At 30.3% G+C, this 57,671-nt stretch carries 59 protein-coding genes and 2 pseudogenes (2 of these 61 cut by a window edge); 51 read left to right on the forward strand and 10 right to left on the reverse strand.

The genetic code is table 11. From position 1 onward, the window contains the following. Together ELQ12_RS00600 and luxS are read right to left on the reverse strand one after the other, a co-directional pair. Positions 1–190: the 5' portion of an isopenicillin N synthase family oxygenase gene (locus tag ELQ12_RS00600; protein WP_070242793.1), read on the reverse strand. It extends 803 nt beyond the left edge of the window; the window shows 190 of its 993 coding nt (coding positions 1–190); it begins with the start codon at positions 188–190; its stop codon lies beyond the left edge, outside the window. 312 nt (positions 191–502) lie between these two features. Further along, entirely contained in the window at positions 503–997 is a 495-nt protein-coding gene (gene luxS, locus ELQ12_RS00610) for an S-ribosylhomocysteine lyase (RefSeq protein ID WP_002870821.1), read from the reverse strand. 114 nt (positions 998–1,111) lie between these two features. Here luxS and gatB point away from each other — a divergent pair, with 114 nt between their 5' ends. Genes gatB through ELQ12_RS00625 form a run of 3 tightly spaced genes read left to right on the forward strand, consistent with a single transcriptional unit; the run spans position 1,112 to position 4,611 of the window. Then, positions 1,112–2,530 carry an Asp-tRNA(Asn)/Glu-tRNA(Gln) amidotransferase subunit GatB gene (gene gatB / locus ELQ12_RS00615; RefSeq protein ID WP_002870820.1) on the forward strand — a complete coding sequence of 473 codons (1,419 nt, stop codon included), beginning with the start codon at positions 1,112–1,114 and terminating at the stop codon, positions 2,528–2,530. Next, on the forward strand, positions 2,527–3,423 hold the full coding sequence (locus ELQ12_RS00620; protein ID WP_079676158.1) for an NAD(P)H-dependent glycerol-3-phosphate dehydrogenase: 897 nt from the start codon (positions 2,527–2,529) through the stop codon (positions 3,421–3,423). Before gatB ends, ELQ12_RS00620 begins: the two co-directional genes overlap by 4 nt. A 9-nt stretch (positions 3,424–3,432) precedes the next feature. Then, entirely contained in the window at positions 3,433–4,611 is a 1,179-nt protein-coding gene (locus tag ELQ12_RS00625) for a metal-dependent hydrolase (RefSeq protein WP_070242794.1), read from the forward strand. Between the two features lie 7 nt (positions 4,612–4,618). Here the strand turns inward: ELQ12_RS00625 and ELQ12_RS00630 are convergent, their stop codons facing one another. Continuing rightward, on the reverse strand, positions 4,619–6,145 hold the full coding sequence (locus ELQ12_RS00630) for an inorganic phosphate transporter (RefSeq protein WP_052857510.1): 1,527 nt from the start codon (positions 6,143–6,145) through the stop codon (positions 4,619–4,621). Positions 6,146–6,286: 141 nt separating this feature from the next. Here ELQ12_RS00630 and ELQ12_RS00635 point away from each other — a divergent pair, with 141 nt between their 5' ends. Continuing rightward, entirely contained in the window at positions 6,287–7,093 is an 807-nt protein-coding gene (locus ELQ12_RS00635; RefSeq protein ID WP_002861901.1) for an inverse autotransporter beta-barrel domain-containing protein, read from the forward strand. Here ELQ12_RS00635 and ELQ12_RS00640 read toward each other — a convergent pair. Next, positions 7,090–8,466, reverse strand: coding sequence for a cation:dicarboxylase symporter family transporter (locus ELQ12_RS00640; protein ID WP_070240413.1), 1,377 nt, complete (start codon positions 8,464–8,466; stop codon positions 7,090–7,092). The two genes, ELQ12_RS00635 and ELQ12_RS00640, sit on opposite strands and share 4 nt — an antisense overlap. Positions 8,467–8,727: 261 nt before the next feature. Here ELQ12_RS00640 and cetC point away from each other — a divergent pair, with 261 nt between their 5' ends. The 17 genes from cetC to argS all read left to right on the forward strand — a co-directional run bounded on the left by cetC (position 8,728) and on the right by argS (position 26,262). Beyond that, entirely contained in the window at positions 8,728–9,222 is a 495-nt protein-coding gene (cetC, locus tag ELQ12_RS00645; protein ID WP_070242795.1) for an energy taxis response protein CetC, read from the forward strand. Between the two features lie 119 nt (positions 9,223–9,341). Next, positions 9,342–10,721, forward strand: coding sequence for a bipartate energy taxis response protein CetA (cetA, locus tag ELQ12_RS00650; protein ID WP_052857516.1), 1,380 nt, complete (start codon positions 9,342–9,344; stop codon positions 10,719–10,721). Positions 10,722–10,738: 17 nt separating this feature from the next. Beyond that, entirely contained in the window at positions 10,739–11,236 is a 498-nt protein-coding gene (gene cetB / locus ELQ12_RS00655; protein ID WP_002861897.1) for a bipartate energy taxis response protein CetB, read from the forward strand. Positions 11,237–11,323: 87 nt separating this feature from the next. Further along, positions 11,324–13,183, forward strand: coding sequence for a tRNA uridine-5-carboxymethylaminomethyl(34) synthesis enzyme MnmG (gene mnmG, locus ELQ12_RS00660; protein WP_070242796.1), 1,860 nt, complete (start codon positions 11,324–11,326; stop codon positions 13,181–13,183). Continuing rightward, positions 13,184–14,470: an arsenic transporter gene (locus ELQ12_RS00665; protein WP_070240415.1), complete on the forward strand. Its 1,287-nt coding sequence runs from the start codon at positions 13,184–13,186 to the stop codon at positions 14,468–14,470. An 89-nt stretch (positions 14,471–14,559) separates the two neighbouring features. Next, on the forward strand, positions 14,560–15,063 hold the full coding sequence (petA, locus tag ELQ12_RS00670) for a ubiquinol-cytochrome c reductase iron-sulfur subunit (RefSeq protein ID WP_002852880.1): 504 nt from the start codon (positions 14,560–14,562) through the stop codon (positions 15,061–15,063). 1 nt (position 15,064) lies between these two features. Then, positions 15,065–16,315 (forward strand): cytochrome bc complex cytochrome b subunit, encoded by a 1,251-nt coding sequence (locus ELQ12_RS00675; protein WP_002852758.1) that lies wholly within the window; start codon positions 15,065–15,067, stop codon positions 16,313–16,315. Next, positions 16,312–17,436: a cytochrome c1 gene (locus ELQ12_RS00680; protein WP_052857518.1), complete on the forward strand. Its 1,125-nt coding sequence runs from the start codon at positions 16,312–16,314 to the stop codon at positions 17,434–17,436. The genes ELQ12_RS00675 and ELQ12_RS00680 overlap by 4 nt, the downstream gene beginning before the upstream one ends. Positions 17,437–17,563: 127 nt before the next feature. Next, complete coding sequence (locus ELQ12_RS00685; protein WP_002861892.1) at positions 17,564–18,727, forward strand: cyclopropane-fatty-acyl-phospholipid synthase family protein; 1,164 nt, start codon at positions 17,564–17,566, stop codon at positions 18,725–18,727. Between the two features lie 115 nt (positions 18,728–18,842). After that, positions 18,843–19,634 (forward strand): 30S ribosomal protein S2, encoded by a 792-nt coding sequence (rpsB, locus tag ELQ12_RS00690; RefSeq protein WP_134264495.1) that lies wholly within the window; start codon positions 18,843–18,845, stop codon positions 19,632–19,634. Further along, positions 19,634–20,707 (forward strand): translation elongation factor Ts, encoded by a 1,074-nt coding sequence (tsf, locus tag ELQ12_RS00695; protein ID WP_126264884.1) that lies wholly within the window; start codon positions 19,634–19,636, stop codon positions 20,705–20,707. The genes rpsB and tsf overlap by 1 nt, the downstream gene beginning before the upstream one ends. A 12-nt stretch (positions 20,708–20,719) precedes the next feature. Continuing rightward, positions 20,720–21,355, forward strand: a complete 636-nt coding sequence (locus ELQ12_RS00700) for an ABC transporter ATP-binding protein (protein WP_002881739.1) — start codon at positions 20,720–20,722, stop codon at positions 21,353–21,355. After that, a complete protein-coding gene (gene fliR, locus ELQ12_RS00705) occupies positions 21,342–22,109 on the forward strand; it encodes a flagellar biosynthetic protein FliR (protein WP_002855878.1) in 768 nt (255 codons plus the stop codon). Before ELQ12_RS00700 ends, fliR begins: the two co-directional genes overlap by 14 nt. A gap of 56 nt (positions 22,110–22,165) precedes the next feature. Then, positions 22,166–23,797, forward strand: coding sequence for a hypothetical protein (locus ELQ12_RS00710; protein WP_053872777.1), 1,632 nt, complete (start codon positions 22,166–22,168; stop codon positions 23,795–23,797). A 2-nt stretch (positions 23,798–23,799) separates the two neighbouring features. Further along, a complete protein-coding gene (gmk, locus tag ELQ12_RS00715) occupies positions 23,800–24,417 on the forward strand; it encodes a guanylate kinase (RefSeq protein ID WP_044780075.1) in 618 nt (205 codons plus the stop codon). Position 24,418: 1 nt separating this feature from the next. After that, entirely contained in the window at positions 24,419–24,658 is a 240-nt protein-coding gene (locus tag ELQ12_RS00720; RefSeq protein ID WP_002852866.1) for a twin-arginine translocase TatA/TatE family subunit, read from the forward strand. Positions 24,659–24,669: 11 nt separating this feature from the next. Beyond that, positions 24,670–26,262: an arginine--tRNA ligase gene (gene argS, locus ELQ12_RS00725; protein ID WP_044780074.1), complete on the forward strand. Its 1,593-nt coding sequence runs from the start codon at positions 24,670–24,672 to the stop codon at positions 26,260–26,262. 17 nt (positions 26,263–26,279) lie between these two features. Here the strand turns inward: argS and ELQ12_RS00730 are convergent, their stop codons facing one another. Both ELQ12_RS00730 and ELQ12_RS00735 read right to left on the reverse strand, forming a co-directional pair. After that, complete coding sequence (locus ELQ12_RS00730) at positions 26,280–26,588, reverse strand: multidrug efflux SMR transporter (protein WP_002870473.1); 309 nt, start codon at positions 26,586–26,588, stop codon at positions 26,280–26,282. Then, complete coding sequence (locus tag ELQ12_RS00735; protein WP_002861885.1) at positions 26,588–26,929, reverse strand: multidrug efflux SMR transporter; 342 nt, start codon at positions 26,927–26,929, stop codon at positions 26,588–26,590. Before ELQ12_RS00735 ends, ELQ12_RS00730 begins: the two co-directional genes overlap by 1 nt. A 105-nt stretch (positions 26,930–27,034) precedes the next feature. Here ELQ12_RS00735 and ELQ12_RS00740 point away from each other — a divergent pair, with 105 nt between their 5' ends. The 12 genes and pseudogenes from ELQ12_RS00740 (at position 27,035) to ELQ12_RS00795 (ending at position 36,254) form a co-directional block, all read left to right on the forward strand. Further along, positions 27,035–27,742 (forward strand): YebC/PmpR family DNA-binding transcriptional regulator, encoded by a 708-nt coding sequence (locus ELQ12_RS00740; protein ID WP_002780603.1) that lies wholly within the window; start codon positions 27,035–27,037, stop codon positions 27,740–27,742. Between the two features lie 9 nt (positions 27,743–27,751). Then, positions 27,752–28,225 (forward strand): peptidylprolyl isomerase, encoded by a 474-nt coding sequence (locus ELQ12_RS00745; protein WP_002870474.1) that lies wholly within the window; start codon positions 27,752–27,754, stop codon positions 28,223–28,225. A 145-nt stretch (positions 28,226–28,370) separates the two neighbouring features. Next, positions 28,371–29,813 carry a DUF3373 family protein gene (locus ELQ12_RS00750; protein WP_134264496.1) on the forward strand — a complete coding sequence of 481 codons (1,443 nt, stop codon included), beginning with the start codon at positions 28,371–28,373 and terminating at the stop codon, positions 29,811–29,813. Positions 29,814–29,823: 10 nt separating this feature from the next. After that, positions 29,824–30,051: a hypothetical protein gene (locus tag ELQ12_RS00755; protein ID WP_002822505.1), complete on the forward strand. Its 228-nt coding sequence runs from the start codon at positions 29,824–29,826 to the stop codon at positions 30,049–30,051. Between the two features lie 81 nt (positions 30,052–30,132). Beyond that, positions 30,133–30,732, forward strand: coding sequence for a DedA family protein (locus ELQ12_RS00760; protein WP_002861880.1), 600 nt, complete (start codon positions 30,133–30,135; stop codon positions 30,730–30,732). An 81-nt stretch (positions 30,733–30,813) separates the two neighbouring features. Next, entirely contained in the window at positions 30,814–31,590 is a 777-nt protein-coding gene (locus ELQ12_RS00765; protein ID WP_002881600.1) for a threonine/serine exporter ThrE family protein, read from the forward strand. Further along, positions 31,587–32,081: a threonine/serine exporter family protein gene (locus tag ELQ12_RS00770; RefSeq protein WP_002831613.1), complete on the forward strand. Its 495-nt coding sequence runs from the start codon at positions 31,587–31,589 to the stop codon at positions 32,079–32,081. The genes ELQ12_RS00765 and ELQ12_RS00770 overlap by 4 nt, the downstream gene beginning before the upstream one ends. 72 nt (positions 32,082–32,153) lie before the next feature. After that, positions 32,154–32,417 carry a zf-TFIIB domain-containing protein gene (locus ELQ12_RS00775; RefSeq protein ID WP_002870479.1) on the forward strand — a complete coding sequence of 88 codons (264 nt, stop codon included), beginning with the start codon at positions 32,154–32,156 and terminating at the stop codon, positions 32,415–32,417. 74 nt (positions 32,418–32,491) lie between these two features. Then, on the forward strand, positions 32,492–33,442 hold the full coding sequence (gene czcD, locus ELQ12_RS00780; RefSeq protein WP_134264497.1) for a CDF family cation-efflux transporter CzcD: 951 nt from the start codon (positions 32,492–32,494) through the stop codon (positions 33,440–33,442). Then, positions 33,432–33,626: a cation transporter gene (locus ELQ12_RS00785; protein WP_002852760.1), complete on the forward strand. Its 195-nt coding sequence runs from the start codon at positions 33,432–33,434 to the stop codon at positions 33,624–33,626. The genes czcD and ELQ12_RS00785 overlap by 11 nt, the downstream gene beginning before the upstream one ends. After that, complete coding sequence (gene copA / locus ELQ12_RS00790) at positions 33,626–35,725, forward strand: copper-translocating P-type ATPase CopA (RefSeq protein WP_134264498.1); 2,100 nt, start codon at positions 33,626–33,628, stop codon at positions 35,723–35,725. The genes ELQ12_RS00785 and copA overlap by 1 nt, the downstream gene beginning before the upstream one ends. A 144-nt stretch (positions 35,726–35,869) precedes the next feature. Continuing rightward, positions 35,870–36,254 (forward strand): annotated as a pseudogene (locus ELQ12_RS00795) (DUF2165 family protein). Here the strand turns inward: ELQ12_RS00795 and ELQ12_RS00805 are convergent. After that, positions 36,251–37,777, reverse strand: a complete 1,527-nt coding sequence (locus ELQ12_RS00805; RefSeq protein ID WP_126251882.1) for a DNA polymerase III subunit gamma/tau — start codon at positions 37,775–37,777, stop codon at positions 36,251–36,253. The pseudogene ELQ12_RS00795 and the gene ELQ12_RS00805 overlap by 4 nt on opposite strands. A 3-nt stretch (positions 37,778–37,780) precedes the next feature. Continuing rightward, positions 37,781–39,079: a transcription termination factor Rho gene (rho, locus tag ELQ12_RS00810; RefSeq protein ID WP_057042622.1), complete on the reverse strand. Its 1,299-nt coding sequence runs from the start codon at positions 39,077–39,079 to the stop codon at positions 37,781–37,783. Positions 39,080–39,187: 108 nt separating this feature from the next. Here rho and ELQ12_RS00815 point away from each other — a divergent pair, with 108 nt between their 5' ends. Together ELQ12_RS00815 and ccoS are read left to right on the forward strand one after the other, a co-directional pair. After that, positions 39,188–41,545 carry a heavy metal translocating P-type ATPase gene (locus tag ELQ12_RS00815; RefSeq protein WP_079861551.1) on the forward strand — a complete coding sequence of 786 codons (2,358 nt, stop codon included), beginning with the start codon at positions 39,188–39,190 and terminating at the stop codon, positions 41,543–41,545. Next, the gene (gene ccoS, locus ELQ12_RS00820; protein ID WP_134264500.1) at positions 41,542–41,748 is read left to right on the forward strand and encodes a cbb3-type cytochrome oxidase assembly protein CcoS; all 207 of its coding nucleotides are present in this window, start codon (positions 41,542–41,544) and stop codon (positions 41,746–41,748) included. Before ELQ12_RS00815 ends, ccoS begins: the two co-directional genes overlap by 4 nt. 22 nt (positions 41,749–41,770) lie before the next feature. On the opposite strand, the gene ELQ12_RS00825 is transcribed toward ccoS, so the two are convergent. Continuing rightward, positions 41,771–42,073: a cytochrome c gene (locus ELQ12_RS00825; RefSeq protein WP_002852762.1), complete on the reverse strand. Its 303-nt coding sequence runs from the start codon at positions 42,071–42,073 to the stop codon at positions 41,771–41,773. An 80-nt stretch (positions 42,074–42,153) separates the two neighbouring features. Between ELQ12_RS00825 and gmhB the strand changes: the two are divergent. The 5 genes and pseudogenes from gmhB to ELQ12_RS00850 all read left to right on the forward strand — a co-directional run bounded on the left by gmhB (position 42,154) and on the right by ELQ12_RS00850 (position 46,368). Then, positions 42,154–42,715 (forward strand): annotated as a pseudogene (gene gmhB, locus ELQ12_RS00830) (D-glycero-alpha-D-manno-heptose-1,7-bisphosphate 7-phosphatase). Further along, positions 42,716–43,669, forward strand: a complete 954-nt coding sequence (gene rfaD / locus ELQ12_RS00835) for an ADP-glyceromanno-heptose 6-epimerase (RefSeq protein WP_134264502.1) — start codon at positions 42,716–42,718, stop codon at positions 43,667–43,669. Then, complete coding sequence (gene rfaE1, locus ELQ12_RS00840) at positions 43,662–45,047, forward strand: D-glycero-beta-D-manno-heptose-7-phosphate kinase (RefSeq protein WP_134264503.1); 1,386 nt, start codon at positions 43,662–43,664, stop codon at positions 45,045–45,047. Before rfaD ends, rfaE1 begins: the two co-directional genes overlap by 8 nt. Beyond that, positions 45,044–45,604 carry a D-sedoheptulose 7-phosphate isomerase gene (gmhA, locus tag ELQ12_RS00845; protein WP_134264504.1) on the forward strand — a complete coding sequence of 187 codons (561 nt, stop codon included), beginning with the start codon at positions 45,044–45,046 and terminating at the stop codon, positions 45,602–45,604. The genes rfaE1 and gmhA overlap by 4 nt, the downstream gene beginning before the upstream one ends. Next, positions 45,604–46,368, forward strand: a complete 765-nt coding sequence (locus tag ELQ12_RS00850) for a glycosyltransferase family 25 protein (RefSeq protein WP_070261257.1) — start codon at positions 45,604–45,606, stop codon at positions 46,366–46,368. Before gmhA ends, ELQ12_RS00850 begins: the two co-directional genes overlap by 1 nt. Here ELQ12_RS00850 and waaF read toward each other — a convergent pair. Then, complete coding sequence (gene waaF / locus ELQ12_RS00855; RefSeq protein ID WP_134264505.1) at positions 46,354–47,304, reverse strand: lipopolysaccharide heptosyltransferase II; 951 nt, start codon at positions 47,302–47,304, stop codon at positions 46,354–46,356. The genes ELQ12_RS00850 and waaF overlap by 15 nt on opposite strands. Before the next feature lie 58 nt (positions 47,305–47,362). Between waaF and ELQ12_RS00860 the strand changes: the two genes are divergently transcribed. The 11 genes from ELQ12_RS00860 to ELQ12_RS10345 form a co-directional block, all read left to right on the forward strand. After that, positions 47,363–48,184 (forward strand): glycosyltransferase family 2 protein, encoded by an 822-nt coding sequence (locus tag ELQ12_RS00860; protein WP_088306153.1) that lies wholly within the window; start codon positions 47,363–47,365, stop codon positions 48,182–48,184. A gap of 70 nt (positions 48,185–48,254) precedes the next feature. Further along, the gene (locus ELQ12_RS00865; RefSeq protein WP_088306154.1) at positions 48,255–49,211 is read left to right on the forward strand and encodes a UDP-glucuronic acid decarboxylase family protein; all 957 of its coding nucleotides are present in this window, start codon (positions 48,255–48,257) and stop codon (positions 49,209–49,211) included. 8 nt (positions 49,212–49,219) lie between these two features. Continuing rightward, positions 49,220–50,518: a UDP-glucose/GDP-mannose dehydrogenase family protein gene (locus ELQ12_RS00870; RefSeq protein WP_088306155.1), complete on the forward strand. Its 1,299-nt coding sequence runs from the start codon at positions 49,220–49,222 to the stop codon at positions 50,516–50,518. Next, positions 50,515–51,489, forward strand: coding sequence for a UDP-glucose 4-epimerase GalE (gene galE, locus ELQ12_RS00875; protein ID WP_088306156.1), 975 nt, complete (start codon positions 50,515–50,517; stop codon positions 51,487–51,489). Before ELQ12_RS00870 ends, galE begins: the two co-directional genes overlap by 4 nt. A 1-nt stretch (position 51,490) precedes the next feature. Continuing rightward, positions 51,491–52,600, forward strand: coding sequence for a UDP-galactopyranose mutase (gene glf, locus ELQ12_RS00880; RefSeq protein ID WP_088306157.1), 1,110 nt, complete (start codon positions 51,491–51,493; stop codon positions 52,598–52,600). Positions 52,601–52,682: 82 nt separating this feature from the next. After that, positions 52,683–53,732 (forward strand): glycosyltransferase, encoded by a 1,050-nt coding sequence (locus ELQ12_RS00885; RefSeq protein ID WP_088306158.1) that lies wholly within the window; start codon positions 52,683–52,685, stop codon positions 53,730–53,732. Continuing rightward, the gene (locus ELQ12_RS00890; protein WP_126219123.1) at positions 53,729–54,781 is read left to right on the forward strand and encodes a glycosyltransferase family 2 protein; all 1,053 of its coding nucleotides are present in this window, start codon (positions 53,729–53,731) and stop codon (positions 54,779–54,781) included. Before ELQ12_RS00885 ends, ELQ12_RS00890 begins: the two co-directional genes overlap by 4 nt. A gap of 335 nt (positions 54,782–55,116) precedes the next feature. After that, positions 55,117–56,052: a glycosyltransferase family 2 protein gene (locus ELQ12_RS10820; RefSeq protein ID WP_134264506.1), complete on the forward strand. Its 936-nt coding sequence runs from the start codon at positions 55,117–55,119 to the stop codon at positions 56,050–56,052. Next, positions 56,049–56,828 carry a glycosyltransferase family 25 protein gene (locus tag ELQ12_RS00900; RefSeq protein WP_134264507.1) on the forward strand — a complete coding sequence of 260 codons (780 nt, stop codon included), beginning with the start codon at positions 56,049–56,051 and terminating at the stop codon, positions 56,826–56,828. Before ELQ12_RS10820 ends, ELQ12_RS00900 begins: the two co-directional genes overlap by 4 nt. A 54-nt stretch (positions 56,829–56,882) precedes the next feature. Further along, positions 56,883–57,359, forward strand: a complete 477-nt coding sequence (locus tag ELQ12_RS10340) for a hypothetical protein (protein WP_171822107.1) — start codon at positions 56,883–56,885, stop codon at positions 57,357–57,359. Continuing rightward, positions 57,344–57,671: the 5' portion of a glycosyltransferase gene (locus ELQ12_RS10345; RefSeq protein WP_243834118.1), read on the forward strand. The gene runs 200 nt beyond the window's last position; 328 of the gene's 528 nt are visible here — the first part of the coding sequence; its start codon is at positions 57,344–57,346; the stop codon falls past the right edge of the window. The genes ELQ12_RS10340 and ELQ12_RS10345 overlap by 16 nt, the downstream gene beginning before the upstream one ends.

Raw genomic sequence — 57,671 nt, forward strand, 5'->3', positions numbered from 1 at the left:
GATCTTTCGAACTTCTAGGAAGATTAAAAAATTCTTTGCCAAGTTTGAATAATTTCTTGTTTAAATTTTTATCTATACCGGTATTGATAAGATAAAAAAAGCCTATTTTAGAAGCGATTTCTCTTAAGTTTTTAAGAAAAGTGCTTTTATCTTTTTCATAAGCTTGTAAATCAAGTATAGGTAAATTCATTTTTACTCCTTAAATTAAAATTAAGGATAAGAAGATATTTTGAATTAAATTTTATTAGAGAAATTTTTGTAAGTTTAAGATTTTAAATGAGTATTTTGAAAAAATAAACTTTTTTGACTTTCTTACACATTATATCTCCTTATCCACTTTTTGGACCTTTGGAAACATAATGTTAAGCCAAAGGACGCACTAGATACTACACATCTCGCACATCAGTTTCATTTTTTCTCCTTATTAAAATAATAAAATTTCAAAATCATATATAAAAATATATTAATTAAAGCTTAATCGTTTAAAAAATAAAGATTCTTTTTAAGCATTCTCGAGTTTTAATTCTTTGTTATTCATTATGCTAATACCTAGATTTAAAACCTTTTGGGCAATTTGTTTGGCTTCATCTAAAGAATGCATGGCACAAGTTCCGCATTGATAGATATTAAGTTCAGGAATTTTGCTTTGATCGCTTACGCTTAAAACATCTTTCATAGCTTCTTCCCAAGCTTTTGCAATACTTTTCTCATCAGGTGTTCCAATTAAACTCATATAAAAACCCGTGCGACAACCCATAGGTGAAATATCAATAATTTCAACTGAATTTGAATTTAAATGATCTCTCATAAATCCTGCAAATAAATGTTCTAAGGTATGAGTGCCTTTTTCGCTCATAATGTCTTTATTTGGTATGCAAAAACGCAAATCAAACACACTAATATCATCACCCTTAGGTGTTTTCATAACTTTAGCTAAACGCACAGCAGGAGCTGGCATTTTAGTATGGTCAACTTTAAAGCTGTCTAATAATGGCATTTTAACTCCTTAAATATAAATTGCCTAAGGATTATAGCATTTAAAGTTAATATTTAAAGCCTTTCTAAAAGAAAAAAAGATAAAATAAAACATTTAAAAATTCAAGGAAATTTTATGTTTGAAGTAGTTATAGGTCTTGAAGTTCATACTCAGTTAAATACAAAAACAAAAATCTTTTGCTCATGTGCAACTTCTTTTGGAGAAGCTCCAAATACTAATGTTTGTCCCACTTGTTTGGCCTTACCAGGAGCTTTGCCTGTTTTAAATGAAGAGGCTGTAAAAAAAGCTATAGCTTTTGGAAAAGCTGTCAATGCAACAATTAATAAAAAAAGTGTTTTTAATCGCAAGAATTATTTTTATCCAGATTTACCTAAGGCTTATCAAATTTCACAATTTGATATCCCTATAGTAGAAAAGGGTGAGCTTTTTATCAATGTAAATGGTGAAAATAAACGCATAGGTATTACAAGAGCGCACTTGGAAGAAGATGCAGGTAAAAATATCCATGAAAGTAATTTTTCTAAAGTGGATTTAAATCGTGCAGGAACTCCTTTGCTTGAGATTGTCAGTGAGCCTGAGCTTAGAAGTAGTGATGAGGCAGTAGCTTATCTTAAAAAACTTCATTCTATTATACGCTTTTTAGATATTTCAGATGCAAATATGCAAGAAGGAAGTTTTAGATGCGATGCAAATGTTAGCATAAGACCTAAGGGCGATACAAAACTTTATACTAGAGTAGAGATTAAAAATCTTAATTCTTTTCGTTTTATCCAAAAAGCCATAGAATATGAGGTAAAAAGACAAAGTGAGGCTTGGGAAGATGGAACTTACGAACAAGAAGTAGTTCAAGAAACCAGACTTTTTGATACGACAAATTTAGTTACGAGAAGTATGCGTGGCAAAGAAGAAGCAGCAGAATATCGATATTTTCCTGATCCTGATTTATTGCCTGTTTTATTAAAAGATGAGTTTTTAGATATTAAAATCCCTGAACTTCCTGATGAGAAGAAAGCACGCTTTATAGACGAGCTTGGTATAAAAGAAAGTGATGCTGAGGTTTTAATCAGTTCTTTAGAAATGAGTCGTTTTTTTGAAAGTCTTATTTCTCAAAATTTAAATCCTAAACTTTGTGTAAATTGGTTAAATACTGAACTCATGGGACTTTTAAAAGGAGAATTGACTATAGAAAATTCTCCTGTAGATGCTCAAAAGCTTGGAGTTTTAATTAAGCGCATAGAAGATGGCACTATCAGTGCAAAGGCGGCTAAAGATGTTTTGGCTTTTGTATTTGAAAATATTAGTGTGGAAATTGATGAAGCTATAGAAAAGCTAGGACTTAAGCAAGTAAGTGATGACTCAGCCATAGAAGCGGTGATTGAACAAATTTTAAATGCAAATGCTGATAAGGTTGCAGAATATAAAAGTGGTAAAGAGAAGCTTTTTGGATTTTTTGTGGGTCAAGCAATGAAAGAAGGTAAAGGAGCTTTTAATCCTGCAAAAGTAAATGAAATTTTAAAAGCAAAGCTTGGTTGATGCGTATAGCGGTTATTGGTGCGGGAAAATGGGGCAGTGCTTTACATCTAGCCTTAAAAGAAAATCACAATTGTTTTATCAGTTCTTTGCATCAGCGTGATTTAGAAGATTTTGTTAGCATAAAAGAAGCTTTAGAATGTGAATATCTTGTTTTTGCTTTAAGTTCTCAAGGAATGCGTGCTTGGCTTAAAGAAAATTTTATCAACAAGGGACAAAAAATTTTAATTGCTTCAAAAGGCATAGAAGATCAAAGTTGTCAATTTTTAGATGAAATTTTTTTGGATTTTGTGTCAAAAGAAAATTTTTGTGTTTTAAGTGGTCCTTCTTTTGCTACTGAAGTAATGCAAAAACTTCCTACTGCTTTGATGATTAGTGGAATAAATCAAGAGCTTTGTAAAAAATTTGCAAGTTTTTTCCCTGATTTTATTAAAACTTATATTGATAATGATGTTCGTGGTGCTGAAATTTGTGGTGCTTATAAGAATGTTTTAGCGATTGCAAGTGGGATTAGCGATGGGTTAAAACTTGGCAATAATGCAAGAGCGGCACTGATTTCAAGAGGGCTTATAGAAATGCATCGTTTTGGTAAATTTTTTGGCGCTAAAGAAGAAACTTTTTTAGGGTTAAGTGGAGCAGGGGATTTGTTTTTAACTGCAACGAGTGTTTTATCAAGAAATTATAGAGTGGGTTTAAAACTGGCGCAAAATCAAAAATTAGATAGTATTTTAGCCGAACTTAATGAAGTAGCAGAAGGTGTAAAAACTGCTTATGCTATAGAAAAATTAGCAAAAATGAAAGGAATTTATACACCTATTGTAAATGAAGTAGTGGCAATTTTTAAGGGTAAAAGTGTGCAAGAAGCAACGCAGAATTTACTAAAGCAAAATGATTAAGGAAAAATCATGATAATTAAAAATGCAAAAATTTATGGAAATTCTTTACAAGATATAGAGATTAAAGAAGGAAAAATTACCAATATTGGTTCTAATTTAAAAGGTGAAGAAATTTTAGATGCTAAAGGTATGACTTTACTCCCATCTTTTGTGGATTTGTGTGTGAGTTTAAAAAATGATAAATTTTCTTTAGCTAATTTAGAGCTTTTAGAAAATGAGTGTTTAAAAGGAGGAATTTCTAGTATAGTTTTGCGTGATTGTATGGATTTTGATGAAGAAAGTTTTGCTTTATTTTTACAAAATTTAACCCAAAGAAAGATGCAAATTTTTTCAAGTGTTCGGGTCAAGGATGCAAACGGCAAGCTTAAAAATTTAGCCACTCTTTTAAATAAAGGTGCTTGCGCTTTAGAGCTTGACAGCTCTTTAGATGCAAATACTTTAAAAGTAAGTTCACAATATGCTTTTATGAAAGACTCTCCAATTTTTGTGCGTTGTTATGATAAGGATTTTGATGATAATGGAGTGATGAATGATTGTGAAATGAGTTTTGAGCTAGGGCTTATAGGCATGAGTAAAATCGCTGAAACTAGCCAGGTGGCTAAAATGAAAGAATTGGCTAAATTTTATAAAAATAAGGTCATTTTTGATCTTTTAAGTTTGAAAGATTCTTTAGCATTATTAGATGAAAAGGATTTAAAACTTGTAAGCATTCATCATCTTATCAAAGATGATAGTGCTTGTGAAGATTTTAATACCGCTGCGAAACTTATGCCACCTTTAAGAAGCAAAGAAGATGTTTTGGCTTTAAGAGAGGCTTTAAAAGAAGGAAAGATTAGCTTTTTAACTTCCTTACATAGTGCAAAATCAATTTCTTTAAAAGATTTAGCTTTTGATGAAGCGGCTTTTGGAATTCATAGCATATGCGAATTTATAAGTCTTTGTTATACTTTTTTAATCAAAGAAGGATTTTTAAATTGGCAAGAGCTTTGTCAATTTACAAGTAAAAATCCTAGTGAATTTTTAGGTTTAAATAGTGGAGTTATAGAAGTTGGCAAAGAAGCTAATCTAGTTCTTTTTGATGAGAATGAAGAAATTTTTGCTCCAAAAAGTTCTCTTTATTCTGAGGATAAACTTTTTGGAAAGATTAAAATGCATATAATTAAAGGAAAAAATATTTTAGAAAAATAAGCTTTGCTTAAATTCCTAAAGATAGTTTAAATCCTAAAAATACAAGTGCTGCCATAATACCAGCAGCCGGTAAAGTGATAATCCAAGCCAATCCTATAGGTTTCATCATAATCCAATTTGCGTTTTTATTATACACTCCTATGCCCAATATGGCACCTATGAGTATATGAGTGGAGCTAACAGGAATTCCAAATTGTGTAGCTAAGAGTATAACAACGCTTGCACCAAGTTCTGCGGAAAATCCAGTAGTAGGGCGTATGGTTGCAAGTTTTGAACCCACTGTAGTAATCACTTCTTTACCCAAAAACCAAAGTCCGACAACTAAAGCTATGCCAAACATAGCCAAAGCAGCAAAAGGTACTGGCGAATTTGCATTTATAGTTCCATTCCTTAAGACATCTAAGATGGCTGCAAAAGGACCTATGGCGTTGGCTATATCATTAGCTCCGTGTGAAAATGCAAAGCTAGAGGCTGTAAATATTTGAAACCACGAGAAAATTCTATCAGTAGTTTTATTAAGTTCTGTTTTTTTAACGATTTTGACTATAGCAAATGTTACAACATAACTTATAGTTCCGATAATTCCGATAATCCAAAAGTTTTGCAAAATATCTAAAGTGCTAACATTATTTAAACCTTTAAATAAAAACATTGCCGAAATGATAGCAGCAGCAATACAAGCAATGATCGGCATATGAGTTTTTAAAATAGAGTAAATATCTATATCTTTTTCTTGTTCTTTAAATTCCTTCATTTTATTTCTATAGAAATTATTTGCCTGTTCTTCTTCATCCAAAGCTATAGCGGAAAGTTCTTTGATTTGTTCTTCTTGGGATTTTGTTTTTAAATTTAAAAAATATTCTTCTTTGAATTTTTTTCTTTCTTTTTTGATATTTTTCAAATCATCATTTAGTTTTTCTGATGGTTTTAAAATTTTCTTATCAATATATGAATAAATAATATAAGCTACAATACCCCCTAAAAGAGGCGAAGCTACCCAAGAAATAGCTATTCTTAAAATTTCACTCCATTTAACCATGGAGAGTGTTTGAATCCCATCAAATTTTAAAAGCCCCATCATAATACTAGCACCTACAATCCCACCGACTATACTGTGTGTGGTTGATACAGGTAAGCCTTTCTTGGTTGCAATAAAAATCCAAACCCCAGAGCTTAAAAGTGCGGCAAGCATAATAATAACAAAAAGCATAGGATCTAAAGAATTTGGAAAAACAACAATACCGCTACGTATGGTCTTAGTAACTTCTGCGCCTGCGAAGATTGCCCCGCTTAGCTCAAAAACAGCTGCTATAATTAAAGCTTGTTTAATGGTTACTGTTTTTGCACCAACGCTTGTTCCAAAAGAATTGGCTACATCATTTCCACCTATATTAAATGCCATAAAAATGCCAAATATAGAAGCAAGAATAAAAAGAATGAGTTGATGTTGCGAAATATAACCAAATCCCCAAATAACAAATGCGATAGTGCTGATAATAAAAATAACAAAAGCTATGAGGTTGTCTTTTTGCATTAATAACCCTTTTTTATTTTAATTATACACTTATTTACTTTAAATTTGCTAATTTTAGTTTTTAGTCTTTGTGGAATTTTTATTTATATTATTTTTTTATAATAAATACTCAAACAAGAAATAATAAGGAATATAAGAATAATGAGGGGTATTTTTTATATAATAGCATTGTTTTCTTTACTCCATGCCGATGAACTTGCAGAGGCTTTAGTAAAAAATAATAATCAAAATTCTTGGGAGCACTTTGATTATAAAAACACCAAAGAAGCTCCAAAAATTCAAGAAGAGAATGTGGATTTTAAAAGTACTTTTGATAGCTTGCTTTCAAAAACTTTAGAAAATAATAATGGTATAGATAAAACAGATGGGAATTTAGATTTTCAAAACGAAAACGCGCAGGTTAAAAATTTAAGTTCTCTTTATGAGGGAGAGAATAATTCTTTGCTTTTTCAAAAAGAACTTTTTGTGGCTCAAGATAATTATAATTACTCAGGGGGCTTAATCAATCGTTATGAAAAAGATGAATTTTTATTTGGAGTTAATGGTTTTATTGACAAACAAAAGGAACAAAAAGATACTAAAAGCTTTGGTACAGAGTTTGGTTATAGTAAATTTATAAAGGCTTATAGTAATTATTACATACCCAATGAAGCAGAAAAAAATTTACAGCTTGGAATGAGTTTTGTAATTCCAACTTACACCGCTTTTGCTTTTGATATAAGCAAGGATAATGATAAAACTAATTATCAAGTATCTTACTCTCCTTATAGTGTATTTAGTTTAAATTTATTGCGTCGTGATTATAGCGCAAGAGAGACTGTTGATGATACCGTTGTTCAAGTTGGATTTAGTTTTAATTTCAATGAAAGTTTTTTAAAACAATTTAGAAAAAAAGATAATACTTTAGAGGAGGTTAATCGATATGATTTCCTCCAAAGAACCCATTAGTTCATTCCAGCATTATGGAATTTTTCTGGATTATCCATAGCATAGTTGAATTTTTCCCGATCAATTTGTTTATCCCAGATCGCAACGATTAAGGCTGCTACTGAATTTCCACAAAGATTTCCAACAGCCCTCATTTCAGACATAAATTTATCAACACCTAAAAGAACGCCTATAGCAGCTACTGGTAGAACTTGTGCTAAGGTTGCATTTGCTTCTGAAATTTCCATATTTCCTAGAGCCGCAAGCGTACTTCCAAGCACTATAAAACCTGATCCAGTTACACCCACTGCACCTTTTGAAGCTATCATTAATACTATTAAAATACTGATTTCGTGTGTTAAACTTAAATTTACATTAAAAGCTTGTGCTAGAAAGATTAAGCTCATAGCTAGATAAATATTTGTACAATCAAGATTAAAACTATATCCCGTTGGTAAAACAAGTCCGACTGTTGCTTTAGAAAGTCCAGCTTTTTCTAGTTTTCTCATTAAAGGAGCAAGTGCAGACTCGCTTGAACTGGTTGCAAAAACGATCAATACTTCTCTTGAGATAAATCTCATAAATTTGAAGATATTTACTTTTGCAAAATAACAAATCAGACCTAAGATTCCAAATATAAAAACAAGACATGAAATCAGCATTACTAAAAGTAAATATGCTAAGTTGATCAAAGAGCCAATTCCGTATTGAGCTATGAGTACAGCCATTGCTGAAAAGGCGGCAATAGGACTAAAATACATAATGATTTGTAGAATTTTAAAAACAAAATTTTGCACCACTTCAAAAACTCTTTGAATTGCCTGTTTATCTTCTATTCTCATTAAAGAAATAATCAAAGCAGTAATTATAGCAATAACTAAAACTTGTATGGTTTTTCCTTCTGTAAAAGGCGTGATAATATCAGTAGGCATAGCATCTTTTAAAATATGCATAATCTCAGAGCTTGCGCTTACTTCTGTGGTTTGAGAAATGTATTTTTGAACGCTTTTTGTATCAAGTTGACTTGGATCAAGATTCATTCCATGACCTGGTTGCATAACATTTGCCATAAAAATACCTATAGCAAGTGCTAAAGTACTTACAACTTCAAAGTAAATAACCGCTTTAGCACCAATACTACCTACTTTTTTTAAACTTTCAAGACTAATGATACCCAAAACCAAAGTAACAAAAATAATAGGACCTATAAGAACCTTTAAAGCACCTATAAAATAATCAACTCCTGGTTTGCTAGCAATGGCTAATTCTTTATCTGTATAGCCAAGTATAATACCTGTAATAATGCCTATAATCACCCAAAATCCAAGACTTTTTATAATACGTTTATATAAAGGCGGTTTTCTTTCAGCTAAAGTTTGACTTAAAGTTTCCAAGTTTATTCACTCCTTTTGATCTTTTGTGAAATATAATTTTAACAATGCGTATTGTAAATTTTAACAAAAAAACAACTCTAGAAATACTTTCTTTTATATGATATGACAATTTTTTATATAAATGTTACAAAATTTCTCATTATTTGCATTATAAAATTTAAAATATTTTTTGAAAATTTTATAATTTAGTATACTTTTTATTGTTTATTATTAGTAATAATTCTATTTTTGATTTATTTGTTTTATTGGGATGTTTTAATTATGAAAGAAATAGTTTTGTCTGAAAATGCTTTAATTACTTCTAAAACAGATCTTAAGGGGAATATCATTTATGCCAATAATGACTTTTTACAATACGCAGGTTATAAAGTCGATGAGCTTTTGTATAAATCTCATAGTATAGTAAGACATGAAGATATGCCACGTACTGTATTTAAATGTCTTTGGGATTATATTCAAAAAGGAGAAGAAATTTTCGCATTTGTAAAAAATAAAGCCAAGGATGGTAGTTTTTACTGGGTGTTTGCAAATGTAAGTGCTTCATTTGATACCAATGGAGATATCATCAACTACTATTCTGTTCGTCGTGCACCCAATAGAAAATCTCTTCCTATAATTGAAGAAGTTTATAAAATTTTACTTGAAAAAGAGCAAAAATCAGGCATTAATGCTGGAGTTTCAGCTTTAATAGATATTGTAAGTTCTTATAAAATGACTTATAATGAACTTGTTTTTAACTTACAAGAAGATAACTAAATAAGATATATTTAATCTTTTTTATTGTACAATCTTCGCCTAAAAATTAAAGTAATATATATTATTAAAGTATTACTTTAATTTATGACTTCAAAAATTTTTAATAAAGGGGTAAATTTATGGTGAAAAATGGATTATTATTAACTATTTTTCTAAGTATTATCGGTGTTTTAGGTGTCATTTTTATTCATATTTATGTTGGAGTGATAATTTTTATTTTAATCGCTGTTTTAATGATTTATTTGCTTAGACAACACAAAGATGAGCAAATAATGATAGATAAACTTTTGGTTCTTTGTAGAGAGTTAAAAGAAGGAAATTTTGACAATAGAATGATCTATGTAAAAACAAAAAGCAAAAAATTAGCAGAAATAGCAGATAATCTTAACAATACTATTGATGGACTAGAAGCTTATTTAAGGGAAATTAATACTTCTATTTCTTGTTCCCAAAAAGGCGAATTTTATCGTAAGGCTTTGCCTGAAGGTTTAAAAGGAATTTTTGCTCATAATATTGAATTTATAAATAAAGCTTTAGCAAACATAGAAGTGACAGCAAGATCCACTTTTAAAAATGCTTTATCAAGAACTTTAATGGATTTAAGCCTTGGAAATCAAAATAAAGATATGTCTCAAATTTCTAGCTCATTAAATCAAGATATTAGCATGATGAAAAATGTATATGATACAGTTGATGCCATTACTCATACAGCTACAGAAAATGGCTCAGAGGTCGATTCTTTGCAAAGTGCCATGGGTTCTTTAATGGATGTTGTAAATTCGAGCAAGGAAACAGTGCAAACTTTTGTGGCTAATTCCCAAAATATTACTTCAGTGGTTGAAGTAATACGCGATATAGCTGATCAAACCAATCTTCTAGCTTTAAATGCTGCTATTGAAGCTGCACGTGCAGGAGAACATGGTAGGGGCTTTGCGGTTGTGGCTGATGAAGTTAGAAAGTTAGCAGAAAGAACTCAAAGATCTACAAGTGAAATTTCCATTGCAATTCAGACTATGCAACAGGATTTTGTAAATATCCAAAGTGGCAGCGATCAAGTTTTTAACATTGTTAGTGAATCTGAAGAAAGAATTAATAAATTTTCTCAAGCTTTTAAACGTCTAGAAGAAAATAGTAGTGCTCTTGGTGTTAATTTTGGATCCTTTGCAAAGAGATTGATTTTGTCTGTGGTTAAAATCGATCATATTCTTTATAAATCAAATATATATTTAAATTTAAATGGGGCTCAAAATTTCAATCTTGAAAGTGTAGATCCAATTTCTAATCTTTGCCAAGATGAGAGAGCTCAAGGTGTTATTAATGAACTTAGTTCTGAAACTGAGTTAAATTTAGCTAAAGAATTTATAAAAGATAACGCTAAAAAAGCAATAGAAGAATCAAGTCAAGATTATATCGATCAAAAAGCTTATGATGCGATTGTAAATGATATTAAATCACTAGAGCAAAGAAGTGCTGAAATCTTAGCAAAATTAAAAATATAAATTAAGAGGGTGGGGAAATGTCAAGAGAAATTTTTTTACAAGAAGATAGTTTAATTACTTCTAAAACAGATTTAAAAGGTAAAATAGTTTATGCAAATGATGATTTTTTAAAATATGCAGGTTATACCATGGGTGAAGTTTTAAATAAACCTCATAACATAGTAAGACATGAAGAGATGCCAAAAACTGTTTTTAAATATTTATGGGATTATATGAGAGAGGGTAAGGAAATTTTTGCTTACGTAAAAAACAAAACTAAAGATAACAATTACTACTGGGTTTTTGCAAATGTAACTCCATCAATAGATATTAATAATAATATCATAGGCTATTATTCCGTTCGTCGTATGCCAAATAAAAGCGCTATTTCTACAATAGAAAGCCTTTATAGCGATCTTTTAAGAGTAGAACAGCAACAAGGTTTAAATAAGGGTGTTGAGATGCTTAAAAATTTCTGCAAAGATGCAGATAAAACTTATAATGAGTTAATTTTCTCTCTCCAAGAAGCTAAATAAATTTTTGTTAGGCTTAAAACGAGTTTGTTTTAAGTCTAAATATTATATAATCTTTCTTTTAAAAATTCACATTTTTCAAGGCAAAATATGTTTGATGTCATTGTTATAGGTGGTGGACATGCGGGTGTTGAAGCAAGTGCTGCTGCTGCTAGAATGGGTAAAAAAACCTTACTTTTAACTACATTGATTGAGCAAATAGGAGCAGCAAGTTGTAATCCAGCTATAGGTGGACTTGCAAAAGGGCATTTGGTAAAAGAACTTGATGCCATGGGTGGTCTTATGGGTGAAATCACCGATGAAGCGGGAATACAATTTCGCATTTTAAATGAAAGTAAGGGTGTAGCCGTTCAAGGAAGTAGGGCGCAAATTGATATGGATAAGTACCGTATCATTGCACGTAATAAACTTTTAAAACTTCCAAATTTAGAAATTTCTCAAGAACAAGCGAATGCTTTAATCGTAGAAAATGATGAAGTTAAAGGCGTAAAAACAAATTTAGAAAATACATATTTTGCTAAAAAAGTGATACTTACAACAGGGACTTTTTTAAATGGACTTATTCATATAGGCGAAAATAAACTTCAAGCAGGAAGGGTAGGGGAGCTTGCTTCAGTAAATTTAGGCAATTATCTACAAACTTTGGGTTTAAAAATGGGGCGTTTAAAAACAGGAACTTGCCCAAGAGTAGATGCAAAAAGTATTGATTTTAGCGCACTTGAAATCCAAGATGGCGATGTAAATCCTAAAGCTTTTAGTTTTCGTTCAAGAAATTTTAATCCTACTCAACTTCCTTGTTATATCGCACGCACTAATACAACTACACATGAGATTATTAAGAATAATTTTTATCGTGCCCCACTTTTTACAGGACAGATTGAAGGCGTGGGGCCAAGGTATTGTCCTTCTATAGAAGATAAGATCAATCGTTTTAGCGACAAAGAAAGTCATCATCTTTTTATAGAGCCTCAAACTATCGATGCAACGGAGTATTATATCAATGGTTTTTCTACTTCTTTGCCCTATGAAGTGCAAATTCAAATGCTGCGTTCTATAAAGGGTTTTGAAAATGCTAAAATAACCCGTTTTGGTTATGCTATAGAATATGACTATATAGAGCCAACTGAACTTAAGCATACTTTAGAACTTAAAAAGATTAAAAATCTTTATTGTGCAGGACAGATTAATGGAACTACAGGTTATGAAGAGGCTGCAGCACAAGGCTTTATGGCAGGAATCAATGCAAGTTTAAGCATAGATATGAAAGAGCCTTTGATTTTAAGGCGTGATGAAGCTTATATAGGAGTTTTAATTGATGATTTGGTAGTAAAAGGTACAAAAGAACCTTATAGAATGTTTACTTCAAGAGCGGAATTTAGACTGCTTTTAAGGGAAGAAAATGCTATACTTAGACTTGGAAAATATGGCTATGATTTAGGGCTTTTAAGTGAGCAAGATTTTACTTATATACAAAATATCGCAAACAATCTTCAAAAAGGACTTGAATTTTTACTTTCTAAAGAATTCACACCTAATAACCAAAATAATGCTTTTTTAGAGAGTTTAGGAGAAGATAAAATTTCTTCTATAGTCAATCTTCAAAAAATTGTCGCAAGAGCAAGTTTTGATATAGAAAAATTAAAAAAACTTGATCCTATGTTTGAAACTATGGATAATTATTCTTTAAGAGAGATTTTAAATGAGGCAAAGTATTATCATTACATTAGTATGCAAAAAGCTCAAGTAGAAAAAATGAAAAATCTTAGCGAGCTTAAAATTCCTGAAAATTTTGATTTTAAAAGTGTAAGCGGTTTGAGTAATGAAGTTGTAGAAAAGCTTAATCATCATAAACCTCCAACTATTTTTGCTGCAAGTCAAATCAGTGGAATCACTCCTGCGGCGTTGGATATTTTGCAAATTTATATCAAAATGCAAAAGAAAAAAGCTTAAATGCTTGCTTTTTTTATTTTTTTATCTACTTTAATTTTACTTTTTTGGCGTCCATGGAATTTACCTATTTGGGTATTTTCTAGCTTGGGAGCTTTTTTTGTTTTTATTTTTCAATTGGTAGATTTTACAGACGCTTATTTTGTTTTTTCTTTAGTTTGGGATAGTTCTTTAACTTTGGTTGGGTTGATTATTCTTTCTTTTAGCTTGGAAGCTTTGGGATTTTTTGATTTTATTGCGAGTAAAATTTTGCATTTTTCTAGAGAGAAAAATCAAGAAAAAATTTATATTAGCACAAAAAAATTGATGTTATTTTTGTTGATTTTTGTCTTTTTTCTTTCTGCATTTTTTGCTAACGATGGAGCGATTTTAATCATTACACCTATTATTATAGCTTTATTTTCAACTCTTAAAGATTGTAAAAATCATGTTTTTATTTTAAGTTCTTTTTTGCTTAGTCTTTCTTTTTTATGTGATGCAAGTTCAAACGCTTTGGTTATTTCAAATTTAACCAATATCATCACAGCAAATTATTTTAAGATAGAATTTTTAGAATTTGCTAAAAATATGTTTTTGCCAAATTTTTTTGTTTTGCTTTCTACTATAGTTATGGTTTTTATGCTTTATGGGAGAGTTTTGCCTAAAAGGCTTGAATTTAAATTAGTCAAAAAAGAGCAAATTTCATTGAAATTGTTTTTTCTTTGCATAGTATTTTTACTTCTTTTTGTGATCAGTTTTTTTATAGGTGAAATTTTTGATATTAAAATAAGTTTTTTTGCTTTGCTTTGGGCGGGAATTTTTTGGCTTATTGTTTTAAAAATTCAAGGTAAAAAAAGTGTTAAAATTCTTTTTGAAGCACCTTATGGAGTTTTGCTTTTTAGTTTTGGGCTTTATATGGTGGTTTTTGCTTTACATAAAATAGGCGTGAGTGAAATTTTGGTTAAAAGCTATGCTTTTTTGATGCAAGATAAGAGTGGAATTTTTGGTATGGCTTTGATTTCAGCTTTTGGATCTTCTGTGTTTAATAATTTGCCTATGGTTTTAATCGGCGATTTGGCATTAAAAGAATATTTTGAGAATTTTTCTTTTGATTCCTTGATGATTTATGCGCATCTTTTGGGGGTAAACATAGGCCCAAAACTTACGCCAATAGGTTCTTTGGCAACTTTGCTTTGGCTTGGAGTTTTGGCTAGAAAAGGCATTAATATTTCTTTTTGGCAATATTCTAAATTTGGCTTTTTGATAACTTTACCTGTGCTTGTTTTTTCTCTTTTTGCTCTTATTGTCTAAATATCAAAATTTGTTAAACAAAGAAAAAATTTATTTTAATTTCGATAAACTTTTAACTTGGTTAAAAAATAAAATCGAAAGGACAAGTTATGGCTACATCTGAAAGTAGACGAAGCTTTATGGGCTTTGCATTTGGAAGCGTAGCTGCTGTAGGCGGTGTTTTCTCGCTTGTTGCGATGAAAAAAACTTGGGATCCACTTCCAAGTGTCAAAGCTGCAGGTTTTACTACAGTAGATTTATCAGGAATGCAAGATGGAGAGCTTAGAACTATAGAATGGCGTAAAAAGCCTATTTTTATATTAAAAAAAGATGCGAGTATGCCAAAAGATGAAAAACGTGATGTTGTGGTAGATAACGCAGCTTATACTGTGGTTATAGGACTTTGTACGCATTTGGGTTGTATACCTGCTTACCAACCAAGCGAGCAATTGTTTAAATGTGCCTGTCATGGTGGAGAATTTGATACAAGTGGAAAAAATGTCTTTGGACCTCCTCCAAAGCCTCTTGAAATTCCTCCTTTTAAGATCGATGGAACCAAACTTGTTTTAGGCGAAGAGGGTCCTGAATATAAAAAAATGATAGCGGAGGCTTAAGATGGCACAAATTAGAAAAGCTAATGGTCTTGTAGATTGGCTTGATCAAAGACTTGCAGTACATAAACTACTTGATGTTTTAATGGTAAAGTATTGGATACCAAAGCAAATTAACTTTCTTTGGGCAATGGGGGTTATTTTAACCACTCTTTTTGCAGTGCTTTTTGTTACAGGACTTTTACTTGTAATGTATTATAAACCAGATACTGCACTTGCTTTTGATAGTGTGAATAAGACTATTATGCAAGAGGTGGATTATGGATGGCTTTGGCGTCACATGCATGGTGTTGCCGCTTCTGTTGTATTTTTGATTATATACATACATATGTTAACAGGAATTTATTACGGTTCTTATAAGAAAGGTCGTGAGATGATTTGGGTTAGCGGTATGCTTTTGTTTGTTGTATTTTCTGCTGAAGCTTTTAGTGGGTATATGCTTCCTTGGGGACAAATGAGTTATTGGGCAGCTCAAGTAATCACTAATCTTTTTGGAGGGATACCATTTATTGGCCCTGAGCTTGTGATTTGGATTCGTGGAGATTATGCGGTTTCTGATCCAACTTTAACAAGATTTTTTATGCTTCATGTGTGCTTGCTTCCTATAGTTATCATTGCTATTATAGCATTTCACTTCTATTCTTTAAGAATTCCTCATGTTAATAATGAAATTTCTGAAGAACTTGACTTTGACTTAGAGGCTGAAAAGTACATGGCAGGTGACACAAAGGGTTCTAAAGTGATTCCTTTTTGGCCAGGATTTTTATCAAAAGATTTTATGTATATAAGCTTTTTTATGATTTTCTTCTTTTATTTGGTCTGTTTTAAATTTGAATTTGCAATGGATCCAATTAATTTTGATCCGGCTAATGCGCTTAAAACACCAGCTCATATTTATCCTGAGTGGTATTTCTTATGGAGTTATGAAGTTTTAAGAGGATTTTTCTTTGATATTGCAGGTATTAAAGCTTTTGATATAGGTTTGGCTGCATTTGGTATTGCTCAAGTGATTTTCTTCTTGCTTCCTTGGCTTGATAGAAGTGATGTTGTAAAACCGGCTCATGAAAGACCTTTATTTTTCATTTGGTTTTGGATATTGCTTATCGATTTAATTGTTTTAACAGTTTATGGAAAATTACCTCCAACAGGTGTAAATGCTTGGGTAGGATTTTATGCTTCTATAGTATTTTTACTTTTACTTATTGTAGTTTTACCGGTTATTACTATTATGGAGAGAAAAGGAGCTAAACAATGAGAGAAATAAAAATATTTTTAGTTGTGGTAGTTTTTACTGCGCTTGTATATTGGGGGGTAGAGCCTTATGCTCATTCAGTGATGAAACCTCATGTTGCTCCTGCAAATTTTGATTTTGCTGTTGAAGATACTACTTTTGCAAAAGGTATAGTTGAAGCTAAAGAATTAGCTCTAAAAGATGCACAAGCTTCAGGAGATGCTAAAAGAATAGAGAGTGCAAACAAAGAACTTGAAAAAGCAAAAGAAGAATTAAGCAAAGTTGAAACACTTTGGGCAGATGTTGCAAAGATCGATTTTGCTAAGGGTGATGCAAAAAAAGGTAAAGAATTTTTTGAAAATAACTGTTTTGCATGTCATGGTGTAAAAGAAGATGGAATAACAGCTAATATTACTGATTCTTCTATGGGAGTAATACCACCTGATCTTAGTGCAGCTGGTGCTATTTTTGATGAAAAATTTTTAGCTGCTTTGATTATGCATCCTGCGCTTGCTTTAAAAGTAGATCATAAATTTGGTGATGCTTTTATTATGACAGCTTACAATAAAGATACTTCAGGAGAAAGTGAAGAAGCTACAAATGCAAATATAGCCAATGTAATTGCTTATCTTAAAGATGTGAGTGTTAAATTTGAAGCCAATGAAGATGCTACTATTAAGAAAGATGTTGAAGCAAAATATGCTAAAATGGAAAATAGTGCTCAAAAAGCGGCTTTAATGGAAAAAGATATAAAATTTGCTAAAGATAAAGCAACTTTTATTGAGGCTTGCGGACGTTGTCATGATATGAAATACGATAGCTTTTTTACTCCATCAAATCAAAATGATTTAAAAACTTATTTAGGTTCTGTTCCGCCTGATCTTTCTATGATGATAAGATCTCGTGGTGAGCAATATTTACATGATTTTATTAATAACACTCAAAAACTTCTTCCAGGAACCGCTATGCCAAGAGTAGGTTTAACAGAAGCTGCACAGGCTAAGGTTGTATCTTATATTGATCAAGTGGGTGATAGCAAAAAAGAAGAAAGAAAAACTACAGGAATTTATGTAATGATATTCTTTGTAATTTTAAGTATTTTTGCTATAGGTTGGAAGCGTTCTGTTTGGTCTAAATTACATTAATATTACATTTTTTGCCATTATTTAATGATAATGGCAAAAATCTTATTTTTTCTTCATTTTTATTAATTTTTAATATTTAAAGAGAGATACTTCAAAATATAATTATTTTAGAATTTAGGAGTATTTTATGTTAGAAAAAACTTTAATCAAATCTATTTTAAAAAAATGGGATTATGGGGATTTTAGAGTTGTTTTTTGGGATAAAGAAGAATTTTTTATCGGAAACAAACCTGCTAAATTTTCTTTAATTTTTAAAGAAAAAATTCCTTTTTTGGAGTTATTTGGTGATACAAGTTTGGTTTTTGCAAGACATTATATGCAGGCAAAACTTGACATAGAGGGCGATTATGATGAAATGGCTAGGGTATTATATTATTTTTCTAATCAGCAATTTTTTAAAACCAAAAAAGATGTATTGAGTAAAATAACTCAAAAGCAAGAAAGTAAAAATATCAAAAGTCATTATGATATAGGTAATGATTTTTATAAGCTTTGGCTTGATGATACTATGAGCTATTCTTGCGCTTATTTTAAAGAGCCTAATAATACTCTTTATGAAGCTCAAATTAACAAAATAGAACATACCCTTAAAAAACTTGATTTAAAAGAAGGAGAAAAGCTTTTAGATATAGGTTGTGGCTGGGGTTGGCTTTCTATTATGGCGGCTCAAAAGTATGGAGTTAAGGTTGTTGGAATTACTATTTCAGAGGAGCAGTGTAAAAAAGCTAAGGAAAGAGTAAAAGAACTTGGTCTTGAAGATAAAATAGAAATAAGACTTCAAAATTATCAAGATTTAGAATTTGAAAATTATTTTGATAAAGTTGTTTCTGTGGGTATGTTTGAACATGTAGGTAAAGAGAATTTAGGACTTTATTTTATGAAAGTAAAACAAGTGTTAAAACCTGGAGGTTCTATGCTTTTACATTCTATTTTAGCCATGTTTGAAGGAAAAACAAATGCTTGGATAGATAAATATATTTTTCCAGGAGGATATTTACCTTCTTTAAGAGAGGTTGTAAGTGCTATGAGCGAGTGGGATTTTCATCTTCTTTTAGCAGAAAGTTTAAGAATGCACTATGCAAAAACTTTAGATTTATGGGATGAAAATTTTAACAAAGTATTAGACAAGGTAAGGGAAAAATATGATGAAGAATTTATAAGAATGTGGGATTTGTACCTTCGTTCTTGTGCCTCTGCTTTTCGTGTTGGAAGCGTGGATTTGTTTCAATTTTTAATCACAAAAGAAATCAATAATAATCTAAGTCTTACCAAGGACTATATATATAAGTAAAAACTAAACTTAAATTTGATAAAATCTTAGCTTCATTTCACACACATCAATCCTTTTTAGCTTGTGTAAATTAAGGGATGTGGAGGAATAAAGCTAAATTTATAAGGAGAAACTCATGGTTAGTATGAGAGATTTATTAGAATGCGGTGTGCATTTTGGACACCAAACAAGACGCTGGAATCCAAAGATGAAAAAATTCATTTTTGGCGAGAGAAAAGGTATTTATGTAATTGATTTACAAAAAACTTTAAGATATTTTAGATATACCTATAATATCGTTCGTGACGCTGCTGCTGAAGGAAAAACTATACTTTTTGTTGGGACAAAAAAACAAGCAGGTGGAGCGATTAAAGAATACGCTGAAAAATGCGGTATGCCTTATGTAAATCATAGATGGCTTGGCGGTATGATGACAAATTTTGGTACCATTCGCCAATCAATTAGAAAATTAGAAGTAATTGAAAAAATGGAAGAAGATGGAAGTATTAAACTTTTAACTAAAAAAGAAGCTTTAATGCTTACAAGAAAAAAAGAAAAATTATTAGCTTATTTAGGTGGAATTCGTTATATGAAAACTCAACCTGATATGATTTTTGTTATTGACACAGTAAAAGAAAAAATTGCTGTTCAAGAAGCAAATAGATTAAGAATTCCTGTTGTAGCTCCACTAGATACAAACTGCGATCCTGACTTGGTAACTTATCCTATTCCAGGAAATGATGATGCAATCCGTTCAGTGCAACTTTTCTGCCAAGAAATGGCTGAAGCGATTAATGAAGGAAAAGCTTTAAGAGAACAAGATAGTGAAGCTTTAGCAAATGAAGAAAAAGAAATCACCGATGAAGAGAAAAAAGAAGTTTTAGATGAAGCGATGAGCGAAGAAGACTTCGGTGAGGAGCAAGAATAATGGCTGAAATTACTGCTGCAATGGTAAAAGAACTCCGCGAAAGTACAGGCGCGGGGATGATGGATTGTAAAAATGCTTTGAGTGAAACTAATGGAGATTTTGATAAAGCAGTACAACTTTTAAGAGAAAAAGGTTTAGGTAAGGCTGCTAAAAAAGCAGATAGACTTGCTGCAGAAGGTTTAGTAAGTGTAAAAGTAAGTGATGATTTTACAAGTGCAACTGTAAGTGAGATTAATTCCGAAACAGATTTTGTGGCAAAAAATGATCAGTTTATCGCTTTAACAAAAGATACCACAGCCCATATTCAAAGTAATAGCTTACAAAGTGTGGAAGAACTTCATTCAAGCATAATCAACGGCGTAAAATTTGAAGAATATTTAAAAAGTCAAATTGCAACTATAGGAGAAAACTTAGTTGTAAGAAGATTTGCAACTTTAAAAGCAGGTGCTAACGGCGTTGTAAATGGTTATATCCATACAAATGGCCGTGTTGGTGTTGTGATCGCTGCAGCTTGTGATAGTGCTGAAGTGGCTTCAAAATCAAGAGATTTGTTAAGACAAATTTGTATGCATATTGCAGCAATGAGACCAAGTTATTTAAGTTATGAAGATTTGGATATGACTTTTGTTGAAAATGAATACAAAGCTTTGGTTGCTGAACTTGAAAAAGAAAATGAAGAAAGACGCAGACTTAAAGATCCAAATAAACCTGAACATAAAATTCCTCAATTTGCAAGTCGCAAACAATTAAGCGATGCAATTTTAAAAGAAGCTGAAGAAAAAATCAAAGAAGAGCTTAAAGCTCAAGGTAAACCTGAAAAAATTTGGGACAATATTATCCCAGGTAAAATAAATAGCTTTATAGCAGATAATTCTCAACTTGATAGCAAACTTACTTTAATGGGTCAGTTTTATGTAATGGATGATAAAAAAACCGTAGAACAAGTAATTGCCGAAAAAGAAAAAGAATTTGGCGGAAAAATTAAAATTGTCGAATTTATTTGCTTTGAAGTTGGCGAAGGTTTAGAAAAGAAAACTGAAGATTTTGCGGCTGAAGTTGCTGCACAACTTTAAAAACGGTTAATAATGGAACTCTTAAGAGCGGAAAATTTAAGCCATAGTTTTGATTATCCGCTTTTTGAGGGTTTAAATCTTACTTTAAACACTAAAGATTGCATTGCTATTCAAGGGAGTAGCGGTTGTGGCAAATCTACTCTTTTACATATACTTTCTTCCTTATTAATTCCAAAAAAAGGTGAAGTTTTTTTTAAAGGTTCTAGTCTTTATCAGATAGATGAAAACGAAAGATTAAAAATTCGCCGTTATGATTTTGGTATTATTTTTCAGACACATTATCTTTTTAAAGGTTTTTCAGCTTTAGAAAATATCGAACTTGCTAGTGTTTTATCGGGTCAAAATTTAGATGAGAAAATTTTAAAAAGATTAGGTATTGATACGCTTTTACATCAAAAAATAGGAAAGCTTAGCGGCGGACAACAACAGCGTGTGAGTATCGCACGTGTGCTTTGTAAAAAACCAAAGATTATTTTTGCTGATGAAGCAACTGGAAATTTGGATTTTGATAATGCTAAAAATGTTATCGAGCTTTTAATATCCTATGTTAAAGAAAATGATGCAGCTTTATTTTTTGTAACTCACGATAGCAAGCTTGCAAGTTTTTGTGATAAAACTTATACTATAAACGCCAATGGAATTTGTTAATTATTTAGGTGATAAAAATGTTGTAACTTTTATGTTGCTTCTTGCTAGAATGAGTGGTCTTATAGTTTTTTTTCCTTTTTTTTCACATAATTCTATTCCTATGGTGATAAAAAGTACTATAGTTTTATTTTTGACTATGTATTTATATCCTTTGGCTAGATTAGAATCTTTGCATTTAGATAGTTTTTTTGTTTTGCAGCTTATTAGTGAAGTGATTTTTGGAATGATAGCAGGATTAATGCTTCAAATTATTTTTGCTATTATTATGATGGCAGGTGAGCAGATTGCTTTTACTATGGGATTTACTATGGCAAGTATATTAGATCCAAGTTCTGGAACGAGTATGCCTATCACATCTCAAATTTTAAATTTGCTTGCTTTGATGTTTTTTCTTGCTTTTGATGGCCATCATTTAATGCTTTTGTTTTTAAGTCATTCTTTGGGTTATATTAGTTTAGGTGGATTTTATCCGCATGAGAATTTAATGCATTATCTAAATATGGGTATGTTTAATATTTTCATCATAGGTTTTACTATGAGCTTTCCTATACTTGGAATTTCACTTTTAGCTGATGTTATTTTTGGACTTTTGATGAAGACAATGCCACAATTTAATCTTTTAGTTATTGGCTATCCTATAAAGATAGCTTTAGGTTTTGTAGTTTTGATCGCTATTTTATTAGTTATGATGCAATATTTTAAAAATTTAATTTTAGAACTTTTCACTCATATGCAAACTCTTTTTTTCTCCTAAGGAAAGGATAAATGAAATTATCGTAAAATAGCGATTATTTTTTAAGGATTAAAGTGATGAAAATTTTACTTTTAAATGAAAACCCTGTAGTTTCAAGACTTGTAAGCCTTAGTGCTAAAAAAATGTCTTATGATTTTGAAGAACTTAATGCTTATAGTGAAAATTTGGGTAATTATGATGTGATTGTTGTAGATAGCGATACTCCAGCACCTTTAAAAATTCTTAAAGAAAAATGTGATAGATTGATTTTTTTAGCTCCGCGAAACCAAAATGTAGAAGATATAGATGCGCAAATTTTACAAAAACCTTTTTTACCTACAGATTTTTTAAATTTACTTAATAATAAAGATGTAAACAAACATGCACCTATTGATTTGCCAATGTTAAGCAATGATGAAAATCCTTATGCTGATATAAGCTTGGATTTAGATAATTTAAATTTAGATGATTTGCCTGATGAAAATTCTTTAGATATAAATTCAGATGGAATGGAAGATTTGAGTTTTGATGATGATGTTCAAGATGATAATGCAAACAAAACTTTAGAAACTCAAAATTTAGAAGATGAAAATTTAGAACAAGAAGCAATTAAAGAACAGACTCAAGAAGACATTCAAACTGATTTAGATTTAACTTTAGAAGATGGCGAAAGCGAAAAAGAAGACTTAAGCCAAGAACATACAGCTTTGGATACTGAGCCTAGTTTAGATGATAAAAATGATGAAGATTTAGAAATCAAAGAAGATGATAAAAATGAAGAAATAGAAAAGCAAGAATTATTAAACGATTCTAAAACAAATACATTAGAAATGCAAGAAGAGCTTAACGCTCAAAATGATAATGCAAACAAAGCTTTAGAAACTCAAAATTTAGAAGATGAAAATTTAGAACAAGAAACAACTAAAGAACAGACTCAAGAAGACATTCAAACTGATTTAGATTTAACTTTAGAAGATGGCGAAAGCGAAAAAGAAGACTTAAGCCAAGAACATACAGCTTTGGATTCTGAGCCTAGTATAGATGAACTAGATGATAAAAATGATGAAGATTTAGAAGATAACAAAGAATTGCAAGCTAATATAAGCGACTTTGATGATCTTCCTATGGTCGAAGAGCAAGAAAAAGAAATGGATTTTGATGATATTCCTGAGGATGCTGAATTTTTAGGTCAAGCAAAAGATAATGAAGAATCAGAGGAAAATTTAGAGGAGTTTGCTCCCGTTGTGGAAGAAGATGTTCAAGATGAAATGGATGATTTTATTTCAAATTTGAGCACTCAAGATCAAATCAAAGAAGAACTAGCTCAACTTGATGAGCTTGATTATGGTATTGATAGTGATAATAGTAGCAAGATTTTAGAAGATTTTAAAGATGAGCCAATTTTAGACGATAAAGAATTAGGAACAAATGAAGAGGAAGTGGTTGTGCCAAATTTAAATATAAGTGATTTTGATGCATTGAAAGAAAGTGATATACAAGAAGCTCTTGGAGAGGAAATTGTAGAAAAAAATGAAGAGCCTATAGTAAGTAATGTAACTAAAGATGATAATAGCGAAGAGATAGTTAATGAGCTTAGCCAAAGTATAGTAGGAGCGATCACTTCAAGTATTAAAGATGATACCTTAAAAGCTGCTCTTAAGGGTATGAATATGAATATAAATATAAACATTAGTTTTAAAGAGGATTAAAATTGCAAGGTTTTATTTTGTTGATTTCAGGTCCTAGTGGAGCTGGAAAATCAACTCTTTTAAAAAAACTTTTTGATGAATTTGAAGATGAGCTTTATTTTTCTATTTCTTCAACAACTCGCAAACCAAGAGAGGGTGAAAAAAATGGAATACATTATCATTTTATATCCCATGAAGAATTTCAAAAAGGTATAGATGGTGATCATTTTTTAGAATGGGCTAAGGTGCATGAAAATTTTTATGGCACTTCTTTAAAGCACACTCAAGATGCTTTAGATAATGGAAAAATAGTTGTTTTTGATATTGATGTGCAAGGATTTAAAATAGCCAGACAAAAAATGGCTGATAAGATTGTTTCTGTTTTTATTACTACAAAAAATAAAGATGAGTTAAAAAAAAGACTTATTAAGCGAAATACTGATACAATAATACAACTAGAAAAAAGATTACAAAACGCTAGTGATGAAATGAAAGAGCTTAGTGAGTATGATTATCTTATCATTAACGATGAGTTAAGGCAAAGTTATGAAGCATTGCGAGCGATTTTAATCGCCCATAAATTTAGAACCAAAGGGCAGAATCTAGGACAAATTCAAAATATTTGGAATGAAGGAGAATAAAATGGGTGGTTGGTCAAGTCCAAGTCATTGGTTGATTATTTTATTGATTGTTGTATTGCTTTTTGGAGCAAAAAAAATTCCAGAACTTGCAAAGGGTTTAGGCAAAGGTATTAAAACTTTTAAAGATGAAATGAATAATGATGATGAAGTAGCAAAAAATACTCAAAAAATAGAAGAAAACAAAAACACAACTAATAATACAAATGCTGATGCAAGTATAGACGAAACAAAAAAAGCTTAAGGTTTAGTCTTTTGAAAAGTATTATTTTTAATGAAATTAAAAAGATTTTAGAGTGTGATTTTACACTTGAAAATCCAAAGGATAAAAATTTAGCACATTTTGCTACCCCTTTGGCTTTTTCACTGGCTAAGGAATTAAAAAAATCTCCTATGTTGATTGCTAGCGACTTAGCGAGCAAATTTCAAAATCATGATTGCTTTGAATCGGTTGAAGCTGTAAATGGGTATTTAAATTTTAGAATTTCCAAAACTTTTTTAAATGAACTTGCAAATCAAGCTTTAGCAAATCCAAATGATTTTACTAAAGGAGAAAAAAAACAAGAAAGTTTTTTGCTTGAATATGTGAGTGCAAATCCTACCGGACCTTTACACATAGGACATGCAAGAGGCGCTGTTTTTGGAGACACCTTAACAAGACTTGCGAGGCATTTGGGCTATAAATTTGATACAGAATACTATGTCAATGATGCGGGTAATCAAATTTATTTACTAGGGCTTTCTATTTTACTAAGTGTGAAAGAAAATATACTTCATGAAAATGTTGAATATCCAGAGCAATATTACAAAGGCGAGTATATAGCAGATTTGGCAAAAGAAGCTTTTGAAAAATTTGGTAAAGAATTTTTTAGTGAAGAAAATATCCCTAGTTTAGCTGATTGGGCAAAAGATAAAATGCTTGTTTTGATTAAACAAAATTTAGAACAAGCAAAGATTAAAATTGACAGCTATGTAAGCGAGAGATCGTATTATGACGCTTTAAATGCAACTTTAGAATCTTTAAAAAAACATAAAGGAATTTACGAGCAAGAAGGTAAAATTTGGCTTGCTTCTTCGCAAAAAGGCGATGAAAAAGATAGGGTAATTATCCGTGAAGATGGACGCGGGACTTATTTGGCAGCAGATATTGTTTATCATAAGGATAAAATGAGTCGTGGTTATGGCAAGTGTATTAATATCTGGGGAGCAGATCATCATGGTTATATCCCTAGAATGAAAGCTGCGATGGAGTTTTTGGGATTTGACTCTAATAATCTTGAGATTATTTTAGCACAAATGGTTTCCTTGCTTAAAGATGGAGAGCCTTATAAAATGAGTAAAAGAGCAGGAAATTTTATCTTGATGAGCGATGTAGTTGATGAAATAGGAAGTGATGCTTTGCGTTATATCTTTTTGAGTAAAAAGTGCGATACTCATTTGGAATTTGATATTAGTGATTTGCAAAAAGAAGATAGTTCTAATCCTGTGTATTATATCAACTACGCACACGCTAGAATTCATCAAGTGTTTGCTAAAGCTGGTAAAAAAATCGATGATGTAATGGGAGCTGATTTACAAAGTTTAAATCAAGATGGTGTAAATTTACTTTTTGAAGCTTTGAATTTAAAAGCTATTTTAAATGATGCTTTTGAGGCTAGAGCTTTGCAAAAAATTCCTGATTATCTTAAAAATTTAGCTGCAAATTTTCATAAATTCTACAATGAAAATAAAGTTATAGGCTCTGCAAATGAAAATGATTTACTTAAATTATTTTCTTTGGTTGCTCTTAGTATTAAAACCGCATTTTCTTTAATGGGTATTGAAGCGAAAAACAAAATGGAACATTAAAACAGCATTTTGCTGTTTTAATAATTTAGCAAAAATACTGCTATTATTACGATAATGATGCCTAAAATTCCTATTTTGTTTAATTTTTCTTTATATAAAATCCATCCACCAAGACAAGTTCCTATGATGCCTATAGCACCCCAAGTTGAGTAAGCTATGCTTAAAGGAACGTATTTTAAAGAAAAAGAAAGTAGAAAAAAAGCAAGTATAGCATTGACAATCGCAGCCAAGCCCCAAATTTTATGCTTAAAACCATCTGATTTTTTTAGCAATAAATTTGCTATGATATCTAACAATGCTGATAAAACAATGATAAAAATATACATTATTCTTTAACCTCGCCTATATTAATCATGATAATTCCAACGATAGAAAGAACAATGCCTAGAATTTGAGTTAAGGTTAAACTCTCTTTAAAAACTATAAAAGAAACTAAAAGTATAAGAATAATCCCTAAAAGTTCCCATACAGCATAGGCTATGCCTACTTGAATTTTTTTAATCGCTTTGCCCATAAAAAAATAAGAAAAAGCTATAAATAAAGCCATAAATATATAGCCTAAAATTTGATTTTCCATTTTTAAAAAACTAGTACCTAAAACTTCAAATACAATAGCAACAATCAAGAAAAACCAAGCAACAAAAAGTTCTTTTTTTGCGATATTCAAAAACTTCTCCTAAAATAAATGGTAAAATCATACCATTTAAAGCTTTAATTAGCCTTTTTAGTTTATACTTTTAAGTTTGAAAATCTTTAAAGAAAGTGAGAATTTATGGGACGAGCATTTGAATACCGAAGAGCTTCTAAAGAGGCTAGATGGGATAAAATGAGCAAGCTTTTTCCTAAGCTTGCTAAAGCCATACAAGTAGCTGCTAAAGAAGGTGGCACTGATCCTGATATGAATCCAAAATTAAGAAGTGCTATAGCTACAGCAAAAGCAAATAATATGCCAAAAGATAATATAGATGCGGCTATTAAGCGTGCGAGTGGAAAAGATAGCGCAGATATTAAAAACATTCATTATGAAGGAAAAGCTGCACATGGAGCTTTGGTTATAGTTGAATGTATGAGTGATAACCCTACACGCACCGTGGCCAATGTAAAAGCTATTTTTAGCAAGAATGGTGGAGAAGTTTTACAAAATGGATCTTTAGGCTTTATGTTTACAAGAAAAGCGGTTTTTCATCTTGAAAAATTTGCAGGAGATTTAGAAGAATTAGAACTTGATTTGATCGATGCAGGGCTTGAAGAATTAGAACAAAATGAAGAAGAGTTGGTAATTAGCGGTGATTATACTGCTTTTGGTGAGCTAAGCTCTGCTATAGAAGCTAAGGGTTTAGTTCTTAAAAAAGCAGGACTTGAGTATATACCAAACAATCCTGTAAGCTTTAGTGAAGAACAGCTTAGTGATATAGAAAAGCTTTTAGATAAGTTAGAAGATGATGATGATGTTCAAGCTGTTTATACAAATATAGATTAAGGAGAAAATATGATAAAAACAATTGACACAAGCAAAGTAAATGAATACAAATTTGCTCTTATAGAAACTGAAAAAGGTACAATGAAGCTAAAACTTTTTGGTGATGAGGCTCCACAAACGGTTTGTAATTTTGCTACTTTGGCTAATGAAGGATTTTATAAAGATTTAAATTTTCATCGTGTGATCCCAAATTTTGTCGTACAAGGGGGTTGTCCACACGGCAATGGTATAGGTGGGCCTGGATATGAAATCATTTGTGAATGTGATGATCAAGAACATAAACATGAGCGTGGAACCTTATCTATGGCGCATGCAGGACGCGATACGGGTGGCTCTCAATTTTTTATTTGTCACAGCCCTCAAGCTCATTTAGATGGGGTTCATACTGTTTTTGGGCAAATTGATCCAAAAGATGAAGAAAGTTTGGAAGTTTTAGACTCTATACGCCAAGGAGATAAAATTTTAGATATAAAAATTTTGTAATTAAATTTAAATCTTATAATGTAAAGCTAGTCATAAAATTTGACTAGCTAAAAATAATTAACACATAATTTTTTTTAAAGCTTTTTTTTCTATAATTATAATTTTATTTCAGTGAAATGTAACAAAATTACAAGGAGTTATGATTATGAAAACTAAGTTTTCACTTATTTTAAGTGCTTGTCTTCTTTCATCTTCACTTTTTGCTAAAAATACAGATGATGAAATAACCAAGCTTCAAAAACAGCTTGCACAAATTCAAGCTGAACTTGCACAAATCAGAAAAGAAAGAGAAGCTCAAGCTAAGCAAAATGAAGCTGTAAAAGCTGAACTTGCTGATCTTAACGATAGAGCTGATGAAACAGAATTTCAAGCTGCTTTAAGCAAGGTTAAATTTGGACTTGAATTCTCAACTGCTGTATCAAATACAAACTTTAATCATATCCCTTATGAAGAAGGTCAAACAAGAGGATATAAAGATTATAGTGTAAATAACAAATGGATGAATGAGCTTCATTTAAATATGAATGCTGATATTAACGATAAAACCAAATTCTATGGTCGTTTATCTATGGCTAAAAACTGGTCTCAAATGGGTTGGAATGGCACTCCTTATGACTTAGATGCAGGAAGAAACACAAGAACAAGTGGGCCTGTACTTTATGTAGATAGAGCTTATCTTGACTACTATATCACGCCTGAGTGGATTGCAACTATAGGAAGACAGCCAGGAACCGATGGCCCAGGAAGTAATCTTAGAAACAATGCTTTAAGACAATCCACTTATCCAGCCTTAGCAATCAACGCTCTAGGTGATGCAGCAGTGATTACTTATAAACCTGAAAGTTTGCAAGATCATAAGGTAGCTATCCGTGCGGCTTATGGTAAAACTTATCAATGGGATGAAGAAGGTAAGGTAAGAGACTGGATGAGCGATCAAAAAGATGCTGATGCAAATCTTTACTATGCTGCGGTAGAAGGAGAACTTCCTATAGAAGGCATGGGAGATAATCTTATTATCTTCAATGTAGCTCATATGACTGATTTTGCATTGCCTATTCCAGGATCAACATCATTAGATGATGATGGAGTTATTAATTTAGGTAATCTTACTTTAGCTAATATTCATTTTGAAAATTACAAAGCTTTTGGAACAAATTTTAATTGGTTCGCATCTTTGGGATATTCTAATGGAAGCAATAATGAGATAAATCCATTATTAAGTGCAGCTCTTCAAAAACAAGGTTATGGTGATGGAAAATTCAATGAAAAAGATGGTTATGCTGTGCATGTAGGTGGACGCTATGATTTTACCAAGGCTTTAAAAGTAGGGTATGAGTTCTTCTGGGGAAGTAGATACTGGTATACTATGAGCCGTCCAAGTATCAATGATCCGCTTAATATAAGAATGACAAGAGGAACAGCTCATGATTTTTATGTGATTTATCAACTTGATAGATATCAATTCTTACGCTTAAGCTATACTAATATCCAAAACATTTGGGGCAATCGTGGCTTACCATTTGGTGGAGCGAAAAAAGATAAAGCAAGAGCTGATAATATCATGTTAATGTATAATGTAAAATTCTAAGGAGCAAAAGATGAGAAAAATACTTTTTGCAAGTTTATTACCTATCATTGCTTTGGCTGATTGTGCAAGTTTGATGGCAAAATACGAAGCTCCAGAGCCAGAGTCAAAAACAATGAAACAAGTTGAACGCTGGATTAATAAAAAAGTTAGCGATCCAGCTGATGCTGCTGTTTTAAAAGAGTGTATGATCGCTCGTGCAGCGGACAATCCAAATCAAGTTTCAGTTGCAGGTAAATAAAAAAAAGCGGTGTAAAACCGCTTTTTACTGTTTAATCTTTTAAGCTACAATTTTTTAAAATTTTCTTCAAATAAGGCTAATATGCAAGAAATCATTTCTTTTATTGTTGAGACGGCTAGTGCTTGGGGGTATTTGGGTATTATTATCTTAATGACCTTAGAGAGTTGTTTTATACCTTTTCCAAGTGAAGTTGTTATGATACCTGCTGGATATTTGGCACATAAAGGCGAACTTGATATCACTCTTTGTATACTTAGTGGGACTTTAGGTTCTGTTTTAGGGGCTTTGATTAATTATTATATTTGCTTTTTTTGGGGTAAAAATTTTGTATTAAAATGGGGTAAGTATTTTGGTATAAATGAAGCCAAATTTGCTAAATTTGAAGAATTTTTTAACAAACACGGGGAATTTTCAACCTTTACTTGTCGTCTTTTACCAGGAATTCGTCAGTATATTTCTATGCCTGCAGGTTTGGTAAAAATGAAACTTATAAATTTTATACTTTTTACTGCACTTGGTAGTGCTATTTGGGTGGCTATACTTGTATTTTTGGGTTATTATATAGGACAAAATGAAGAGTTGATTAAAACTTATTTGACTCAAATTTTAATCATTATAATTGTTTTTGTGATTTTAGCAAGTTTAATTTATATCAAAATCAAAAAGCCTTTTAATAAATGATTTAAATTATAAATATTTTTTTCTTTATTATTTTCAAATTTGCTATAATTGTAATAAATTCAAGTTAAAGATGATCAAAATATGGAAAAACCTGATATACAAAGATTAACTAATTTTTTAATTATATATACTAAAACTTTGCTAGGTGCTGGAACTTATACAGCTAGGGTGGCAAAATGCGTAGGAAGAATAGCCGAGGTTTATGGCTATGAGATAAATATCAATTTCTTTTTTCATCATATTACTTTAAATGTTGTAGATATGGATGATAACTCCATTCAAAGAACTTATGTCATACCCAATCATCATGCCCATGTTAATTTCAAGCTTATTTTTGATTTAAGTGCTTTAAGCTGGGCTATATATGATCACAAATACGATCTTGAAAAAGCACAAGTTGTTTTTGAGAAAATTTCTCAACAAAAAAAGCATTCTTATTTGCTTAATCTTTTGTTTGTTTCTATGGCAAATTCGGCTTTTTGTAGGCTTTTTGGCGGTGATTTTGGCGCTGGAAATTTGGTGTTTTTTGCAACTTTTGTGGGATTGTTGTTAAGATATATTTTAACTAAAGCAAAGATTGATTTAAGAATTCAATACATCCTTTGTTCTTTTATCTCATCGTGGTTTGTATTTTTTGGACTGGATATGGGATATACCAATACTTCTGATGTGGCTTTGGGTTCTAGTATTTTATATCTTATACCAGGGGTATTTTTTATAAATTCTGTGATTGATATATTAAAAGATCATATTTTAATGGGGCTTAGTCGTATTATCAGCGTGGCTATTTTGATTTGTTGTATAGCACTTGGAATTTACATGACACTTAGTATTTCGGATTTTGGGATTTTAAGATGATTGAATTTATTTTAAGAGATATGTTTTTTGCTGCTGTGGCGGGATTTGGCTTTGCTTATGCTTGCAATCCACCTTTAAAAACCCTTATTTTATCTGCTCTTTTAGCAGCAATTGCGCATGGGCTTCGTTTTACTTTGGTGGAATATTTTCATTTTCAAACTTTAGCAATTGCAACTTTTGTTGCTTCATTTTGTATAGGATGTTTAGGAATTGTTCTAGCAAAAATCATTAAAACCCCTGCTGAAATTATCGCTTTTCCTGCTCTTATTCCTATGATACCTGGAATTTATGCTTATAAAGCGATTTTGTATCTTATTTCTTTTATACGCAGTGATGATTTGAAGGCTAAGTCTGAATTTTTGGTTCAATTTTTTGATTATTTTTTTACAACTGTTTCTGTGACTTTGGCTTTAGCTATAGGAGTGAGTGTTACTTTGCTTATATTTTTTGAACAAAGTTTTATGATGACTAGACATGCAAAAAAACATTAAAACTTGTTGTAAAATTGTTTAGTATTTCTTTTTATAATTTTAAATCAAAAATTTAAAAAAAGGCGGTATTGTATGTTATGTCCAGTTTGCAATGTGGATTTGGTTATGAGCGATAGGAGTGGAGTTGAGATTGATTATTGTCCAAAATGTCGTGGCGTTTGGCTTGATCGTGGAGAACTTGACAAAATCATAGAACGCAGTGTCCCTAATACAGCAAATTTTAACCAAGCTTCAAGACAAGAGTCAAGATATAATAACTCAGCTTATCATCAGCACAATGATTACTATAAAAAGAAAAAGAAAGAAAGTTGGCTAGGTGAGCTTTTTGACTTTTAATTTTTATAAGAATAACAAATATTTATATTCTTTTTAGCTTAATATCTTAAAATGTCAAGCAAAAAGGATATAAAATGTATAAATTTTTATCACACGAGCCTTTAGCTAACAAATCTTGTCATCATAATCACGAAGAACATTCTCATGAACATCATCATTCCCATGCTGATGCAAGGAGTATGGATAAAAAGATTTTAAAAATTTCTCTTTTAATGACTTTTTCTATGATGCTTGTGCAATTTATTTATTCAATCCTTTCAAATTCTTTGGCACTTTTAAGCGATACTTTGCATATGTTTTCTGATGTTTTTGCCTTAGCTCTTAGTTTTTTAGCCATCATAGCTGTAGAAAAATGGCAAGATCATCAAAAGACCTTTGGGTATTTTCGTCTTGAAGTTTTGGTGGCTTTTATCAATGCTTTAACCATTATTTTATCGGCTTTATTTATCATTTATGAGGCTATAGAAAAATTTATTAATCCAAAAGAAATTGACGCTAAAACCATGATAATTGTAGCTATTTTGGGTTTTTTGGTAAATGGGATTAATGCTTTGATGATGTTTAAGGGTGCAAATTTAGAAAATGTCAATATGAAGTCCGCTTTTTTACATATGATGAGTGATTTATTGGGTTCTTTAGTGGTTATTATAGGTGGAATAGCGGTGTATTTCAGTGGTATTGTTTATATAGATACGATTTTAGCTATTGTATTATCAATCTTGCTTTTAAGATGGGCAATTATCTTGCTTAAACAAAGCGCTAATGTCTTACTTGAAAGTTCTCCTGTGGATATAGAAAAAGTAAGACAAGTTTTGCTTTTAAATCCTAGTGTGGATGAGGTAGTGGATTTGCATATTACTCAAATCACCAATAAAATGCTAGTAGCTTCTATGCATTTAAAAGTGAAAGTTTGCGATCTAAAGGAATTTGAAAAACTATCTCAGGATTTATCCCATAAATTACTATATGAATTTGAAATCGGGCACATTACCATACATCCTATAAGGAGTGAAAATGAAATTTAAAGTAAAAAATGTTAATTGTATGAATTGTGTAAATTTGATCAAAAATTCTCTTGAAGATGAATTTGGTAATATAGAAGTAGATTTGGAGCAAAAAATTTTAAGTTTAAATTTAGAAGAAAATCAAGTATCAAATTTTACAAAAGAATTTCAAGATTTAGGTTTTGAGATCGTAGAGCGTTTATAATGGAAGAATTGCGTATAAAAATAGGTAAAATGACTTGCGTTAATTGTTCTAACGCTATAGAAAGAGCTTGTAAAAAAATTGATGGTGTTAAAGATGCTAGTGTTTCCTATGTGAATTCTAGCGGGGTTTTTTTACTTGAAGATCAAGAAAAACGCAAGGATATCATCGCAAAAATTCAAAATTTAGGCTTTGAAATTTTAGAAGATGAACAAAGCTTGAACGCATACAAGGCAAAAAAACACTTAGAATTAAGAAAAAATTTGCTTTTAAGTATAGTTTTGAGTGTGATTATTATGTATTTTGAAATGTTTGTTAAAACTTCTTTTTCGCAAAATATCCAAATGGCTTTGAGTTTTTTTGGGATATTTTATTGCGGGAGAGATTTTTTTTCTCATGCTTTTTTAGGACTTAAAAGTAAAAATTTAGATATGAATACCCTTGTAGCTTTAGGGACTTTGAGTGCTTTTGTGTATTCTTTTTTAGTGTATTTGCAAATTTTTAAAGAAGAAGATTTGTATTTTAGTGGTGCAATGATGATTATTTCCTTTGTGCTTTTAGGAAAATATCTTGAAAGTAAAGCTAAATTTAAAGCACAAGATTATCAAAGAATTTTGGAAAATATAGATACAAAAAAGACAAAAATTTTGCTTGAAGATGAAAGTATTAAAGAAATTCCAAGTTCTTTTGTCAAAAGTGGCGATGTGCTTTTGGTAAAAGAAGGAGAAAGCATTGTTGCAGATGGAGTAGTGCTTTTAGGGAGCGCAGAGCTTGATATGAGTTTTTTAAATGGAGAGTTTTTGCCTGTTTTAAAAAAAGAAGGCGATGAAGTTCAAGCAGGAGCAGTAGTTTTAAATGGCGCTTTAAGGATCAAAGCAAACAAAAAGGCTATGGATAGTACTTTAGAACAAATCAAAAATCTAGTTTTTGAAGCAGGAAATATCAAAAGTCCTTTGGCAAATTTAGCAGATCAAATTTCTAAATACTTTGTAGGGGGTATAATATTTTTTGCTTTTTTAGTTTTTGTTTTTTGGGCGGTAAAAGCGGATTTAAATACAGCTTTTTTACACGCTTGTGCTGTGCTTTTGATTTCTTGTCCTTGTGCTTTAGGGCTTGCAACGCCTATAGCTTTGGTTGTGGCAAGTGCAAATGCGGCAAAAAATTTCATTCTTATTAAAAATCCTGCTGCTTTAGAAAAATTAGCCTTAGTTAAGTACGCTTTTTTTGATAAAACAGGTACATTAACAAAGGAAAATTTGAGTATTTTTAAGCACAATCTTTCTAAAGATGATTTTGATAAATTATGTCAAATTGAAAGTTTAAGCTCTCATCCTATAGCCAAGGCTTTGCATAAAGATCAAATTTTTGATTTAAAGGGCGAGGGAAGAGTGATTGTGGGTTCTGGTATAAAATACAAAGAAGATAATGATATTTATCTTGTAGGTAGTGCGGAGTTTTTGCACGAAAATGAAATTGACACAAAAGAAAGCGATATCTTTTTTGATTCTTTTAAAGAATATGTTAGGGTGTATTTTGCTAAGAATAAAAAGTGTTTAGGCGGTGTTTTGTTAAGCAATGCTTTAAAAGATGGGGCCAAAGAGCTTGTGTTAAATTTAAAAGGGCAAAATCTTAAAACTTTTATTTTAAGTGGTGATCATATAAAAAATGTAGAAAAAATAGCTAAAGAATTACAAATAGACGAATTTCATGCCCAACTTAAGAGTGAAGAAAAGCTACAAATCATTCAAAAATTTAAAAAAACTCTTTTTGTAGGAGATGGGATCAATGATGCGGCGGCTTTATCTGCTGCAAGCGTGAGTATGAGTTTTTCAAAGGCAAATGAACTTGCAAAAAAAACAGGAGATTTTATCTTGATAAAAGATGATTTATCAGCGATTTTTAAATGTTTTAAACTTGCTAAAAAAACACGCAGGATTATTAAGCTAAATCTTTTTTGGGCTTTTATTTATAATGTACTTTGCATTCCTATCGCAGCAGGATTTGTACCTTTTATCACTTTAAGTCCTCATATAGCAGCACTTGCAATGTGTTTTAGTTCTGTTGCTGTGGTACTTAATTCTTTAAGACTTAAAAGAATTTAAAAATTTAATTTTTATTAAGAATATATTATTAAAATGGTATAAATGTAATAAAAATGTTTTTGCATAAGTAAAATGATTTGATTTTCAAAAATTATTATTTTGCTTACCGTTGCATCGTTAGCAGGTATAGTGGTTTTTAGAAATGTGACAGATTATAATTCTAATTTCCAATTTGTTTCGCATGTGATGAGTGCGGATATAAAGTCTGATTATTTAGGTAATGCTATAGTTTATGGGGTTATTACTTCTCCTGTGATTCATCATATAGGCTATATAATAATTATTCTTTTTGAAATTTTTATTACCTTAACAGCCCTAAAAGGTGCTTATGATATGTTTAAAGCTAGAAATTTAGATGCTCAAAGCTTTCTTAACGCTAAGATTTTTGGGATTATTTCCTTAACTTGTTGTTGCAGAATGGTTTGAAATGTGGATGAGTAATGTTTGGAATGGTTTGCCTGGTGCTACAAGATTGGTAACTTATATGTTTTTAGCTTTGATTTTCATCTCTCTTAAAAATGATGATTAATTTTCTATACTAGGCTCCCCAAAACAATCTTTAAGAGCCTCTTTAAGATCTTCTTGTGGGTCAAATTTTTTAGCTCCTTCTTTAAGCATATTAATAGAACTTTGAATATTGTTTTTATTTTCACTGTTTGGTAATTCTTGGGTTAGGGATTGAAGCTTATTTTCATCAATTGTTAGTGCTTTTTGCACATTAATTTTTGCATTTTCTCCAAATTTAGCTTTAAAAAGTTCTTGTATGAGTTTAAAACCTTTATTGAGCGTATCGCGATTTTGTCCTTGTGCGTTTGAGCTTATATTTAAAGTATTGCTTTCAAAACTAATAAATTTTGTGCTTTGTTTAAAGCATTCTGCAAGATCAAAATCCCTATCATAAATACTATCAAGCAAGATTTCATAAGCATTTTTTTCTATTTTTTTCTCAAGATTAGGCATGATAGGAGAAGGTGTGATCTTAGGTGTAGTATTTGTTATATTTTCTTGTTTGATTTCTTGGATTTGTGCGTCAATTTCTTTTAAATGACTTGCTTCCATCATCATAAAAGCCATAACACAAAGCGTAAAGCCATCATCATCGCAAAGCATATTTTTAGCTTTTGATAAAATACGGAAAAATCTTTCATAAATTAAAGTAGAAAATTCTGTACTTTTTGCAAAAAAACTTTCTTTTAAATAAAAAAGCATTTCATCAATCACGCTTGAAGCTTCATAGTCTTGTAATTCTTCTAAATACGTAAAAACTTTTTCTTTGTCTTTTGTTAAAATAGCCTGATAAAAGGTTTTGATTTTTTGAGGATCTAAAAATCCTAACATATCTGTAATTTTACTAATACTGATTTCATTTTGACAAAAAATAATGGCTTGATCAAGCAAGGTTAAGGTATCTCTTAAAGATCCATTACCACTTCTTGCTATGAATTTTAAAGCTTCTTCTTCAAATTTAACATTTTCTTTAAGTAAAATTTCTTTAAGATGATTTAAAATTTCACTTTGTGGAATTTGTTTAAAGCGAAAATGTTGTGTTCTAGAAAGCACAGTAGCTGGGAGTTTTAAAGGATCTGTTGTTGCAAGTATAAATTTAACATAACTTGGTGGTTCTTCTAAGGTTTTTAAAAGCGCATTTGCAGCTTGCGGGGTAAGCATATGCACTTCATCAATGATGAAAATTTTAAATCTTGCCATGGAAGGGGTGTATTTGGTTTGTTCAATTAAGGTTTGTATGTCTTCAAGTCCACGGTTGCTTGCAGCATCCATTTCTATAATGTCTATATGTTTGCCTTCAAGTGCTGCAAGACAGTGTTTGCAAGTGCCGCATGGAGTATCACTTGGCCCTTGTTCGCAAACTAAAGCACGAGAAAAAATTCTAGCGCTTGAAGTTTTTCCACTTCCTCTAAGTCCTGAAAAAAGATAAGCATGAGCTAAGCGATTATGATTTAGAGCGTATTTTAAACTTACGCTAACTGTCTTTTGTCCTATGAGTTCATCAAAGGTTTTTGGTCTGTATTTAATCGCTAAAGCTTGAAGCATTTTCTACTCGTTCATTATAGATAAAAGTTCTACATTGTCTTTGGTTTTAAGCATTTTAGAATATAAAAATTTCAATGCCTCAACATCATCCATTTGAGAAATCGCTGAACGGATCGCCCAAATTTTTTGAAGATTTGCTACGCCTTGGAGTAATTCTTCTTTTCTTGTTCCTGATTTGATGATATTAATCGCAGGATAAATTCTTCTATCAGCGATATTTCTATCAAGAACTATTTCGCTATTTCCTGTGCCTTTAAATTCTTCAAAAATCACATCATCCATTCTTGAACCTGTGTCAATTAAAGCCGTAGCAACTATGGTTAAAGAGCCTCCATTTTCTATATTTCTAGCTGCACCAAAGAAGCGTTTTGGTTTGTGCAAAGCATTAGCATCTACCCCACCGCTTAGGACTTTTCCACTGCTTGGAGTTGCGGTGTTATAAGCACGCGCCAGTCTTGTGATGCTATCAAGCAGGATAATAACATCTTTTCCTGTTTCTACCATTCTTTTGGCTTTTTCTATCACGAGTTCAGCTACACGCACATGATTATAAGCAGGTAAATCAAAAGTAGAACTAAAAACTTCGCCTTTTACACATCTTTGCATATCGGTAACTTCTTCAGGTCTTTCATCGACTAAAAGCACGATTAAATGCATTTCTGGGTGGTTTTTTGCAATGGCAGCAGCAAGTTCTTTCATAAGCTCTGTTTTACCTGTGCGTGGTGGAGCAACGATGAGTCCGCGTTGTCCTTTTCCTATAGGAGTAAAAAGATCTAAAACACGACCTGTAAGCTTCATCGCATCGTATTCGAGTTTGATTTTTTCTGTTGGAAAAATAGGGGTTAAGTTATCAAATAAAGGTCTTTCTTTGGCTTCTTGTAAAGGCAGATAATTGATCGCTTCAATTTTTAAAAGAGCGTAGTATTTTTCTTGATCTTTAGGTTCTCTAACTTGTCCTGTAACGATATCGCCTACACGCAGAGCAAATTTTCTAATTTGCGAATTTGAAACATAAGCGTCATTAACACTATCGCTAAGATTAGAGTCCATGCCTCTTAAAAAGCCATAACCTTCAGAAGAAATTTCTAAAATCCCTGTAAAAAGTATGAAACCGCCTTTTTTTGTTTGTGCTTTTAAAATTTCAAAAATAAGTTCTTGACGGCGAAATTCTCTTGGGTTTTCGATTTCACATTCATTAGCGATTTTAACTAGATTTTCTAAATCTAATAATTTTAATTCTTCGATTTTATAACCTTCCACTGGAACGTGGGTTCTTTGATGTTGTTTTTTTTCTTTTTCCATAAGTCCTCGTAAGATTTAGCAGAATAATTTTTGTAAAATGTGATTTTAGTAAAAAAGTACACTTTTTGTCAAATTTGTTTATAATTATAAAAAATATTTTTTTAAAGAATGATTATGAAATGTGAACATTGCAGACTTGATTATAAACAAGCTCAAATGATAGAGTATAAGGGTAATTTTTTTTGTTGCAAGGGTTGTGAGAGCGTTTGGGAAATTTTACATGAAAGTGGATTAGATGAGTTTTATGAAAAGCTTGGAAATCAAACTTTAAGCCCTGTAAATTTTCAAAATGAAATGAAAAATTATGATGAGTTTATTACTAAAACTAAAGAAGGATTTAGTGAAATTTATCTCATGATACACGGTATAGAATGTGCAGCTTGTGTGTGGCTTAATGAGAAAATTTTAACCAAGCAAGAAGGAATTTTAGAACTTGATATCAATCATTTAAGCCATAAAGCACGCATTGTTTTTGATGAACAAAGTATTTCTTTGGTGCAAATTTTAAGACTTATTGAAAGCATAGGTTATAAAGCGAGTGCTTATGATGCGAGCAAGGCTTCAAAAAAAGCGGATTTACTAAAAAGAGAATTTTATTCTAAGCTTGTTGTGGCTATAGCTTGCGTGATGAATATCATGTGGATAGCAGTGGCAAAATACGCAGGATTTTTTAGCGGTATGGATAAGGATACTAAGGATATTTTAAATTTTGCTGAATTTATCCTTTGCTCTCCTGTGCTTTTTTATACGGGATCTCATTTTTATAAAAGCGCTTTTAAAACTTTAAAAATGCATAGTTTAAATATGGATGTATTGGTGATTAGCGGAGCGAGTTTGGCTTATGTTTATTCTTTATGGGCTATGTTTTTTAGGGTGGGGGAAGTGTATTTTGACTCTGTGGCGATGATAGTTTGCTTTGTTTTTATAGGAAAATATCTTGAGATGTTTAGCAAAAAGCGTGCTTTAGATACTATAGATGGGCTTAATGATTTTTTGCAAAATGAAGTTTTGGTTTTTGATGGTAAAGAATTTGTTCCTAAAGAAGTGCAAAAGGTTTGTTTAGGGGATAGAATTTTGCTTAAAACTGGAGATAAAATTTTAATCGATGGGATCTGTAAAAGTGGTGAAATGAGTGTGGATACTTCTTCTTTAAACGGAGAAAGTATTCCAAAACTCATACAAAAAGAAGATGAAATTTTTTCAGCTTGTATAGTGCTTGATGGAAGTGTGGAGTATGAAGCAACAAAGCTTTACAAGGATTCAAAACTCAGTCAAATTATCCAGCTTTTAGAACTTGCAAGTTCTAAAAAAGCAAAACTTGAAAGTTTGGTCAATAGTCTTTCGGCTTATTTTTCTAGAACGGTTTTATTGATCGCTTTTATTTGTTTTGCTTTTTGGTTTTTTTATAAAGAAGAGAGTTTCGAAATTTCTTTAGTCAATGCGATTGCAGTTTTGATTATCGCTTGTCCTTGTGCTTTGGCTTTAGCAACGCCCGTGAGCAATCTTGTGGCCTTAGGTAGGGCTTTAAAAAAGCATATTTTATTTAAAAGTTCTAGCGTGATAGAAGATTTAAGCAAATGTGATTGCGTGGTGTTTGATAAAACGGGTATTTTAACCAAAATAGAGCTTGAACTTAAAGAGGTTTTTTTAGATGAAGCGCTTGATTTAAATGAGCTTTATAATTTTGTAAAACTTTCTAAACATCCTATCTCTCAAAATATTGCGTCGTATTTAAAGCAAAAAGGAGCTAAAGATTTAAATTTGGATTTTAAAAAGCATTCGAGCATTCAAGCTAAAGGTTTAAGTGCTGAGTTAAATGAAGGGTTGCTTTTAGGCGGAAGTTCTAAATTTTTGCAAGAAAAGGGTATTGTGGCTAAAGAATTTGATAATACACATTTTATTTTTGCTAAGGAAGGTAAAATTTTAGCTTCTTTTGAGTTTGATAGTGTTTTAAGAGAAGGTGCAAAAGAGCTTATCGCTTATCTTAAAAAAGAAAAGAAAGAATTAATGATACTAAGTGGCGATCATCAAAAAGCAGTGGAAAAAATCGCTAAAAAGTTAGAAATTCAAAATTATCAAGCTTCTTGTTTGCCAGAAGATAAAATGAAAACTATAGAAAATTTAAGCAAAAATTACAAAGTTTTATTTGTAGGTGATGGGGTAAATGATGCACTAGCTTTAAAATATGCAAGTGTTTCGATGACTTTAAGAGAAGGAAGTGATCTAGCTATAGAAAGTAGTGATGTTTTACTTTTGAAAAATGACTTGCTTTCTTTAAAAAAAGCCATCAAATTATCTAAAAATACCTTTAAAATTATCAAGCAAAATCTCGCTTTTTCTTTGTTTTATAATGCTTGTACCATACCTTTGGCTTTTTTGGGTATGATTAATCCTTTATTCGCTGCTATTTCTATGTCTTTTAGTAGTATAATAGTTATTTTAAATGCTTTAAGGATTAAAGAATGAATAGTATAATCATGATGATGATAGGGGTTTCTATCTTAGCTTTTTTTATCATTTTGGCAACTTTGCTTTGGGGGATTAAAAATAAGCAATTTGATGATGATTATAAATTTACTACTTTAAATGATGATGAGGATTCTTTGCGTGATGCTATGGAATTAGAAAGGCGTAAAAAAGAAGCTTTGGATAAAAAAAGGCTTTCTTAAAAAGGAAAGCCTTTTTTAGAAATTATTTTAAAGTTTCAATATGGGCTTCAATAGCTTTAAAATCTTCTTCAGTTAAACCTTTAAGGTTAAGTTTCATGATCGCACCTTGACCATAAGCATTTCTTTTGCCTTCTGAATATTCTTTCATGTATTGAAGTCTTTCAGCAGAAGAAAGAGTTTTTAAAGCTGGAACTTTGTTTAAGTAAACTTTGTCAGCATTTGCACCATGACATACTGCACATTTTTTAAAAAGTGTAGCACCATCTGCAGCAAAAGCAGAAACACCAAGACATGCCAAAGCAGAAACTACTAATAATTTTTTCATTTGTTTTCTCCTTAGTAAAAATTAGATTGCTAGGTATTATATATCTTTATTTTTATAAAAATCTTAAGAAATTAAAGATAATGTTTATTTTCTTTTTAAAAAAGCTATATTATAATGTTTTTTATGAAAACAAAAGCATTATTTTTAGATAGAGATGGTGTGATTAATATAGATAAAAAATATGTTTATAAAATAGAAGATTTTGAATTTTGTGATGGAATTTTTGAGCTTTGTAGATATTTTTTAGCTAGAAATTATTTGCTTTTTATAGCGACAAACCAATCAGGCATTGCAAGAGGATATTACAAGGAAAGTGATTTTTTAAAGCTTTGCGATTATATGCTTAAAGAATTTGCCAAACAAGATATAAAAATTGATAAAATTTATCATTGTCCACATTTAGAAGGTTGCGAGTGTCGCAAACCTAAAGCAGGAATGCTTTTAAAAGCAGAAGATGAGTTTGATTTGGATATGAAAAATTCTATCTTTATCGGAGATAACCTAAGCGATATGCAAGCAGGATTAAATGCTGATATTGGCACTTTGATTTTAGTAAATGAAGAAAAAAAAGAAGGCGATTTTTTTAGACAATTTAAAAATTTAAAAGAAATTTTGAGCTTTTTTAAAGAAAAGGACATTTAAATGAGAATAGCAATCACAGGTGGTGCAGGATTTATAGGTTCGCAACTGGCTTTAAATTTGCAAGAAAAACATGAAATTTTAATCATCGATAAAATGCGTAGTAGTGCGACTTTTGAAAATGGAAATTTGCAAAGTTTTGGGCATTTTAAAAATTTACTTGAATTTGATGGAGAGCTTTTTGCAGGTGATATTAATGATGAAAAAGTTTTAAAAAAGATTGAAGATTTTAAGCCAGAGATTATTTTTCATCAAGCAGCAATTTCAGACACTACGGTTTTTGATCAAACTAAGGTTTTACAAACTAATTTAAATACTTTTAAAGATTTTATAGAACTTAGCATAGATCTTAATGCAAAGCTTATTTATGCAAGTTCAGCTTCGGTTTATGGTGATGCAAAAAGTCCACAAACTGTAGGTAAAGATGAAGAACCAAAAAATCCTTATGCTTTTTCAAAATTGATGATGGATAAGCTAGCGAAAAAATACTACGATAAAGCCCATTTAGTAGGACTTAGATATTTTAATGTTTATGGAAAAGGCGAATTTTATAAAAACAAAACTGCTTCTATGGTTTTGCAATTTGGCCATCAAATTTTAGCAGGAAAAAATCCACGCTTGTTTGAAGGAAGTGATAAAATTTATAGAGATTTTACCTATATCAAAGATGTTATTAATGCCAATTTAATCGCCCTTGGCTCAAAATGTGGGGTTTATAATGTGGGCAGTGGTAAAGCAAGGACTTTTCAAGATATAGTTGATATTTTACAAAAAGAGTTAAAAACCGATTTGCCTTGCGAATATATCCCAAATCCTTATGTAAAATCTTATCAATTCCACACTGAAGCAAAACTAGATCAAACTTGGGATTATCAGCCAAAATTTAGCCTTGAAGAGGGTATAAAAGATTATTTAGGTGAGATAAAAAGACTTTTTGAAAAGGAAGTAAATGCTTGAGTTTTTAAGTCAGCAAAAACCTAAAATTTTAATTATAGGGGATTTTATGGTGGATAATTACACTTGGTGTGATTGTTCGCGTATCAGTCCTGAAGCCCCTGTTTTAGTAGCTAAAACCCTTAAAGAAGATAAAAGATTAGGCGGGGCTGCGAATGTTTATGCAAATTTAAAAAGCTTGGGAGCTGATGTTTTTGCACTCGGTGTTGTGGGCGATGATGAGAGTGGGAAATTTTTACAAGAAAATTTAAAAGGAGAATTTTTGATCCAAAAAGGACGCAAAACCCCTTTTAAAAATCGCATTATGGCACACAATCAGCAGGTTTTAAGACTAGATGAAGAAGATATAAGTGAAATTTTACTTGAAAATGAACTTATAGCTTTGTTTGATGAAAAGATCAAAGATTTTAAAGCTGTGGTTTTAAGCGATTATGCTAAGGGTATTTTAACGCCTAAGGTTTGCAAGGCTGTGATAAAAAAGGCTAAGGCTTTAAACATCCCTGTTTTAGTCGATCCTAAAGGGAATGATTTTAGTAAATATAGCGGTGCAACCTTACTTACACCTAATAAAAAAGAAGCTTTAGAGGCTTTGAAATTTGAAAATTTAGAGGGTGAAAATTTAGAAAAAGGGATTAAAAAATTAAAAGAAGATTTTGCTTTGCGTTATTCTATTATCACTCTTTCAGAAGCAGGGATTGCACTTTTTGATGAGAATTTAAAAATCGCACCTGCTAAAGCCTTGGAAGTTTATGATGTAACAGGAGCGGGCGATAGTGTGATTGCGGTTTTAGCTTTTTGTTTGGCAAACGGGATTGAAATTTTTAAAGCTTGCGAACTTGCCAATGAAGCCGCAGCTGTTGTAGTGAGTAAAATAGGTAGTGTGAGTGTGAGTTTTGATGAGATTAAGAGTTTTAATAGTGTGGATTTTGAGAAAAAAATCAAAAGCAAAGAAGAACTTTTAATGCTTTTAAAACAAAATGATCAAAAGATCGTTTTTACAAATGGTTGTTTTGATATAGTGCATTTTGGACATATAAAATACCTTGAAAAAGCTAAAAGATTGGGTGATGTTTTGATTGTAGGTTTAAACTCAGATGCGAGTGTGAAAAGACTCAAAGGCGAGAGTCGTCCTGTAAATTCAGAGTTTCAAAGAGCTTGTATGTTGGCAGCTTTTTATTTTGTAGATTTTGTAGTGATTTTTGATGAAGATACGCCTTTGGAACTTATAAGCTTTTTAAAACCCGATATTTTGGTTAAAGGGGCTGATTATAAAGATAAGCTTGTTGTGGGTGCGGATATCGTTTCAAGGGTTAAATTAATCGACTTTGAAGAAGGATTTAGTACGAGCAAGATCATAGAAAAGATTAAGGATAAAAAATGATAAATTTAGTGGAAAAAGAATGGCAAGAACATCAAAAAATCGTTCAAGAAAGTGAAATTTTAAAAGGACAAATCGCTAAAGTAGGCGAACTTTTATGTGAGTGCTTAAAAAAAGGTGGCAAAATTTTGATTTGTGGAAATGGTGGAAGTGCAGCTGATGCTCAGCATTTTGCGGCTGAACTTAGCGGGCGTTATAAAAAAGAACGCAAGGCTTTAGCAGGTATAGCACTTACAACCGATACTTCAGCACTTAGTGCTATAGGAAATGACTATGGTTTTGAGTTTGTTTTTTCAAGACAAGTGGAAGCTTTAGGAAATGAAAATGATATTTTAATCGGTATTTCAACGAGCGGAAAAAGCCCTAATGTTTTAGAAGCTTTTAAAAAAGCAAAAGAACTTAATATGCTTTGTTTAGGGCTTAGCGGAAAAGGTGGTGGAATGATGAATAAGCTTTGTGATCATAATCTTGTTGTACCAAGCGATGATACGGCTAGAATTCAAGAAATGCATATTTTGATCATACACACACTTTGTCAGATCATAGATGAGAGTTTTTAATGAAAGTTTTTATCATCAATTTAGAGCGTTCTTTGGATAGAAAAAAGCATATGCAAAAACAAATTCAAAAGCTTTTTGAAAAAAATCCTAGTTTAAAAAATAAATTAGAATTTATTTTCTTTAAAGCTATTGATGCTAAAAATAAAGAACATTTGGAATTTAAAGATCATTTTTCTTGGTGGGGTTCTTGGATTTTGGGTAGAGAGCTTTCTGATGGAGAAAAAGCTTGTTTTGCTAGTCATTATAAACTTTGGCAAGAATGTGTGAAGCTTGATGAGCCTATAATCATCCTAGAAGATGACGTGGAATTTAGTGATGAATTTTTAAATAATGGGATAGAATATATAGATGAGCTATTAAAGAGCAAATATGAATATATAAGACTTTGTTACTTATTTGATAAAAGATTGTATTTTTTGAGTGAGGGTGGATATTATTTAAGTTTTGAAAAACTTGCTGGAACTCAAGGCTATGTACTGCAAGTAAGTGCTGCAAAGAAATTTCTTAAATGTGCTAAAAATTGGATCTATGCTGTAGATGATTATATGGATATGTTTTATAAACATAATGTGTTAAATATAGTGAAAAGGCCTTTATTTCTTAAGCAAGCAAATTTTTCAAGTGTTATTGTAGAATATGGAAGAAAATTTTCAATAAAATTAATATTATATAAAAAAATTGCTAGAGAAATTTTTAGATTTTACTCAAATATTTTAAGGTTGTTATCTATTGTATATATAAAAAATCGATTAAAGCTTAAGTAAATTTCTAGCCTCTTCTATAACCCTTTGAGGCTTTAAATCTTTCATGCATTTGTGGTGTTCTAAAGGACAGGTTTTTTGCATACAAGGCATACAAGCTAGATTTAAATGCACTAATTTTGTGTTTTCATTTTGCCAAGGTGAAGTTTGAGTAAATTTCGTAGGGCCAAAAATAGCTACGGTTTTTACCTTATAAACCGCACTTATGTGCATAGGTCCACTGTCATTTGTGATGAAAAGATCGCAAAAAGCGATATTTTGACAAAGGGTTTTGATGGTGGTTTTATTGCAAAGATTTTTTACTTTTATGTTTTGTTCTTTTAAAATTTGATAAATTTCATTACAAAGTTCTTGTTCGGCTTTTCCTGCGCCAAAGATTAAAATTTCATGACTTTGGCTGAAATTTAAAGCCACTTTAGCAAAATAATTCGCATCCCATCTTTTTGCACTTCCAAAGCTTGCACCAGGGTTGAGTCCTAGAATTTTTTTACCATTTCTTAAGATAAGAGGGTTTTGAAATTTTAGTTTAAAGGGAAGTTTTAAGTCTTTAAAATGAGCTTTTATGCCAAGTGAGTTTTCTATAAAATAAAGGTATTTTAATACTTGATGTTCTTCTTTGTGCTTGTTTTTGTCAAAAAAATATCTTTGTTTTGTTTTAAGAATATGCAAGATAATCTTAGAAGAAAACGCAGATCTAAAAGCAAAGCTAAAATCGATTTTGCCAAGTTCTTTGCGTAAAGATAGGGCTTGTTTATAGCGGGATTGTTTATTTTCTATGATGATTTTAGAATTAGGAAATTCCTTAAAAAGTGCCGTGGAAACCAAAGAGCCATAAAGGATAAATTGAGCATTTTTAAAATGTTCTTTTATAGTGTATAAAGCAGGTGAAGCCATCGCCGCATCGCCTAACCAAGTGGGAAGGTGTATAAAAATTTTCATGAATTTCCTAAACTTTGATAGAATTGTTTTTATTATTTTAACAAAATTTAGGAAAAATATGCCACAACTTTCGATCATAATCCCGCTTTTTAATTCTTGTGAATTCATATCAAGAGCTTTGAAAAGTTGTATAAATCAGACTTTAAAAGATATTGAAATTTTGATTATCGATGATAAAAGTAAAGATAATAGTTTAAATATGGTTTTAGAATTTACTAAAAAAGATCCAAGGATAAAAATCTTTCAAAATGAAGAAAATTTAGGCACTTTTGCAAGTAGAAATCTAGGAGTTTCGTGCTCTAGTTCCGATTTTATAATGTTTTTAGATAGTGATGATTTTTTAGCTCTTGATGCTTGTGAAATAGTACTTAAAGAGATGAAAAAAGGTTTTGATTTGCTTTGTTTTGATGCTTTTGTACATAGGGTAAAAACCAAGCAATTTTATCGTTTTAAACAAGATGAAGTTTTTAATCAAAAGGAATTTTTAGATTTTTTAAGCAAACAAAGACATTTTTGCTGGTCGGTTTGGGCGAAGTGTTTTAGAAAAGATATCATCTTAAAAAGTTTTGAAAAAGTTAAAATAGATGAGCATTTAAGTTATGGTGAAGATGTGCTTTTTTGTTATGTTTATTTTATGTTTTGTGAGAAAATAGCTGTTTTTAAAACTTGCATTTATCATTATGAATTTAATCCAAATGGAAGATATGAAAACAAAAATAAAGAAATTTTAAATCAAAATTATCGAGATAAAAAGAAAAGCAACGAAATCATAAAAAAACTATCCAAAGAGTTTTTACATGATGAATTTCATCAAAAATTATTTGAAGTTTTAAAGAGAGAGGAAACAAGTTTGAAAAGTAGAATTAGAAGTTTTGTTTAATATAGAATTAAAATTAAAGTTTTTTATAGTAAAATATTATTTTAATTTAGAAAAAAGGATGCTTTAATTTATGAAATCCATTTTAATCACTGGGGGAAGCGGATTTTTAGGTTCTAATTTATGTAAAAGACTGCTTAGTGAAGGCAATAAAATTATTTGTGTAGATAATAACTATACAGGTAGAATGGAAAACATCAAAGAACTTTTAGAAAATGAGAATTTTACTTTTATAGAGCATGATATTTGTGAGCCACTAAAAATCACACAAAAACTTGATCAAATTTATAATTTTGCTTGTCCAGCTTCTCCGCCTGCTTATCAAGGAAAACACGCCATAAAAACAACAAAAACAAGTGTATATGGTGCTATCAATATGCTCGAACTTGCAAAAGAGCATAATGCAACGATTTTACAAGCTTCAACTTCAGAAGTTTATGGAGATCCACTCGTTCATCCACAAAATGAAGAATATAGAGGCAATGTAAATCCTATAGGAATTCGCGCTTGCTATGATGAAGGGAAAAGATGTGCTGAAAGTTTGTTTTTTGATTATCATAGACATGAAGGCGTTGATATTAAAATAATAAGAATTTTTAATACCTATGGAGAAAATATGGATCCAAATGATGGCAGGGTTGTAAGTAATTTTATATGTCAAGCTTTAAGCGGAAAAGATATCACAATTTATGGAGATGGTTTGCAAACGCGTTCTTTTTGTTATGTTGATGATTTAATTGATATTATTATTAAAGTGATGAATTCTTCAAAAGATTTTCAAGGGCCTATAAATACTGGTAATCCTAGTGAATTTACTATAAAAGAATTAGCACAAAAGGTCATAGAAAAAACAGGTTCTAAATCAAAGATTATTTATAAAGATTTGCCATTAGATGATCCAACTCAAAGAAGACCTGATATTTCTTTAGCTAAAGCTAAATTTAATTGGGAGCCAAAGATAAATTTAGATGAAGGTTTAGAAAAAACTATAAAGTATTTTAAAGAAAAAATTACAGAATTTAAAGGATAGGGTAATACATGAAAATAGGAATCATAGGAACAGGTTATGTTGGACTTCCAACAGGTGTTGGTCTAGCAGAACTTGGAAATGATGTTATTTGTATAGATAGAGAAAAATCAAAAATTGATACCTTAAATAATGGAATTTTAACAATTTATGAGGATAATCTTGAAGATCTTTTTCATAAAAATGTAAAAGAAGGTCGTTTAAAATTTACAACTTCTATGAAAGAAGGTATTAAAGATGCAGATTTAGTGATCATAGCAGTAGGAACTCCACCGCACCCAGTTACAAAAGAAGCAGATATGAAGTATATTCATGCAGCTGCGACTGAGTTAGCGGATTATTTAACAGGTTATACAGTAATTGCTACAAAATCCACTGTTCCTGTTGGCACAGGCGATGATATAGAAAGTTTAATTAGCAAGAAAAATCCAAATGCAGAGTTTGATGTTCTTTCTTTGCCTGAATTTTTAAGAGAAGGTTTTGCAGTATATGATTTTTTCAATCCAGACAGAATTATAGTAGGAACAAATTCACAAAGAGCAAAAGCAGTGATAGAAAAGCTTTATGAGCCTTTTAAAGGAAAAAGTGAGTTGCTTTTTGTAAGTCGCCGTTCTTCAGAAACTATTAAATACGCTTCAAATGCATTTTTGGCTATTAAAATTCATTATATTAATGAAATGGCAAATTTTTGTGAAAAAGCTGGAGCTGATATTTTAGAAGTTGCTAAAGGTATGGGACTTGATACTAGGATAGGAAATCGCTTTTTAAATCCTGGACCTGGATATGGAGGTTCGTGTTTTCCAAAAGATACTTTAGCTATGGCTTTTATGGGTAAGCAAAATGATATCGATTTAACTTTAATCAATGCAGCTATTAAAGGCAATGAAGAGCGTAAAAATCACATGAGTGAAAGAATTTTAAATAGTATTAAGGATATCAAAAATCCAAAAATAGCCGTACTTGGCCTTGCTTTTAAAGATGGCACTGATGATTGTAGAGAAAGTCCCGCTGTAGATATTATTTTTAAACTCTTAGAACAAAAAGTTAAAATTTGTGCTTATGATCCAAAAGCTATGGATTTAGCTAAACAAATTTTAGAGGATAAGATTGATTATGCTGATTGCATGTATGAAGCCATAAAAGATGCTGATGTGATTGCTATACTAACAGAATGGAAAGAATTTTCAAGTCTTGATTTAAAAAAGGCTTACGATTTGGTAAGGCATAAAAAAATTGTTGATTTAAGAAATTTACTTGATAAAAATGAAGCTATAAAGTTAGGTTTTGAGTATCAAGGTGTAGGTAGATGAAAAATATTTTAGTGGTAGGTGGTGCAGGATATATAGGCTCGCATACCTTAAAACATTTACTAGATAATAATTATAATTGCATTGTCATGGATAATCTTATCTATGGACACAAACAAGCTATAGACAAAAGAGCTAAATTTATTCATACAGATTTACTAGATACCTTTTCTTTAACCAATGTTTTCAAGCAAGAAAAAATAGATGCCCTAGTGCATTTTGCAGCTTTTGCTTATGTAGGAGAAAGTGTTATAAATCCTGCAAAATATTATCAAAATAATGTAGTAGGAACTATAAATCTTTTAAATGCAATGCTTGAAAATAATGTTAAGGATATAGTATTTTCAAGTACTTGTGCAACTTACGGAGAGCCGCAATACACCCCAATTGATGAAAAACATCCTCAAAATCCTATTAATGCTTATGGAAGAACTAAACTTATGATAGAACAAGTTTTTGCTGACTATGAAAAAGCTTATGGTTTAAGGCATATTTCTTTAAGATATTTTAATGCTGCAGGTGCAAGCAATGATGGACTTATCGGTGAAAGTCATGAACCTGAAACTCATTTAATTCCTTTAGTTTTAAAGGCTATAAAAGGAGAAATTCCTGCTATAAATATTTTTGGAAATGATTATGATACCGAAGATGGAACTTGCATAAGAGATTATATTCATGTAGAAGATTTAGCATTGGCTCATCGTTTAGCCTTAGAAAATTTACATAAATTTAGCGGTTGTATAAATCTTGGTACAGGAATAGGTACAAGTGTAAAAGAAATCATTAGCGCAGCTGAAGTTGTAAGTGGCAAAAAGTGCCCTATAAATTACGCACCAAGAAGGGATGGGGATCCTGCAAGATTATACGCAGATAATAAAAAAGCAAAAGAAATCTTATCTTGGGAAGCAAAATATACTGATATTAAAGATATAATTAAAAGTGCTTGGAATTGGGAAAATAATAGAAAGTATTAAAATGAAAAAAGTAAAAAATTTAATTGTAGGTTGTGGGCTTAGTGGGGCGATTTTAGCTGAGCGTTTAGCTAGTAAAGGACAAGAAGTTTTAATCATAGATAAAAGAGAGCATATCGGTGGAAATATTTATGATTATAAGGATCAAGAAACTAATATAACTGTCCATAAATATGGACCTCATATTTTTCATACTAGTATAAAAGAAGTTTGGGATTACTTAAGTCGTTTTACAAAATGGCATTATTTTATGTATAGAGTAAAAGCTTTTATAGATGGCAAAGAGGTAAATATCCCATTTAATCTTGATACTTTGCATAAAGTTTTTCCAGAGTATTTAGCTAAAGAGCTTGAACAAAAATTAGTAAGTAAATTTACTTTTAATTCCAAAATTCCTATTTTAGAATTAAAAAATGCAAACGATAAAGATTTAGAATTTTTAGCCGAGTATATTTATAAAAAAGTTTTTTTGGGTTACACGGTAAAACAATGGGGTGTAAAGCCTGAAGAACTTGATTTTTCAGTTACTGCAAGAGTTCCTGTATATATAAGTCGTGATGATAGATATTTTGTAGATACTTATCAAGCTATACCAAAAGATGGTTATACAAAAATGATTGAAAATATAATCAACCATCCTTTGATAAAAATACAATTAAATATCGATTTTAAAGACATAAAAAAAGATATAGAATACGAAAGATTGTTTTATACAGGGGCGATTGATGAATTTTTTGATTATAAATTTGGTAAATTACCTTATAGAAGTTTAAATATAGTATTTGAAACTTTTGATAAAGAGTATATGCAATCAGGCCCTCAGATAAACTACCCTGAAAATTACGATTTTACAAGAAGCGTTGAGTATAAATATTATCTTGATGAAAAATCTAACAAAACCATACTTTCTTATGAATTTCCTTGTGAATATGAAGAAGGTAAGAATGAAAGATACTATCCTATACCTAATGATGAAAATCAAAAACTGTATGAAAAATATTTAAAAGAATCTGCTAAACTTACAAATGTGTATTTTTTAGGTAGGCTTGGCGATTATAAATATTATGATATGGATAAAACCGTGGAGAGAGTGTTGAAAGTTGAATTGGATTAAAATGATTAAAATATTTTTGAAGCAGGATAATATTAAAGATAATTAAAAATTAAATTAAAATCAACAATACGGAGCAATGGTAATGCAACAACCTTTAGTATCAGTTATAATACCAATTTATAATGTAGAAAAGTATCTTAGAGAATGCCTTGATAGCGTTGTAAATCAAACATTAAGAGAAATAGAAATTATATTAATTAATGATGGATCTACTGATAATTGTGGAAAAATATGCGATGAATATGCAACTAAAGATAAAAGAATTATAGTTATTCATAAAGAGAATGCAGGCTTAGGTGCAGCTTATAATAGTGGGTTAGATATAGCCAAAGGAGAATATATTGGTTTTGTGGAATCAGATGATTGGATAGAGTTTAATATGTATGAAGAATTATACTTTAAGGCAAAAAATAATGATAGTGATTTGGTAAAATGTATGTTTTATGATTATAATTCAACTAGAGAGCCAAAAGATAAGCTATATATGCAAAAACATAAAGATTTTGAATTATTTAATTGTGCTCCAGATAATAAAATATTCAAAATAGAAGATTATCCAAAATTATTAATATATCACTCTTCTATTTGGGCAAGTTTGTATCATAAAACTCTTATAAATCGCTTGAGATTTCAAGAAAGTAAAGGTGCAACCTATCAAGATTTCCCATTTGCAATTGAAGCGCTTGTTCTTGCGAATAAAATTACAACTTTAAGAAAAGCATTTTATCATTATAGACAAGAACCCTTAAATATATCTTCAGTGAAACGAACGGATCAAAACTTAATTAAAATGATTGATCAATGTATTTATGCAAGAAAAAGATTGATTTCTTTAGGTGTATTTGAAAAATTTAAGGAAGAATTTTATGCCCATGCTATATCTCCATTATATGGATTTTATTATCAATTACAGGATGATTTAAAACCTTTATTTTTTGAAAAACTTGTTAAATTTTTTAATAATTCTTTGAGTGAAAATTTGAGTTATAGGTATTTTAATCAGCGTGAAAAAGATTTTTTATTTTGTATTTTGAAAAAAGATTTCTCCAAGACTTTGCTTTGCAATAAGCAATCATTATTATATAAATTTAAAAAAATATTTAAATTTTTATTAGGAAGGCGGTATATATGATTAATAAAAACATTCCTTTAGTATCAGTTATAATACCAATTTATAATGTAGAAAAGTATCTTAGAGAATGCCTTGATAGCGTTGTAAATCAAACATTAAGAGAAATAGAAATTATATTAATTAATGATGGATCTACTGATAATTGTGGAAAAATATGCGATGAATATGCAACTAAAGATAAAAGAATTATAGTTATTCATAAAGAGAATGCAGGCTTAGGTGCAGCTTTTAATAGCGGGTTAGATATAGCCAAAGGAGAATATTGTACAATAGTTGAAAGTGATGATTATGTAAAATTGGATATGTGCGAAAAACTTTATAGATTAGCCCACAATCAAGATTGCCAAGTAGTTAAATCTGATTTTATTGGTTTTGAAGATAAGGAGAAAGAAAGAATTTTTAAAAATCTCCCTATATGTTATGATCAAGCTTTATATAATAAAAAAACTAATTCGTATTTAAATCCAAGTATTATTATAAATTCTTGGAATATGAATCAATCTAGTCTTTATAAAATGGATTTTATTAAAAAATACAATATAAGAGCAAATGAAACACAAGGAGCTTCCTATCAAGATATAGGATTATGGTTTCAAATTTTAAGTTTGGCTTCAAGTATTTATTTCTATAAAGAAGGGTTTTATTTTTATAGACAAGATAATGAAAATGCTTCGGTTAAGAGTAAAGATAAAATATATTGCGTCTGTGATGAGTTTGAGTTTTTAGATAAGTTTCTTGATAAAAATTTAGAGCTTAAAAGTAGATTGCAAGATGTTTTTTATTGTTTTAAATTTAAAATATATTCATGGAATTTAAAGCGTATTGATGATAAATATAAATTAGATTTTTTGTATAGATTTTCACAAGAATTTTTACCGATTTATGATAAAATAAATAAGAAATATTTTACTTATAATGAATTATCAGATCTTTGGTCTATTATTCAAGATCCAAAAAAAGCTTATAGTAACAATTTTTTTCACAGAATTAGAAAAGGGATTATCAAAATTAAGTATAAACTTTATAAAAAAGTTGATAATTTAATTTGAATTATTAATTTTTTTATTGTTTGATTTTTTAAAATGTTATTAAGATTTATGATTAAATTTTTTATTATTTTTTAAGAGGAAAGATATTCTATGGATTAATAAATATTGCAATTCTGATTTACAATATAAAGGTGTTTATCAAAAAGTAAAATAAGTCAAATTTGTAAAAAATAGACAATAGGATAAAAATGGTTTTTTATAATATATTTGTATTAAATATTTTTATTTAAATAAGGTATTTTATTTTTTTACTTCTTATGTTAAAATTTTTCAGAGTTGAACTAATATTAAGAGTTTGTTTTTACTATTTTTAAAAAAAATTTTTAGGAAAGATAATGTCTAAAATCTCAATAATTATGCCAACTTATAATGTGGAACAATATATAGCAAGAGCAATAGAAAGTTGTATCAATCAGACTTTTAAAGATATAGAAATAATTATAGTTGATGATTGTGGAAGTGATAAAAGTATAGATATAGCTAAAGAATACGCCAAAAAAGATAAAAGGATAAAAATAGTTCACAATGAAAAAAACTTAGGTCTTTTAAGAGCTAGATATGAAGGAGTTAAGGCAACTAATTCTTTATATATCATGTTTTTAGACTCTGATGACTTTTTAGAGCTTGAAGCTTGCGAGGAAGTATCTAAGTATTTGGATGAAAATAATGATTTGATATGTTTTAATTATAATGCTTTAAATACAACTTTGAAGAAAAATATTTTTTTTGTTAATAATAATTATAGTCTTGAAGAATATTTAATTTTCTTAGCAGAACAAATTGTAAATTTTAAAATAAAGCAATGGTATATATGGGGTAAGGTTTTTTTAAGACAAAAATATTTAAAAACATTTGAAAAAATCAATGAAAATCCAAAACTTACTATGGCAGAAGATGCATTGTTCCTTACTTTGTATTATCTTGAATGCAAGCGTATTGTGACTTTAGAGCAATGTCTGATTAATTACAATATGCAAAATATTAGCTCATCAACCAATGAAAGAAAAAATTTTCATAAGATGCAATTTTTTATAGAAAATTTAAATTTTGTTATTCATAAGCTTAATTTATATTCTAATGCTTTAAATCCTATATATTTTTTATTGTGCCAATATTTTACTAACGAGCTTCTTATACATAAGTTACAACTGGAATATTGTTGTACTCCTTATAGTTGCTTTTTTAAAAAAATATTTATAAAATTAAAAAGAAAGAGAATAAAATTTAAGAGAAAAAAATATATAAAACAATTAGCAATGAAATTAAAATGAAATTTCTTATCATCAATCTTAAAAAAGCAAAGCAAAGAAAAGAATACATTAGTCAATTGTGTCAAAAATATCAACTTGATTATGAAATCATCGAAGCGGTAGAAGGAAAAGCTATAAGTAAGCAAGAATATTTAAATATAGTTGATTATGACAAAATGCTAAATTTTCATAAAAGAGAATTAGGGCTTGGAGAGCTTGGTTGTTCTTTATCTCATAAAAAATGTTATGAAAAAATATTGCAAGAAAAATTAAAATACGCTGTGATTTTAGAAGATGATGCGTATTTTGATGAAAACTTACTTGAATTTTTACAACACCTTAATGAATTTCCTAACGACTTGGAACTTTTGTTATTAGGGCATCAAAGACAGGTTTATAATGATGATGGTTTTAGGATAGAAAGTCCTTACTCAAGAAGATTTGCAAAAAAAATCTTAAATTATAAAATTCGTCGTTTGATCGCTAGAGGCAACGGTACTTATGGTTATTTTATAACCAAAAATGGAGCCTTAAAACTGCTTTCTCATTTAGAAAAAATTTATTTGCCTATAGATGCTCTTACTTGTAATGAAAAAGTTTTAAACACTTACGCTTTATTTCCTGTACTTGTTTATACACATGAAAATTTTATGTTTGAAAGTTCTACTCAAGATGATAAAAAATTTCTTAAAAAGAAAAATAAAATAAGTAAGTATATTAAAAAAATTCACATTTTTATAAAATATTTTTTACCTAGTTTAAAAAAGGTTAGATCTTATGAAAATATTGATTGTTAGTGACTATTTTAACAAAGGTGGGGTAAGTTATGTTATTTATCAACTTGCTAAAGAATGGAAAAAAATCACGAGCTTTCTTTGTTATTTTTTGAAAAGACGCCTCTAGCTTATGATGATATTTGTAACAATGCTTATGTTGAATTTATCAACACTAAAGCTTTAACTCCCATCCGTTTTTTAAATAAACTTATTAATAAAATCATATATAAGTGTGCAATTAAAAAAATAAAACAGTATAAGCCTGATATTATGATTTCTTTTAAAACCAAGCCTAATTTATTTACTCTACTTGCAAATAAAAATATAGGCATCAAGCATATTATTTGCGAGCATGGTTTTCATCTTGGAGAAAAGTCTAAAAAAACCAATCGTTTAAGAAGAAAACTGTATCCTTTGGCTACCTATTTAAGTGTTTTAACTGGGGAAGATTTTAAATATTATTCTTTTGTAAAAAATAAAATCATCATGCCTAATCCCTTGGGTGTAAAAAAATTCATACAAATGATAAAGAAAACATTAATTTATATGTAGGAAGATTAGAAGAGGAAAAGGCTGTAGATGTTTTTATCAAAGCTTTATTTTGTATCCAAAAAGATGTTTTAAGTAAATGGAAGATTATCATAGCAGGAGAGGGTTCTTTAAAAAAGAATTTGATGGAGCTTGCTAAAAATTTAAATTTGCACATCGATTTTGTAGGCTATATAGAAGACTTAAGTTTTTACTATGAAAAAGCTAAAATTTTATGCTTATGTTCCAAACAAGAAGGCTTGCCCATAGTTTTAATTGAGGCTGCTTTTTATGAATGCGCTAGAATCAGTAGTGATTATATGGGTGTAAGCGAGT

The sequence above is a fragment of the Campylobacter sp. US25a genome (assembly GCF_004379075.1).
In the GTDB taxonomy this organism is placed as follows: Bacteria; Campylobacterota; Campylobacteria; order Campylobacterales; family Campylobacteraceae; genus Campylobacter_D; species Campylobacter_D jejuni.

Coding starts and splice junctions, on each gene's coding strand:
- luxS (WP_002870821.1), bottom strand. CDS start 997: ATGCCATTATTAGACAGCTTTAAAGTTGACCATACTAAAATGCCAGCT.
- gatB (WP_002870820.1), top strand. CDS start 1,112: ATGTTTGAAGTAGTTATAGGTCTTGAAGTTCATACTCAGTTAAATACA.
- ELQ12_RS00625 (WP_070242794.1), top strand. CDS start 3,433: ATGATAATTAAAAATGCAAAAATTTATGGAAATTCTTTACAAGATATA.
- ELQ12_RS00630 (WP_052857510.1), bottom strand. CDS start 6,145: ATGCAAAAAGACAACCTCATAGCTTTTGTTATTTTTATTATCAGCACT.
- ELQ12_RS00635 (WP_002861901.1), top strand. CDS start 6,287: ATGAGGGGTATTTTTTATATAATAGCATTGTTTTCTTTACTCCATGCC.
- cetC (WP_070242795.1), top strand. CDS start 8,728: ATGAAAGAAATAGTTTTGTCTGAAAATGCTTTAATTACTTCTAAAACA.
- cetA (WP_052857516.1), top strand. CDS start 9,342: ATGGTGAAAAATGGATTATTATTAACTATTTTTCTAAGTATTATCGGT.
- cetB (WP_002861897.1), top strand. CDS start 10,739: ATGTCAAGAGAAATTTTTTTACAAGAAGATAGTTTAATTACTTCTAAA.
- mnmG (WP_070242796.1), top strand. CDS start 11,324: ATGTTTGATGTCATTGTTATAGGTGGTGGACATGCGGGTGTTGAAGCA.
- ELQ12_RS00665 (WP_070240415.1), top strand. CDS start 13,184: ATGCTTGCTTTTTTTATTTTTTTATCTACTTTAATTTTACTTTTTTGG.
- petA (WP_002852880.1), top strand. CDS start 14,560: ATGGCTACATCTGAAAGTAGACGAAGCTTTATGGGCTTTGCATTTGGA.
- ELQ12_RS00675 (WP_002852758.1), top strand. CDS start 15,065: ATGGCACAAATTAGAAAAGCTAATGGTCTTGTAGATTGGCTTGATCAA.
- ELQ12_RS00680 (WP_052857518.1), top strand. CDS start 16,312: ATGAGAGAAATAAAAATATTTTTAGTTGTGGTAGTTTTTACTGCGCTT.
- ELQ12_RS00685 (WP_002861892.1), top strand. CDS start 17,564: ATGTTAGAAAAAACTTTAATCAAATCTATTTTAAAAAAATGGGATTAT.
- rpsB (WP_134264495.1), top strand. CDS start 18,843: ATGGTTAGTATGAGAGATTTATTAGAATGCGGTGTGCATTTTGGACAC.
- tsf (WP_126264884.1), top strand. CDS start 19,634: ATGGCTGAAATTACTGCTGCAATGGTAAAAGAACTCCGCGAAAGTACA.
- ELQ12_RS00700 (WP_002881739.1), top strand. CDS start 20,720: ATGGAACTCTTAAGAGCGGAAAATTTAAGCCATAGTTTTGATTATCCG.
- fliR (WP_002855878.1), top strand. CDS start 21,342: ATGGAATTTGTTAATTATTTAGGTGATAAAAATGTTGTAACTTTTATG.
- ELQ12_RS00710 (WP_053872777.1), top strand. CDS start 22,166: ATGAAAATTTTACTTTTAAATGAAAACCCTGTAGTTTCAAGACTTGTA.
- ELQ12_RS00720 (WP_002852866.1), top strand. CDS start 24,419: ATGGGTGGTTGGTCAAGTCCAAGTCATTGGTTGATTATTTTATTGATT.
- ELQ12_RS00730 (WP_002870473.1), bottom strand. CDS start 26,588: ATGTATATTTTTATCATTGTTTTATCAGCATTGTTAGATATCATAGCA.
- ELQ12_RS00740 (WP_002780603.1), top strand. CDS start 27,035: ATGGGACGAGCATTTGAATACCGAAGAGCTTCTAAAGAGGCTAGATGG.
- ELQ12_RS00745 (WP_002870474.1), top strand. CDS start 27,752: ATGATAAAAACAATTGACACAAGCAAAGTAAATGAATACAAATTTGCT.
- ELQ12_RS00750 (WP_134264496.1), top strand. CDS start 28,371: ATGAAAACTAAGTTTTCACTTATTTTAAGTGCTTGTCTTCTTTCATCT.
- ELQ12_RS00755 (WP_002822505.1), top strand. CDS start 29,824: ATGAGAAAAATACTTTTTGCAAGTTTATTACCTATCATTGCTTTGGCT.
- ELQ12_RS00760 (WP_002861880.1), top strand. CDS start 30,133: ATGCAAGAAATCATTTCTTTTATTGTTGAGACGGCTAGTGCTTGGGGG.
- ELQ12_RS00765 (WP_002881600.1), top strand. CDS start 30,814: ATGGAAAAACCTGATATACAAAGATTAACTAATTTTTTAATTATATAT.
- ELQ12_RS00770 (WP_002831613.1), top strand. CDS start 31,587: ATGATTGAATTTATTTTAAGAGATATGTTTTTTGCTGCTGTGGCGGGA.
- ELQ12_RS00775 (WP_002870479.1), top strand. CDS start 32,154: ATGTTATGTCCAGTTTGCAATGTGGATTTGGTTATGAGCGATAGGAGT.
- czcD (WP_134264497.1), top strand. CDS start 32,492: ATGTATAAATTTTTATCACACGAGCCTTTAGCTAACAAATCTTGTCAT.
- ELQ12_RS00785 (WP_002852760.1), top strand. CDS start 33,432: ATGAAATTTAAAGTAAAAAATGTTAATTGTATGAATTGTGTAAATTTG.
- copA (WP_134264498.1), top strand. CDS start 33,626: ATGGAAGAATTGCGTATAAAAATAGGTAAAATGACTTGCGTTAATTGT.
- ELQ12_RS00805 (WP_126251882.1), bottom strand. CDS start 37,777: ATGCTTCAAGCTTTAGCGATTAAATACAGACCAAAAACCTTTGATGAA.
- rho (WP_057042622.1), bottom strand. CDS start 39,079: ATGGAAAAAGAAAAAAAACAACATCAAAGAACCCACGTTCCAGTGGAA.
- ELQ12_RS00815 (WP_079861551.1), top strand. CDS start 39,188: ATGATTATGAAATGTGAACATTGCAGACTTGATTATAAACAAGCTCAA.
- ccoS (WP_134264500.1), top strand. CDS start 41,542: ATGAATAGTATAATCATGATGATGATAGGGGTTTCTATCTTAGCTTTT.
- ELQ12_RS00825 (WP_002852762.1), bottom strand. CDS start 42,073: ATGAAAAAATTATTAGTAGTTTCTGCTTTGGCATGTCTTGGTGTTTCT.
- rfaD (WP_134264502.1), top strand. CDS start 42,716: ATGAGAATAGCAATCACAGGTGGTGCAGGATTTATAGGTTCGCAACTG.
- rfaE1 (WP_134264503.1), top strand. CDS start 43,662: ATGCTTGAGTTTTTAAGTCAGCAAAAACCTAAAATTTTAATTATAGGG.
- gmhA (WP_134264504.1), top strand. CDS start 45,044: ATGATAAATTTAGTGGAAAAAGAATGGCAAGAACATCAAAAAATCGTT.
- ELQ12_RS00850 (WP_070261257.1), top strand. CDS start 45,604: ATGAAAGTTTTTATCATCAATTTAGAGCGTTCTTTGGATAGAAAAAAG.
- waaF (WP_134264505.1), bottom strand. CDS start 47,304: ATGAAAATTTTTATACACCTTCCCACTTGGTTAGGCGATGCGGCGATG.
- ELQ12_RS00860 (WP_088306153.1), top strand. CDS start 47,363: ATGCCACAACTTTCGATCATAATCCCGCTTTTTAATTCTTGTGAATTC.
- ELQ12_RS00865 (WP_088306154.1), top strand. CDS start 48,255: ATGAAATCCATTTTAATCACTGGGGGAAGCGGATTTTTAGGTTCTAAT.
- ELQ12_RS00870 (WP_088306155.1), top strand. CDS start 49,220: ATGAAAATAGGAATCATAGGAACAGGTTATGTTGGACTTCCAACAGGT.
- galE (WP_088306156.1), top strand. CDS start 50,515: ATGAAAAATATTTTAGTGGTAGGTGGTGCAGGATATATAGGCTCGCAT.
- glf (WP_088306157.1), top strand. CDS start 51,491: ATGAAAAAAGTAAAAAATTTAATTGTAGGTTGTGGGCTTAGTGGGGCG.
- ELQ12_RS00885 (WP_088306158.1), top strand. CDS start 52,683: ATGCAACAACCTTTAGTATCAGTTATAATACCAATTTATAATGTAGAA.
- ELQ12_RS00890 (WP_126219123.1), top strand. CDS start 53,729: ATGATTAATAAAAACATTCCTTTAGTATCAGTTATAATACCAATTTAT.
- ELQ12_RS10820 (WP_134264506.1), top strand. CDS start 55,117: ATGTCTAAAATCTCAATAATTATGCCAACTTATAATGTGGAACAATAT.
- ELQ12_RS00900 (WP_134264507.1), top strand. CDS start 56,049: ATGAAATTTCTTATCATCAATCTTAAAAAAGCAAAGCAAAGAAAAGAA.
- ELQ12_RS10340 (WP_171822107.1), top strand. CDS start 56,883: ATGGAAAAAAATCACGAGCTTTCTTTGTTATTTTTTGAAAAGACGCCT.